The 56,596-nt window shown below is 67.6% G+C and carries 47 protein-coding genes and 2 pseudogenes (2 of these 49 cut by a window edge); 18 read left to right on the plus strand and 31 right to left on the minus strand.

What is annotated here, in order from left to right; translation table 11 throughout:
- The 10 genes from CAL26_RS12795 to CAL26_RS12840 form a co-directional block, all read right to left on the minus strand.
- On the minus strand, window positions 1-787 hold the 5' portion of the coding sequence (locus tag CAL26_RS12795) for an ABC transporter substrate-binding protein (protein WP_094847297.1). The gene continues 287 nt to the left of window position 1, outside the view; only the first 787 of its 1,074 coding nucleotides appear in the window; its start codon is at window positions 785-787; the stop codon falls past the left edge of the window.
- Window positions 788-801: 14 nt separating this feature from the next.
- Entirely contained in the window at window positions 802-2,319 is a 1,518-nt protein-coding gene (locus CAL26_RS12800) for a class I adenylate-forming enzyme family protein (RefSeq protein ID WP_094847298.1), read from the minus strand.
- A gap of 142 nt (window positions 2,320-2,461) precedes the next feature.
- Window positions 2,462-2,878 carry a PaaI family thioesterase gene (locus CAL26_RS12805; protein ID WP_094847299.1) on the minus strand — a complete coding sequence of 139 codons (417 nt, stop codon included), beginning with the start codon at window positions 2,876-2,878 and terminating at the stop codon, window positions 2,462-2,464.
- Window positions 2,879-3,001: 123 nt separating this feature from the next.
- A complete protein-coding gene (locus CAL26_RS12810) occupies window positions 3,002-4,006 on the minus strand; it encodes a zinc-binding dehydrogenase (RefSeq protein ID WP_218831587.1) in 1,005 nt (334 codons plus the stop codon).
- Between the two features lie 59 nt (window positions 4,007-4,065).
- Window positions 4,066-5,055 (minus strand): ABC transporter substrate-binding protein, encoded by a 990-nt coding sequence (locus tag CAL26_RS12815; RefSeq protein WP_086064819.1) that lies wholly within the window; start codon window positions 5,053-5,055, stop codon window positions 4,066-4,068.
- 56 nt (window positions 5,056-5,111) lie between these two features.
- On the minus strand, window positions 5,112-6,005 hold the full coding sequence (locus tag CAL26_RS12820; protein WP_094847301.1) for an ABC transporter permease: 894 nt from the start codon (window positions 6,003-6,005) through the stop codon (window positions 5,112-5,114).
- Complete coding sequence (locus tag CAL26_RS12825; RefSeq protein WP_094847302.1) at window positions 6,002-6,745, minus strand: ABC transporter ATP-binding protein; 744 nt, start codon at window positions 6,743-6,745, stop codon at window positions 6,002-6,004. Before CAL26_RS12825 ends, CAL26_RS12820 begins: the two co-directional genes overlap by 4 nt.
- Window positions 6,742-7,488 carry a GntR family transcriptional regulator gene (locus CAL26_RS12830; RefSeq protein WP_094847303.1) on the minus strand — a complete coding sequence of 249 codons (747 nt, stop codon included), beginning with the start codon at window positions 7,486-7,488 and terminating at the stop codon, window positions 6,742-6,744. The genes CAL26_RS12825 and CAL26_RS12830 overlap by 4 nt, the downstream gene beginning before the upstream one ends.
- A 195-nt stretch (window positions 7,489-7,683) precedes the next feature.
- Window positions 7,684-8,019 carry a cupin domain-containing protein gene (locus CAL26_RS12835; RefSeq protein WP_256988625.1) on the minus strand — a complete coding sequence of 112 codons (336 nt, stop codon included), beginning with the start codon at window positions 8,017-8,019 and terminating at the stop codon, window positions 7,684-7,686.
- 116 nt (window positions 8,020-8,135) lie between these two features.
- Window positions 8,136-8,894, minus strand: coding sequence for an SDR family oxidoreductase (locus CAL26_RS12840; protein ID WP_094847304.1), 759 nt, complete (start codon window positions 8,892-8,894; stop codon window positions 8,136-8,138).
- A 118-nt stretch (window positions 8,895-9,012) separates the two neighbouring features.
- On the opposite strand from CAL26_RS12840, the gene CAL26_RS12845 reads away from it, so the two are divergent.
- Window positions 9,013-10,608: a winged helix-turn-helix domain-containing tetratricopeptide repeat protein gene (locus tag CAL26_RS12845; protein ID WP_094847305.1), complete on the plus strand. Its 1,596-nt coding sequence runs from the start codon at window positions 9,013-9,015 to the stop codon at window positions 10,606-10,608.
- 97 nt (window positions 10,609-10,705) lie between these two features.
- On the opposite strand, the gene CAL26_RS12850 is transcribed toward CAL26_RS12845, so the two are convergent.
- The 4 genes and pseudogenes from CAL26_RS12850 to CAL26_RS12865 form a co-directional block, all read right to left on the minus strand.
- Entirely contained in the window at window positions 10,706-11,809 is a 1,104-nt protein-coding gene (locus CAL26_RS12850) for a DUF1615 domain-containing protein (RefSeq protein WP_094847306.1), read from the minus strand.
- Window positions 11,810-11,919: 110 nt separating this feature from the next.
- Window positions 11,920-13,431: an efflux transporter outer membrane subunit gene (locus CAL26_RS12855; RefSeq protein WP_094849846.1), complete on the minus strand. Its 1,512-nt coding sequence runs from the start codon at window positions 13,429-13,431 to the stop codon at window positions 11,920-11,922.
- A 22-nt stretch (window positions 13,432-13,453) separates the two neighbouring features.
- A complete protein-coding gene (locus CAL26_RS12860) occupies window positions 13,454-15,034 on the minus strand; it encodes an MDR family MFS transporter (protein WP_094847307.1) in 1,581 nt (526 codons plus the stop codon).
- A pseudogene (locus CAL26_RS12865) lies at window positions 15,027-16,173 on the minus strand (HlyD family secretion protein). The gene CAL26_RS12860 and the pseudogene CAL26_RS12865 overlap by 8 nt, the downstream one beginning before the upstream one ends.
- Before the next feature lie 162 nt (window positions 16,174-16,335).
- Here CAL26_RS12865 and CAL26_RS12870 point away from each other — a divergent pair.
- A complete protein-coding gene (locus tag CAL26_RS12870; RefSeq protein WP_094847308.1) occupies window positions 16,336-17,079 on the plus strand; it encodes a CerR family C-terminal domain-containing protein in 744 nt (247 codons plus the stop codon).
- 94 nt (window positions 17,080-17,173) lie between these two features.
- Here CAL26_RS12870 and hmpA read toward each other — a convergent pair whose 3' ends face one another.
- Complete coding sequence (hmpA, locus tag CAL26_RS12875; protein ID WP_094847309.1) at window positions 17,174-18,355, minus strand: NO-inducible flavohemoprotein; 1,182 nt, start codon at window positions 18,353-18,355, stop codon at window positions 17,174-17,176.
- A gap of 213 nt (window positions 18,356-18,568) precedes the next feature.
- Between hmpA and norR the strand changes: the two genes are divergently transcribed.
- The gene (norR, locus tag CAL26_RS12880) at window positions 18,569-20,242 is read left to right on the plus strand and encodes a nitric oxide reductase transcriptional regulator NorR (protein ID WP_094847310.1); all 1,674 of its coding nucleotides are present in this window, start codon (window positions 18,569-18,571) and stop codon (window positions 20,240-20,242) included.
- 81 nt (window positions 20,243-20,323) lie between these two features.
- On the opposite strand, the gene phrB is transcribed toward norR, so the two are convergent.
- Window positions 20,324-21,760 carry a deoxyribodipyrimidine photo-lyase gene (gene phrB, locus CAL26_RS12885; protein WP_094847311.1) on the minus strand — a complete coding sequence of 479 codons (1,437 nt, stop codon included), beginning with the start codon at window positions 21,758-21,760 and terminating at the stop codon, window positions 20,324-20,326.
- 129 nt (window positions 21,761-21,889) lie between these two features.
- A complete protein-coding gene (locus CAL26_RS12890; RefSeq protein ID WP_094847312.1) occupies window positions 21,890-22,840 on the minus strand; it encodes a ketopantoate reductase family protein in 951 nt (316 codons plus the stop codon).
- A gap of 169 nt (window positions 22,841-23,009) precedes the next feature.
- On the opposite strand from CAL26_RS12890, the gene CAL26_RS12895 reads away from it, so the two are divergent.
- Window positions 23,010-23,594, plus strand: coding sequence for a biliverdin-producing heme oxygenase (locus CAL26_RS12895; RefSeq protein ID WP_094847313.1), 585 nt, complete (start codon window positions 23,010-23,012; stop codon window positions 23,592-23,594).
- Here the strand turns inward: CAL26_RS12895 and CAL26_RS12900 are convergent, their stop codons facing one another.
- Genes CAL26_RS12900 through CAL26_RS12910 form a run of 3 tightly spaced genes read right to left on the minus strand, consistent with a single transcriptional unit; the run spans window position 23,595 to window position 28,820 of the window.
- Window positions 23,595-26,090 (minus strand): response regulator, encoded by a 2,496-nt coding sequence (locus CAL26_RS12900; RefSeq protein ID WP_094847314.1) that lies wholly within the window; start codon window positions 26,088-26,090, stop codon window positions 23,595-23,597. It abuts the gene before it with no gap.
- A complete protein-coding gene (locus tag CAL26_RS12905; RefSeq protein WP_094847315.1) occupies window positions 26,087-26,566 on the minus strand; it encodes a response regulator in 480 nt (159 codons plus the stop codon). Before CAL26_RS12905 ends, CAL26_RS12900 begins: the two co-directional genes overlap by 4 nt.
- 25 nt (window positions 26,567-26,591) lie before the next feature.
- Window positions 26,592-28,820 (minus strand): ATP-binding protein, encoded by a 2,229-nt coding sequence (locus CAL26_RS12910; protein ID WP_218831546.1) that lies wholly within the window; start codon window positions 28,818-28,820, stop codon window positions 26,592-26,594.
- Window positions 28,821-29,010: 190 nt separating this feature from the next.
- Here CAL26_RS12910 and CAL26_RS12915 point away from each other — a divergent pair, with 190 nt between their 5' ends.
- The 3 genes from CAL26_RS12915 (at window position 29,011) to CAL26_RS28335 (ending at window position 31,485) form a co-directional block, all read left to right on the plus strand.
- A complete protein-coding gene (locus CAL26_RS12915) occupies window positions 29,011-30,324 on the plus strand; it encodes an MFS transporter (RefSeq protein WP_094847317.1) in 1,314 nt (437 codons plus the stop codon).
- A 91-nt stretch (window positions 30,325-30,415) separates the two neighbouring features.
- Window positions 30,416-31,246, plus strand: a complete 831-nt coding sequence (locus CAL26_RS12920) for a metallophosphoesterase (protein ID WP_094847318.1) — start codon at window positions 30,416-30,418, stop codon at window positions 31,244-31,246.
- A gap of 74 nt (window positions 31,247-31,320) precedes the next feature.
- Window positions 31,321-31,485: a hypothetical protein gene (locus CAL26_RS28335; RefSeq protein WP_157792972.1), complete on the plus strand. Its 165-nt coding sequence runs from the start codon at window positions 31,321-31,323 to the stop codon at window positions 31,483-31,485.
- Here CAL26_RS28335 and CAL26_RS12925 read toward each other — a convergent pair whose 3' ends face one another.
- Entirely contained in the window at window positions 31,486-32,469 is a 984-nt protein-coding gene (locus CAL26_RS12925) for a tripartite tricarboxylate transporter substrate binding protein (protein WP_094847319.1), read from the minus strand.
- 197 nt (window positions 32,470-32,666) lie between these two features.
- Window positions 32,667-33,242 (minus strand): hypothetical protein, encoded by a 576-nt coding sequence (locus CAL26_RS12930; RefSeq protein WP_143277424.1) that lies wholly within the window; start codon window positions 33,240-33,242, stop codon window positions 32,667-32,669.
- A gap of 313 nt (window positions 33,243-33,555) precedes the next feature.
- Between CAL26_RS12930 and CAL26_RS12935 the strand changes: the two genes are divergently transcribed.
- From CAL26_RS12935 to CAL26_RS12945, 3 genes are all read left to right on the plus strand, one after another.
- Window positions 33,556-34,533 carry a Bug family tripartite tricarboxylate transporter substrate binding protein gene (locus tag CAL26_RS12935; protein ID WP_094847321.1) on the plus strand — a complete coding sequence of 326 codons (978 nt, stop codon included), beginning with the start codon at window positions 33,556-33,558 and terminating at the stop codon, window positions 34,531-34,533.
- A gap of 87 nt (window positions 34,534-34,620) precedes the next feature.
- Window positions 34,621-36,171, plus strand: a complete 1,551-nt coding sequence (locus tag CAL26_RS12940; RefSeq protein ID WP_094847322.1) for a fumarate hydratase — start codon at window positions 34,621-34,623, stop codon at window positions 36,169-36,171.
- Entirely contained in the window at window positions 36,152-36,892 is a 741-nt protein-coding gene (locus tag CAL26_RS12945) for a GntR family transcriptional regulator (RefSeq protein WP_094847323.1), read from the plus strand. The genes CAL26_RS12940 and CAL26_RS12945 overlap by 20 nt, the downstream gene beginning before the upstream one ends.
- Window positions 36,893-36,943: 51 nt before the next feature.
- On the opposite strand, the gene CAL26_RS12950 is transcribed toward CAL26_RS12945, so the two are convergent.
- Entirely contained in the window at window positions 36,944-37,744 is an 801-nt protein-coding gene (locus tag CAL26_RS12950) for a GntR family transcriptional regulator (RefSeq protein WP_094847324.1), read from the minus strand.
- 56 nt (window positions 37,745-37,800) lie between these two features.
- Here CAL26_RS12950 and CAL26_RS12955 point away from each other — a divergent pair, with 56 nt between their 5' ends.
- On the plus strand, window positions 37,801-39,255 hold the full coding sequence (locus tag CAL26_RS12955) for a sulfatase-like hydrolase/transferase (RefSeq protein WP_094847325.1): 1,455 nt from the start codon (window positions 37,801-37,803) through the stop codon (window positions 39,253-39,255).
- 92 nt (window positions 39,256-39,347) lie between these two features.
- Entirely contained in the window at window positions 39,348-40,349 is a 1,002-nt protein-coding gene (locus tag CAL26_RS12960) for a Bug family tripartite tricarboxylate transporter substrate binding protein (RefSeq protein WP_094847326.1), read from the plus strand.
- Window positions 40,350-40,418: 69 nt separating this feature from the next.
- On the opposite strand, the gene CAL26_RS12965 is transcribed toward CAL26_RS12960, so the two are convergent.
- A complete protein-coding gene (locus CAL26_RS12965; protein ID WP_256988395.1) occupies window positions 40,419-41,561 on the minus strand; it encodes an alpha/beta hydrolase family protein in 1,143 nt (380 codons plus the stop codon).
- Window positions 41,562-41,852: 291 nt separating this feature from the next.
- Between CAL26_RS12965 and CAL26_RS12970 the strand changes: the two are divergent.
- A pseudogene (locus CAL26_RS12970) lies at window positions 41,853-42,870 on the plus strand (alcohol dehydrogenase).
- Here the strand turns inward: CAL26_RS12970 and CAL26_RS12975 are convergent.
- The 6 genes from CAL26_RS12975 to CAL26_RS13000 form a co-directional block, all read right to left on the minus strand.
- The gene (locus tag CAL26_RS12975; RefSeq protein WP_094847327.1) at window positions 42,871-43,350 is read right to left on the minus strand and encodes a hypothetical protein; all 480 of its coding nucleotides are present in this window, start codon (window positions 43,348-43,350) and stop codon (window positions 42,871-42,873) included.
- Between the two features lie 86 nt (window positions 43,351-43,436).
- Window positions 43,437-43,715, minus strand: a complete 279-nt coding sequence (locus tag CAL26_RS12980) for a peptidylprolyl isomerase (protein ID WP_094847328.1) — start codon at window positions 43,713-43,715, stop codon at window positions 43,437-43,439.
- Between the two features lie 95 nt (window positions 43,716-43,810).
- Window positions 43,811-44,836, minus strand: a complete 1,026-nt coding sequence (locus CAL26_RS12985) for an amidohydrolase family protein (protein WP_094847329.1) — start codon at window positions 44,834-44,836, stop codon at window positions 43,811-43,813.
- 259 nt (window positions 44,837-45,095) lie between these two features.
- Window positions 45,096-46,073, minus strand: a complete 978-nt coding sequence (locus CAL26_RS12990) for a tripartite tricarboxylate transporter substrate binding protein (protein ID WP_094847330.1) — start codon at window positions 46,071-46,073, stop codon at window positions 45,096-45,098.
- Window positions 46,074-46,263: 190 nt separating this feature from the next.
- Window positions 46,264-47,244: a Bug family tripartite tricarboxylate transporter substrate binding protein gene (locus tag CAL26_RS12995; RefSeq protein WP_094847331.1), complete on the minus strand. Its 981-nt coding sequence runs from the start codon at window positions 47,242-47,244 to the stop codon at window positions 46,264-46,266.
- 239 nt (window positions 47,245-47,483) lie between these two features.
- On the minus strand, window positions 47,484-49,277 hold the full coding sequence (locus tag CAL26_RS13000) for a chloride channel protein (protein WP_094847332.1): 1,794 nt from the start codon (window positions 49,275-49,277) through the stop codon (window positions 47,484-47,486).
- Window positions 49,278-49,394: 117 nt separating this feature from the next.
- On the opposite strand from CAL26_RS13000, the gene CAL26_RS13005 reads away from it, so the two are divergent.
- The 5 genes from CAL26_RS13005 (at window position 49,395) to CAL26_RS13025 (ending at window position 55,399) form a co-directional block, all read left to right on the plus strand.
- Complete coding sequence (locus tag CAL26_RS13005) at window positions 49,395-50,168, plus strand: DUF3348 domain-containing protein (protein WP_094847333.1); 774 nt, start codon at window positions 49,395-49,397, stop codon at window positions 50,166-50,168.
- Window positions 50,165-52,720 carry a DUF802 domain-containing protein gene (locus CAL26_RS13010; protein WP_094847334.1) on the plus strand — a complete coding sequence of 852 codons (2,556 nt, stop codon included), beginning with the start codon at window positions 50,165-50,167 and terminating at the stop codon, window positions 52,718-52,720. The genes CAL26_RS13005 and CAL26_RS13010 overlap by 4 nt, the downstream gene beginning before the upstream one ends.
- Window positions 52,717-53,418: an OmpA family protein gene (locus CAL26_RS13015; RefSeq protein ID WP_094847335.1), complete on the plus strand. Its 702-nt coding sequence runs from the start codon at window positions 52,717-52,719 to the stop codon at window positions 53,416-53,418. Before CAL26_RS13010 ends, CAL26_RS13015 begins: the two co-directional genes overlap by 4 nt.
- A complete protein-coding gene (locus tag CAL26_RS13020; protein ID WP_094847336.1) occupies window positions 53,411-54,115 on the plus strand; it encodes a DUF2894 domain-containing protein in 705 nt (234 codons plus the stop codon). Before CAL26_RS13015 ends, CAL26_RS13020 begins: the two co-directional genes overlap by 8 nt.
- Before the next feature lie 153 nt (window positions 54,116-54,268).
- The gene (locus tag CAL26_RS13025) at window positions 54,269-55,399 is read left to right on the plus strand and encodes an SMP-30/gluconolactonase/LRE family protein (protein WP_218831547.1); all 1,131 of its coding nucleotides are present in this window, start codon (window positions 54,269-54,271) and stop codon (window positions 55,397-55,399) included.
- 214 nt (window positions 55,400-55,613) lie between these two features.
- Here the strand turns inward: CAL26_RS13025 and chrA are convergent, their stop codons facing one another.
- Window positions 55,614-56,596, minus strand: the 3' portion of a protein-coding gene (gene chrA, locus CAL26_RS13030; RefSeq protein WP_094847337.1) for a chromate efflux transporter. 202 nt of this gene lie beyond the right edge of the window; only the last 983 of its 1,185 coding nucleotides appear in the window; the start codon falls outside the window, past its right edge; the stop codon is at window positions 55,614-55,616.

A 56,596-nucleotide genomic window follows, 5' to 3' on the forward strand; every position in this document is an offset into this window, starting at 1 on the left:
TGGCGCGCCAGAAGGCCCGCACGCAGAATTCCGGGTTGGCGACGCAGGCGACCTGCGCCTTGGTGTAGGCGCGGGCGAAGCGCACCATCAGGTCGGGATGGTCGCGGAAGGTGTCCACATGGGCGATGAAGCCGTTGCCCGCGGTTTCGGCGAAGACGGACGGATAGGCGATGCGGCGGATCGGCGTGCCGGACATCTCCAGCATGTCGTTCCAGCTGCTATTGAAGTTCAGCGCCTCCACCTTCCCGGTCTTCAATGCCTGGAAGCCGGCGGCGAGCGCGCCCACGGCCACGTAGTCCACGTCCTTGCCGGGCGTCAGGCCGGCGGTGCGCAGCGCGGCGCGGCCGCCGGGTATGGTGCCCCAGGTCAGCGCGCCGACGCCGATCTGCTTGCCCTTGAAGTCGGCCAGCGTCTTGACGGGCGAATTGGCCAGCACGGCGAATTCCATGGTGTTGCCCGGTACGCCGTTATAGAAGTAGCGTAACGGCAGGATGTCCTTGCCGCTGAAATAGCTGGAGATGACCGGTTCGGATGTCGGATAGCCGAAGGTGACGCGCTTGCTCGCGACCTGCGGCAGCAGGGCGCCCGCGCCCTGGAAGACGATGGTCTTGACCGACAGGTTTTCCTGCTTGAAATAGCCGAGCTCGTCGGCGGCGGCGTAGGGCGCGCCGTCATGCACGGCGGGCGGGATGGCCAGCGCGACGGTGACTTCGTCGACGGCATGGGCAGGCGCCGCGGCCAGGGCGGCGACTAGCCCGCCCAGCGCGATTACGGAGGGGAAACGCATGGAAAGTCCTTTTTTCAGTGGTCGCCCTGGCCCAGGCGGGATGCCGCGTCGCGCAGCAGTTGATTGCGGTCGATCTTGTTGGTGGACGCCAGCGGCAGGTGGTCGACGAACCAGACCTGCCGCGGATGCTGGTAGGCCGGCGCGTGTTCCAGCGCGTAGCGCTTGATCTCTTCGGCGTCGGCGTGGTGGCCGGCGCGCAGGACGATGTAGGCCACCGGTTTCTGGCCCTTGATGTCGTCTTCCACCGGGACGACGGCGGCCTGCTGCACGGCGGGATGCTGTTCCAGCATCTTCTCCACTTCGCCCGGGTAGATGTTTTCGCCGCCGCTGACGAACATGTCGTCGCGCCGGCCGACGAAGGTGTAGAAGCCGTCCGCGTCGCGGCGGAATACGTCGCCGGTCGAATAGTAGCCGTCAGGCGTGAACGGGTTGGCCAGGTCGGGGCGCTGGTGATAGCCCAGCATCAGGCCGGGGCTTTTCATTTCCAGGATGCCCTGGTCGGGGCCGTCGCCCGGTCCGGGCGCCAGGCGCAGCGAGACTTCCGGATGCGCGTGGCCCACGGAGGTCGTCGGCGTCGGCAGGCCTTGCGGATGCGGGCCGAAGACGACCGGACCGCCTTCCGTGGTGCCGAAGGCGTTGATGACGCGCGCGTTGGGCAGCATGGCGTGGATCTGCGCCAGCAGGCTGGCGCTGACCGGCGCCGATCCCATGCGGATCACCTTGACCGACGACAGGTCGGTGCGGGACAGCAGGTCGCGCTCGCGCAGCATCATGGCGATCATCGGCGGCACGGCGGTCAGCCAGGTACAGCGGTAGCGTTCGATGCAGCGGATATAGGCCTGCGCCGTGAACTGCGGCAGCAGCACCGTGGTGGCATGGCTGCCCACCGACAGGAAGGCCAGGGCCAGCGCGTTCATGTGGTACAGCGGCGCGGCGATCAGCGCCCGCTCGTCGTTCAGCGGGGTGGCCTTGCGGCGCGTCTGCACCGTCCACAGATGGCTGGCGTGCGACAGCAGCACGCCCTTGGGCCGTCCGGTGGAGCCGGAGGTGTACAGCATCAGCGCCACGTCGTCCGGCTTGGGACGGTAGGCGGGCTGCTTGCCGGGCCGCAGGAAGTCCTGGAAGGGATCGGCGTGCGCCGAGGCTTCCATGGGTATCGCTTCGAGGCCGGCGGGAAGGCTGGGGCGGCGGGCTTCGTCGAACAGGACGAGGCGGGCGCCGCTGTCTTCCAGGACGAAGGCGATGGTGGAGGCCGGGAACTTGAAGTTCACCGGCACGGCCACTAGCCCGGCGCGCATGATGCCCATCACCGCCGCCACGTAACGCACCGAATTGGCGGACAGCAGCGCGATGCGGTCGCCCGTGGCGTAGCCGCGCGCGCGCAGCGCCTGCGCCACGCCTTCCGCCAATGCATCGAGCTCGGCGTAGGTGTACCGCGCCTCATGCAGTTCGGCGTCCACGCCTATCATGGCGATCCGCGCCGGATCGGCCGACGGATCGATCAGGTCGCCAAGGTTGTACGGTGTATGCATATCAATCGCCTAAAACTGTGCGTTTCACCCGTGCCGCGATGGTGCCGCCGATCGGGGACGCCGCGGATCCGGGTCCCCCGGTCCGCCGGCGTCGCCCCCCTTGGAGGGGGGAAGCGCGCAGCGCTTCGGGGGGTGGGCTTTACTACACAGCCGTGGAGTAGACGCCGCGGCCGCTGGCCACGAGTTTTCCGTCCTTGTCGAAGACCTGCGCTTCGGCGACCGACACCTGCGATCCGAACTTGATGACCTTGCCCTTGGCGGTCAGGTCGCCCTGGAAGGCGGCGCGGTGGTAATCCACGCGCAGGTCGATGGTCGGCACGCCCCGGCCGGTGCTGGAGACCAGCGCCCAGTCGGCCGTCAGGTCCACCAGCGCGGCCAGGATCCCGCCGTGGGTGTAGCCCTTTTCGGCATTGACCACCCACTCCTCGCGCCACTTGGCCTTGAGTTCGATCTCGCCCGTCCCGACGGACAGGACCTCGATGCCCAGCCACTGGTGGTAAGGCCCGCGCAGCAGTTTCGCCTGGATGTCTTCCTTGGTGGGGAGCGTTTTTTCGGTCATGGTTATTTCCGTATCTCTGGTATTCGGTTGTCTGTGTGATCTTCCGTATGGCTTTCCGCATGGCCTTCCGCATGGCTCTCCATGCCGCCGGGGCACCCGCCCCGGACGTGGCCACGGCGCGCGTCAGGGATTGACGATCACCTTGCCCAGCACTTCGCGGTCGCGGATCAGGGCCAGGCCTTCGGCGGCCTGTTCCAGCGGCACGGCGCGGTCGATCAGCGGATCGACGGTGCCTTCCGACACCATGTCCAGCAAGGCCTTCAGGTTCTCGTCGTAGAAGCTGTTCGAACCCTTGATGTTCAGCTCGAAGCTCCACACGTAGCGCAGGTCTTCCTTGGGATCATGGCCGGCCGTCGCGCCGCACACCAGCAGCGTGCCGCCGCGCTTCAGGCACTTCAGCGAAGGCAGCCAGGTATCGCCGCCCGTAAAGTTGATGACCACGTCCACGCCGCCCTCGTAGTTGCGGCGTTGGGGCTTGCCGTACTGGCCGATGGCCCACTTGCTGAAATCCGTTTCGCGGTAGTTGATCAGGTGGTCGGCGCCCAGCGACTTCAAGCCCTGCAGCTTGGAATCGCTGCCGGCGCAGGCGATGACTTCCGCGCCCAGCTGCTTGGCCAGGATGACGCAGGCGGTGCCCACGCCGCCGCTGGCGCCCAGCACCACCACCTTGTCGCCGGCCTTGACCGTGTTGTGCGTGATCAGCATGCGGTGCGCGGTGCCGTAGGCCACCGGCAGGGCCGCGGCATCGTCGAAGCTGACGTTGTCCGGCATGGCGATCAGCTGCCCGGCCGACACCAGGCAGTATTCGGCCATGCCGCCGTCCAGCATCTCGCCCATCAGGCCCTTGCCCTTGTTCAGCGGGTTGACCAGCACGCGGTCGCCAACCTTCCAGCCTTCCACGCCTTCGCCGACTTCGGCGATTTCACCGGCCATGTCCAGGCCGATCACCACCGGCAGCGGCACCTTGATACCGGGCATGCCCTGTACCGTGAACACGTCGTGATAGTTGAACGACGACGCGCGCACGCGGATGACGACGTGGCCCGCCGTGACGGCGGGCACCGGCTTGTCCGTCACGACGTGGAGTTGGTCGAGTCCGCCGTGCTGGTCCAGGACCAGGGCTTTCATGGTTTTGTTCATGGATGCTTTTCCTTTGGTGCCGGCGAAAATGGCCGGGATAACTTGGATTACTTGATGGATTTCGATTGCTGCCAAGGGCCCGTGACGAACAGGTCGTCCTTCAGGGCGCCCTTGATGACACCGGTCTCGGTAAAGACCTGGTGTTCGCGCTTGAGCGTGTCGATGTCGGATTGCTCGAACGAAATGCGGTACATGTCGTTCCACAGTCCGGCGTAGACCTTGGCGTCGTTTTCCGGCAGGTTGGCCGATTTCTGCAGGATGGCGATGACCTCGGGCTGGTGGGTCTGCGCCCAGGCCAGGGCGTTGCGCATGCCGGCAAGCACGCGGGCGACGACTTCCGGATGGGCCTGCACGTATTCGCTGCGCACGGTGCCGATCCCGATGTAGGGCACCGAATCGCTCTTGGTCAGCTTGCGCCATTCGTCGGCGAAGCTGCCCAGCTTGGTCACCTTCAAATCGGTGAGCTGCGCCACCGTCACGGAACGCAGCGCCGACGCATCGACCTGTTTCTGCACCAGGAATTGCGCCAGCCTGGATTCGTTGCCGCCGACCAGCGAGAAGTCATTGGGCTTGATGCCGTAGTTGCCGGCCAGGATGGCCCCCGCGATTACCGCCACCGAACTGCCGGCGGGCGACATGCCCACCTTCTTGCCGCGCAACTGGTCCAGCGATTTGATCGGCGAGCCTTCCGGCACCACGAATTGCACGTCGGCCGGCTGGGTCGCGGCGAACACCTTCAAGGGCACGCCTTCGGCCGCGCTGCTGAACACGCCGGCGGCCGGCGCACCGTAGGCCAGGTCGATGGAGTTGGACGCCAGCGCGCGCAGCGGCGCGTTGACGTCGGGAAAGCGCAGGAACTCGACGTCCAGGTTCTGCTGCTTGAGGAAAGGCGTGGCTTCCAGCACCGCGCCGAAACCCAGGCTGACGCCGCTGCTCCAATAGCCGATACGCACCTTGTCGGCAGCCTGCGCGCCGGTCGCGCCGGTGGCCGCGGCAAGCGCGAGCAGCGCGGCGAAAAGGGGTTTTCTCCATTGCATGATGTGGCTCCAGTGTGTCGGCGGGTTGGGTCGGTGAATGGGGCGTGGGCAACTCGTCAGAGCGGCTTCCAGCGGAAGAGCCGGCGTTCCAGCGGCTTGAGCAAGCCGCCTTCGAAGATCAGCATCAGCACCACCAGCAGCAATGTCCAGGCGAAGACCTGATCGGTCTGCACCAGATCGGCCGCCTGGCGCAGGCGATAACCGATGCCGTCGGAGGAGCCCAGCGTTTCGGCCACCAGCGACACCCGCCAGCCGAAACCAAAGGCCAGCCTGGCGCCCGAAAAGAAGTAGGGCAGGATGGTGGGCAGATAGATTTTCCGCAGGATCTGTGCCCGCGACATGCGGAAGCTGCGCGCCAGGTCCACGTGCAGCTTATCGACGTTCTGCGAGCCTTGCCAGACATTGGTGAGAATCAGCGGCATGGCCGTCATGAACACCACGAAAATGGTGGTGGCGTTGGAGATGCCGAACCAGATGATGGCGAAGACCGCCCAGATCGCCGACGACACGGTATTCATGACGGCCAGCAGGGGATCGAAAAAGGTCGCCAGCACGCGGCTGGAGCCCAATGCCAGCCCCAGCGGCGTGCCCACCACGGTGGCCAGCGCGAAGCCGATGACGATGCGCGTGAGCGTGGTCAGCACGTCGTGCGTGAAGGTCGCGGACTGCGCCAGGTTGACCAGCGCCTGCAAGACCTTTTCCGGACCCGGCAGCACGAAAGCGGGCACGTGCGAGGCGGCCATCGTCCACAGCAGCAGGAATACGATGGCCAGCGCGGCGCGCTGCGCGAACAGCCAGCCCAGGCGGCGCCAGGGCCTGTCCGATGCCTGGGTGCGCGACAGGCTGATCGTGGACGCGCCGATGTCCGTCGCGCTCGCACCCAGGCCTTTGCCGGCGGCGACGCCGCGCACGGCGGTGCTGTCGGTACTGCCGTTGATCCCGTCGCTCATTCCTGCACCTTCATGCGCAATTGGCGCGTCTGTTCGGCGACGTCGCGATCCGTGGGGTGACGCGGGCGCGCCAGCATGACGGGGTCGATCTCGCGGATGCGGCCCGGCCGCGGCGCCATCAGCACGATGCGGTCCGCCAGGATCACGGCCTCTTCGACGTCGTGCGTGACGAACAGCACGGTCATGTTCTTGATGCCATGGATGCGCAGCACTTCGTGGTGCATCTGGGTGCGCGTCTGCGGGTCCAGCTTGGAAAACGGTTCGTCCATCAGCAGGACGTTGGGCTCCACCACCAGGCTGCGTGCCAGCGCGACGCGGCTGCGCATGCCGCCGGACAGCTGGTGCGGCCAGGCGTCGGCGAATCCCGCCAGGCCGACCAGGTCCAGCACCGCGTCGGCCCGGCGATGCCGCTCGGCCTTGGCGACATTGGTCGCTTCCAGGCCGAAGCCGACGTTGTCGCGCACGCTGCGCCAGGGCAGCAGGCGGTCTTCCTGGAACAGGTAGGCCATGCGCCGCCATTCGCGATAGGACGCCTGCGGCTGGCCGCCCAGCAGGATGTCGCCGCCATCGTAGGGCTCCAGGCCCGCGACCATGTTCAGCAGCGTGCTCTTGCCGCAGCCGGAAGGGCCGAGCAGGGCGACGATCTCGCCCTGGCCGACGCTGAAGGAAATATCGCGCAGGACTTCCAGCGCGCCGAAGTGCTTGGACAGGTGCCGTACATCCAAGGCATTGCCACTCATCGTCCGCTCCCGTTCAGCCCCGCCGGAACGGGGATGATCGCCCCGGTCTGCGTGAGGCTGGCATAGAGTTTCTCCAGGGTCATGACCTGGAAGGTTTCGATATGGCGTCGGGCGATGGTCTCCGCTCGCTTGCCGTCGCCTTCGGCCAGCGCATCGATCATGGCATTGTGGTCGTGCTTGATTTCCGGCTTGGTGCGTTGCACGCCGAAGCCCAGCGCCACCAGCCGCGACATCTCGTCCATCAACTGGCTGAGCAGCTTGTAAAGGCGGTCGTTGCCGCAGGCGGCCGCGATGGCCAGGTGGAAAGCCTTGTTGGCATCCATGAAGGCGTCGATCTGGTCGCTCAATTGCAGGACCGGGTGCTGGACGCGGCATGCGGCTTCCAGGCGGCGCAGCTGCTCGACGTCGACGCGTCCCGCGGCCAGGCGCGCCGCCAACGGTTCGACCTGCACGCGCAGCGTGAAGACTTCTTCGACGTCGCGCAGCGTGATCGGGGAAATCTGGTATCCCTTGCGTGGCTTGGATCGGACGAAGCCTTCCTGCGCCAGGCGCACCAGCGCGATGCGGCAACTGGTCTTGCGGATGCCGTAGGCCTGCATCAGTTCAGGCTCGGTCACGAAGGCGCCGGGCGCCAGCCGGCAAGACAGCACGTCGCGCCGGATGCGCGCATAGGCATCGTCGCCGGAGCTCACATCGGAGCGGGCGGCGGCGGGGCGGGCGGCCTGCAGGGCTGAAACGGGCATGGTGGCGGGGCTTCATCCACGCTGTGAGCAGCTCACAGCGAGCGTGAAATAGGTCTACAACACCACCATTCTAGGGATGACCGGGGTAAAGGCTAACTAAGAAATTACCCTAAGCATATGCCTGCAGCTTAGTTTGTTCGCGGGGAAATACCCCTGCCGGGAATAAGGGGGAAGGGTTTTCCCGGGCGAGCGTGGCTATTGAATGGGCGTAAGAATGGGCTCGCCTTTGTTCTTCAGCAGCAGCACGATGAATCTGGCCGGCTGCGTCGCGCTGGCATTGCGCCCGATGGTATGCACGTCCGTCGGACCTTCGTAGAAGGTTTCTCCGGGGCCAAGAGTGACCGGCGTGCCGCCTTCCAGGCCCATGACGATCGAGCCCTCAAGTACATAGACGAAGGCGTGGGCGTCATGGCGGTGCACCGGGTCCACCGCGCCGGGCGGATAGTCGACCTGGATCAGCACGGCCTCCTTGCCAGGGTAGTCGGCCAGGGCCTTGCCCATCAGTTCGGTGACCTGCGCCATGGGCGCCATGGGCGCCGTATCGGTCGCGGCGTGGGCCGGGTGCCGCGCGTGGGCGGGCGCCGCAAAGGCGGCGCAGAGCAGCAGCGCGGCGGGGAGTCTGGCATATGTCATGGTGCGCTCCTTGATCATGCCCGGCCCGCGACGCCGGCCAGCCAGTCCTGGTAGCGGGTGGCGCCGATGTGGGCGTCCTTGCCGGCGGTCAGCGAGCGGTCGTCCAGCACCGAGCCGAAATAGCGGGCGCGCACGTCGGCGACGATCTGCGGCGTGGCGTCATGCCGCGCCGCGAGGTATTGGCGGGCGAGTTCGTCCAGCGGGATCAGGTCGGGGCCGGCAACTTCCAGCATGCCGTTGGCCGGCGGCAGCACGGCGACTTCGGCCAGCCGCGCCGAGGTGTCGTCGGACGCCACCGGTTGCAGCAGGGCGGGCGACAGGTGCACGGCGTCGTCGCCCCCGCTGGACTTGATGATGCCGTCGACGAATTCGAAGAACTGGGTGGAGCGCAGGATGGTGTAGGGGATGCCCGAGTCCTTGATCAAGGCTTCCTGCGCCACCTTGGCGCGCATGTAGCCGTTATCGGGCAGGCGATCCGCGCCCACCACCGACAGGGCGACGTGATGCCGGACGCCGGCGTCCGCTTCCGCGGCGAGCAGGTTGCGGCCGGCCGTCTGGAAGAAGGCCATGACGGCCTGGTCCTCGAAGGACGGCGAGTTGGAGACGTCCACCACGGTGTCCGCGCCCTGGATCGCGGCGGCGATGCCGGCGCCGGTCAACAGGTTCACCCCGGTGCTGAGCGACGCGGCCCCCACCTCGTGGCCCTGCAGCCGCAGGCGCTTGACGACATTGGACCCGATCAATCCGCTGGCCCCGATAACGACGATTTTCATGGTGTGGCGACTCCGTGGTTGTTCGGCCGTCGATATGGCGACCGTTGTATGAACTATGCGCGGGGCCGCTGTGGAATACTTTGCCGAAACCTTGGATTTCCCTTGGAAAGGAGACTGGATGCCGCTGGCGTTCGAGGATTGCATGCTGGATATCGACCGGCGGGAGCTTCACCGTGCATCCCGGGTGGTTGCCACCACGCCGCAGGTTTTCGATCTGCTGGTTTACCTGGCGCGGAACTGCCAGCGGGTGGTCACGCGCGATGACTTGCTGGACGTGGTCTGGGGCGGACGCGTCGTGTCGGAATCGACGCTGGCCAGCCACATCAACGCGGCGCGCAAGGCCGTGGGCGACAGCGGTCAGCTGCAACGGGTGATCAAGACCGTCCCGCGCAAGGGATTCCGTTTCGTCGCCGACGTGCGCGACGCGGGCATGACGCCCGCCGCGCCATTGGTGGATGCCGGCGCCGTCGGCGTGGCGCCGGTCGCGCCGCCCACCGCGCCGCAAACTCCCGCCTTGCCCGACCGGCCGTCCATCGCGGTGCTCCCGTTCGTGAACCTGAGCGGCCAGGCCGACCAGGAATACCTGGCCGACGGTGTCGTGGAAGACATCATCGCCGCCTTGTCGCGGCATCGATGGCTGTTCGTGGTCTCGCGCAATTCCAGCTTCACCTACAAGGCCCGCGCGGTGGACGTCAAGCAGGTCGGCCGCGAGCTTGGCGTGCGCTATGTGCTGGAAGGCAGCTTCCGTCGCGCCGGGGCCCGCGTACGCATCACCGGGCAACTGGTGGACGCCGCGACCGGCGCGCACCATTGGGCGGGGCGCTTCGAGGGCGTGCTGGACGATATCTTCGCCCTGTACGACGACATCAGCGCCAGCGTGGTGGGCGCGTTGGCGCCGCAACTGGAACAGGTCGAGATCGAGCGGGCCTCGCACAAGCCCACCGGCAGCCTGGATGCCTACGACTATTACCTGCGCGGCATGGCCATGCTGCATCGGGGAACGCGCGACACCATCGCCCAGGCGCTGGGCCTGTTCCAGCAGGCCCTGGATGCGGACGCCGGCTTCGCCTCGGCCCACGCCATGGCGGCCTGGTGCCATTGCTGGCGCAAGGTCAACGGCTGGATGCCGGACCCGGCGCGCGACGTGGCGGAGGGCGTGCGGCTGGCCCGCCGCGCCGTCGAACTGGGCAAGGGCGACGCGGTGGCCCTGACGCGAGCCGGCCACGCGCTGGCGCATCTGGCCGGCGACCTGGACGGCGGCATCGCCCTGATAGACCGGGCACTGGTCCTGAATCCCAACCTGGCGTCGGCCTGGTTCCTGGGCGCGTATCTGCGCCTGTGGCGCGGCCATACCGACGACGCCATCGCCGCCTTCACGCGCGCCATGCGGCTGAGTCCGCTGGACCCCGAGACGTATCGCATGCAGGCCGGCACGGCCATCGCCCACCTGTTCGCCGGCCGTCACGAAGAAGCCGTGGCGTGGGCGGAAAAAGCCCTGCGCGAGCTGTCCGGCTTCATGCTGGCGCTGGCCGTGATGGCCGCGGGCCGCGCGTGGCTGGGCCAGGATGCCGCGGCGCGTCGGGATCTGGAGCAACTGCGGCTGGCCGGTCCGGCGCTGCGTATTTCCAACCTGACCGGCTGGCTGCCGATACACCGGACCGACGATCTGCGGATGCTTGCGGACGGCCTGCGCAGGGCGGGCTTGCCGGAGTGATGCGTCGATACAGTCAATACCGGGAGCGATCCCGCGCGCGCTCGGGGCGGGGCGGCGGCCAGTGTTCCGCCACGCGATGCCGAAACTGCCGCGTGGATCAGGCGTCGCGCGCCATGCAATCCTTCCAGCGCGTATTGACGCGCTCGGCGAACCACGCGGTGGTCAGCTGGCGCGTGATCTTCGGGCTCTGCAAGGTGATGCGCGGCAGCACCGCGCGCGGCAGCGGGGCGCCCGCCGACTTATCGGCGATGTCGAACACGCGCCGGTACAGCAGGGTTTTTTCGAAGTCCTGGCGGTCGCCCGCGCGCAGGTCGCGGCGGATCGCGTCTTCGCTCATGTCCAGGCGGCCGCGCAGCGCGCGAAGGGCGCGCTCGGTTTCGCCGGGTTCGACGGAATTCTCGCGCAGCACGTCGCCGTCCAGCGCCAGCGCGATGCCCGTGGCGCGGCTGACCGCGTTCTGGAAGGCCGCGTTGCGGCTGGCGTACCAGCCGGCGTTGTAGTCGGCGAAACGATAGACCATGGCGTCGTAGTTCGCCGGATAGCCCAGCAGATGCAGCGTGCCGAAGTAGACGCCGCCACGGCGGGTGAAGACTTCCTTGCGTACGCCCTGGTCCAGCGGATAGGGATAGCCCTGCGCGTGGGCCTGGGCGAAGTCGACGCTGACCTGCATGGGGCCGGCCGTGTGCACCGGGTTCAGGCCGCCGAACAGCTGGCGGCCCATGGGCACCATGCCGATGAAGTCCTCGTACATCTCGCTCAGGTCGCGCTCGGTGCGCACGCTGTCCAGGCGCTGGCTGTAGGTCTTGCCGTTGGGCGAGGTCAGGCCCAGGGCGGCATTGAGCAGCATGTCCGGGATATGCAAGCCGGCGGCGCGCCGGTTGATTTCCCCGCGCGCGATCTTCGGCAGGCCCGGCACGGCGGGATCGGCTCGGAAGCTGGATTCCTGGCCGATGACGGCGATGATGGCGCACTGGTTGGCGGGCGTGGCGGGAATGTCCTGCACGGTCAGGGCCACCTGGATATCGCGCGCCCAGCCCGCGGCGTCGTTGACGCCCGCCGGCAGGCGATGGGTCACTTCCGCGCGGATCTGGTCGGGGTTGGTGGGAGCCGTCCCGGTCGGCCTGGTGGCGCAGCCGGCCAGCCAGAGCAGAGCGGTGGCGATGCAGATGCGGCCCAGCGCGCGGTGGAAAGAAAGCGTCATTGTCGGTCCGTGGCAACGCGGTGCTTTTCAGGCCGCGCCTATGTGGCGGAGGCCGGGCACCGAGCCTTGCGATACTACGCGAGCCGAGGACCGTGCATCAACCGCGTGCCTCAACCCGCCTGCCAACCCAGCCCGAGGCTTTTCTGCAACGATACGTAGTCCTGCAGCAGCTCCGCCTGGCCGGCCACCACATCCTGCTGCGCGGCGAACTCGGTGCGTTCGGTATCCAGCAGGTCGATCAGCGTGGCCACGCCGGCGCCGTAGCGCTGGCGCGTCAGGTCGGCCGAACGCTGCGCGTAGTCCTGCACCTGGCGCAGCCGCACCAGATGTTCGCGCTGGTGGCCATAGCGCGACAGCGCGGTGTTCGCGTCCTGCAGCGCGGCCAGCACCGTATGGGCGTAGCGCGCTTCGGCTTCGTCGCGCGACGCTTCGGCGGCATGGATGGCGCCTTGCGTGCGGCCGAAGTCCAGGATGTTCCATTGCAGGTAGGGCACGCCCACCCAGCTGAAGTTTTCCTTGCGCGCCAGGTGGCCCAGCGTCGTGGCGCTGAAGCTGATGTCCCCGAACAGGGTCACCTTGGGGAACAGGTCGGCCACGTGTTCGCCGATCTGGGCGTTCGCCGACGCCAGTCGCCGTTCGGCGCCGCGGATGTCGGGGCGCTGCCGCAGCATCGCGGCGGGATCGCTGACCGTCACGCGGTCGGGCAGGGCGGGCAGCGGGGCGCGGGCGGTCAGTTCCTGGTCGAGGGCGCCGGGCTCGCGGCCGGTCAGCACCGCGAGACGGTCGAGCGATTCATCGATCTGGGCCTCCAGCGGCACTAGCGTCGCGCGGGTCGTCGACACCTGGGTGGACAGGCGCTGGACGTCGACGTCGGCCGCCGTGCCGCGCGCGCGCCGCTGTTCCGTCAAGTCCAGCATGCGCTGCTGCAGGTCGGCGGAGTCGCGCGCCAGTGCCAGCCGTTGCTGCTGGTCGCGCAGGCTGATGTAGGCCTGCGCGACTTCGGCCGCCAGCGATACCTGGGTGTCGGCAAGATCCGCCTGGACGGCGTCGGCCTCGGCGGACGCGGCCTCGACGGCGCGCCGGGTGCCGCCGAACAGGTCCAGTTCCCATGAGGCATCGAAGCCCGCGGTATAGAACTGGACCGGGCCCCGCCCGGACGAACCGCCGGAACCGTTGTCCGAACCGCCGCCGCCCTGCGATCCCTGCGTCAATGCCGACGTATCGGGCGCGCGGGTGCGCACCGCCGCGCCCAATGCGCTGACCGTGGGCATGCCGTTGGCCGTCGCCTGCTGCAGCTGGGCGCGCGACGCCCTGAGGCGGGCTTGCGCGGCATGCACGTCGGGGTTGTGCGCCAGGGCCTGCTCGACCAGGGCATTCAATTGCGGATCGTTCAGCGCCAGCCACCATGTGCTGGGCGCCGGACCGGTCTTTACCGCGTCGCGCGGCGCGCGCACGAAAGCCGTCTGGGTAAGCGCATCCGGCGCGGCGTCGGGCGCGCCGCGGTAGTCAGGGCCGACGGTGCAGCCGGCGAGCGTCAGCCCGGCCAGGACGGCGCTGGCCAGCGCCAGCCTGGTAACGACGGCGCTGGCCAGCGCCCGATGGGTCCGCGTTTCTGATTGCATGGCGTCGTGCTTCGACATAGGTTCAATGGCCGGCGCCGGGCGTACCGGGCCCGCGCGGCGTACGCAGCAGCAAGGCCAGCGGCACGCAGGCCAACAGGGCCAGCGCCAGCAGGAAAAAGGTTTCGGAATAGGTCATGACGGCGGCCTGCTGCTGGATCTGCGCGGCAAGCTGGCCCAGGGCCCGCATATGCGAATACGCCATATCGCCGGTCTGCGTGAACCAGTTGGCCGTGTTGGCGGCGATGCGGTCCTGGCCCAGCACCGAATTGGCGGTCAGCGATTCGCGCAGGATATGGTCATGGAAGGTGTTGCGGCGATCGATGACGATGCCGATCAGGGCCAGTCCCACCGAACCGCCCAGATTGCGGGCCATGTTGTACAGCCCGGCGGCTTCGCCGGATTCCTCGCGGGAAACCGCCGCCATCGACGCCTGGTTCAGCGGGAACATCGCCAGCACCTGCGCGATGCCGCGCAGCAGTTGCGAACCGTAGAAGTCGTGGCCCACGCTCTGCGCCGTCAGGCCGATGTCCATCAGGCAACTGCCGGTGAACATGAGCAGCCCGGCGATGACCAGGATGCGAAAGTCGACCTTGGCCAGCAGCCGGGGCAGCAGGGGCAGCATCAGGAAGGAAGGCAGCCCCGCCAGCAGCATGACTCCGCCGGACTGCTCCGCGTTGTAGCCCGCGATCAGGCTCAGGAACTGCGGCACCAGATAGGCGACCCCATACAGCCCGGCGCCGATCGCCACCACGATGATGATCACGCTGGCATAGTGCGGATTGCGCAGCAGGCTCAGGCGCAGGATGGGCTTGGCGGCCGTCAGCTGCGACACGCCGATCAGCACGAAGCCGACCAGGGTCACGATGGTCAGCGTGACGATCATGTTGGAGTCGAACCAGCGCTCGCGCTGGCCTTCTTCCAGGACCACCGTCAGGCTGCTCAGGCCGATGGCCAGGCCGACGATGCCCAGCCAGTCGGCCTTGAAGAATTCCGGCCAGCGCGGGCGCTCGGCGGGCAGGCCGCCCAGCAGCAGGACCACCAGGGCGACGCAGACCGGCAGGTTCACCAGGAAGCACCAGGACCAACTGATGTTTTCGGCGAGCCAGCCGCCCACCACGGGGCCGAGCAGCGGACCCAGCAGCACGATCAGGCCGAACAGCGTCATGCCCGCCGGCATCTGCGAACGCGGCAGGCGGGTACGGATGATGGTCTGCGCGGTGGGGATCATCGCGCCGCCGGTGAAGCCCTGGCCGAGACGCCCCGCGACCATCTGCGGCAGGCTGTGCGACAGGCCGCACATGACCGAGAACAGGGCGAACAGCACGGCATTGCCCAGCAGGAAATTGCGCAGGCCGAAGACGCGCGTCAGCCAGGCCGCCAGCGGGATCATGACGATTTCCGACATCAGGTAGCCGGTGGATATCCACGTGCCTTCGGTGCCGGTCGCGCCGATGGATCCCTGTATCTGCGGCAGGGCCGAGTTGGTGATGGAGATGTCCAGCGTCGCCATCAAGGCCCCCAGCGCGCCGCCGGCCACGGCCACCCAGTCCGCCGCCGTGGCGCGCGGTTCGGCGGCGCCGGACGGTTGCGTCGCGTCAGCCATGTTGCCGCGCCTGGCCGGCGTCGTTCTGGCCCGCGCTGTCCGCGCGGGTATCGACGTCGGCCGTCACCGACAGGCCGGGCACCAGCAGCCTGCGCGTATCCGCGTCCGCATCCACGCGGATGCGTACAGGCACGCGCTGGACGATCTTGGTGAAGTTGCCCGTCGCGTTCTCCGGCGGCAGCAAGGCGAACTGCGCACCCGTCCCGGGGGGCGAAGCTCTCGACCACGCCGCGCAGTTCCTGGTCGGGCAGGGCGTCGACATGCAGCGTCACCGCCTGGCCCGCCCGCATCCGGCCGATCTGCGTTTCCTTGAAATTCGCTTGCAGGTAGACGTCCTGCACGGGCACCACGGTCATCATGCGCGTGCCGGGCTGGACATACTGGCCGACGCGCACGCTGCGGTCGCCGACATTTCCCGACAGGGTCGCGCGCACCACGGTGTCCTGCAGATCCAGACTGGCCTGGCGGGCGCTGGCCTGCGCGGCTTCCAGTTGCGCGCGGGCCTGGGATATCTGCGCGGTGCTGACGGCGATCTGCGCCTGGGCAGCCTGCACGGCGGCCTGGTTGGCCGCCAGCGTGGCGGCCGCCTGGTCGCGTTCGTTGGCCAGGTTGGACAGCCGCTCGGTGGTTTCCGCGCCGGTGGCCGCCAGGGGCCGGTAGCGGCGCACCTCGTCGTCCGCATGTCGGGCGTTCAGCCGCGCCACGCGTTCCTGCGCCTCGGCCTGCGCGACGTTGGCGTTCTGCTGGCGGATTTCCGCCTGCGCACGATCGATGTCGGCCTGGCGGGCGTCGATGGTGGCCTGGGCCTGGTCGAGCGCGGCGCGGTATTGGCGGTCGTCCAGCCGCACCAACGGGTCGCCGGCGTGAACGGCCTGGTTGTCGCCGACATAGACCTGCGTGACGTAGCCGCTGACCTTGGGCGCGATGGTGACGCTGTCGGCCTGCAGATAGGCGTCGTCGGTGCTTTCGATGAAGCGTCCCACCAGCCACCAGTGCGTGCCCCAGGCAAGGGCGGCGACGAGCGCCACGGCGCCCACGCCCAGCAGGACGCCGCGACGGCGGCGCGGCCGTGGCTTGGCGGGATCCGCGCCCGGGGCGGACTGAGCGGGTAAAGTGGGCGATCCGGCGGTAGCAGACATGAGATGCGGGGAAGGAGAAGCGAAGATGCGTTGATCGTTGAATTTGGAGCGAATGGAATATTTTTATCGTTTGGAAGAAATTTATCAAGTGCTATATTTTGTCCGTGACACACCCGTGCAGGCGGCGGCCCACGCACCGCGGATGACACTGCGGAGACCAACATGAACGACAGCAAGCGCGGCCGGCGTCCGTCCGGCAGCGGGTATGCCCGTGGCGACGAGACTCGCCTGCGCATCATCGAAGCGGCGATCGAGCGGTTCGGCGAATTGGGTTTCGACGGGGCGTCCACGCGCGATATCGCGGCGCACGCGGGCGTCAACGCGCCAGCGCTGCAGTACTACTTCGAAAGCAAGGAAGGGCTTTACCGGGCCTGTGCCGAGCACATTGCCGACAACCTGCGCGTGGGCTTCGACCCGGCGATCGATGAGGCCTGGGCGGCGCTGGATGCCGGTGCCGATGCGGAGGTCCTGATCGACGCCTTCATACATATCCAGGACCAGATGGCCGACCGCGCGCTGCGCGCCTCCTGCGGCCCGGACCAGCGGCTGTTCTTCGCCCGCGAACACGCGGGGCACGAACCGCCCATCGCGACCGACATCATGCGTGAACGGGTGCGCAAGCCCCTGGGCGACGTCTGCGTGGCCTTGATCGCGCGTATCAGCGGCACCGACGTGGACGATCCCAAGACCATGGTGCGCGTGTTCACGCTGCATGGGCAGTTGGCGATCTTCCACACGGCCAAGCGCGGGGCGCTGTCGCTATTGGGATGGGAGGAAATCACTGCGGAGCGGGCGGCGCTTGTGAAGGAGACGGTGCGCGAGCAGACGCGCACCCTGTTGCGGCTCTGGAACAAGGAAGCGCAGGGCGCGCGCGGTCGCGGCTGTCGCGTCGCGGGCCGCCCCTGAGCCGGCCGCGCCTGAGCCCGCACGCTCTGGAGCGTGCCGCGTCCCAGCCGGCTGCGCCTGCGCCAGTGGCTCCTGATCCGGCCGCCGCGGCGCCCTACAGCGCCGCCGCCGGCCCGAAGAACTCGTAACGGCTGCGCGCGTCCGGCACGCCCAGTGCGGCCAGCGTCTTCTTCATGAAAGCCATGAACGGCTTCGGACCGACGAAATAGGCTTCCAGCTCGTCCGTGGCGGGCAGCCATGCCCGCAGTTGGTCGACCTGCGCGCGCCCCACGCCATCCGGCTTGCGCGCCGCGCCCGCGGCATCTTCGTAGCACACATAGTGGCGCAGCCTGGGATGCCGCGCGGCAAGCTGGTCGATGTAGTCGCCGAACGCATGGACGTCGCCATTGCGCGCGTAGTGGATGAAATGCACGGGACGGTCGCCGCTGTTCAAGGCCGCTTCCAGCATGGCCAGCACCGGCGTCACGCCGACGCCCGCGCTGATCAGCGCCAAGGGCCGCTGGTTGTCTTCCAGCACGAAGTCGCCGGCAGGCGGGTACACATCCAGCGTGTCGCCTTCGCGTATGCGGTCGTGCAGGAAATTCGACGCCGCGCCGCCCGGTTCGCGCTTGACGCTGATGCGGTACGCATCGCCGTCCGAGGCGCGCGACAACGAGTAGTTGCGGCGGATTTCCTGGCCATCGATATTCAGGCGCAGTCCCAGGTACTGACCCGGACGATGCGCCAGCAATGCGCCGCCATCGGCCGGCCGCAAATGAAAGGACGTGATTTCCGCGCTTTCCGCGACCTTGCGCGCCACCACGAAGGGGCGCGCGCCGCGCCAGCCGCCGGCTTCCTGTTCGCGCGCATCGTAGACGGCGCTTTCCGCCTGGATCAGCATATCGGCCAACTGCTGGTAGGCGGCCGCCCAGGCGGCGATCACCTCGTCCGTCGCGACGTCGGCGCCCAGCACTTCGCGTATGGCGCGCAGCAGGCAGGTTCCGACGATGGGGTAGTGTTCGGGCAGCACCTGCAGCGACACGTGCTTGTTGACGATCTGGCTGGCCAGGGGCGCCAGCGCCTGCAAGCGGTCGATATTGCGCGCGTACATCAGCACGCCATTGGCCAGCGCGCGCGGCTGCGCGCCGCTGGCCTGATGCGCCTGGTTGAACAGGGGGCGAACCTCGGGATACTCGGCCAGCATGATCTTGTAAAAGTGGGTGGTCAGCGCCTCGCCGCCTGTTTCCAGCAAGGGCACGGTGGCGCGGATGATGGCGAGCTGGTTCGAATCGAGCATGGTATGGACTCCTGGTTGGCCGCCGGATGGTTTCCACGCGGGCGGCGGACGGCCGCCGTGCGGCCGCTCTCCACCTATGCAACACCCATGCCAATTCCTTTCCCTGGGAGAACAGCCAAGAATAGATGTAATAAATAGAGTTTTAAAGACTCCATAAAGACAATTGAGGGTCGTAATGACCCATTATTCAGGTCCATGCGATATGCTGGCGGCATGCCGGAATCCATCCGATCCACTAGCCCCTTGCTGGGCGCCGTTATTCCGCTCGTGTCCGACCTGGCGCGCGAGCTGGCGCCCGCCGAACGCTATCGCCGCCTGCTGGAAGCCTTGCGCGCCTTGCTGCCCTGCGACGCGATCGGCCTGCTGCGCCTGGATGGCGACGCGTTGATCCCGCTGGCCATGCAGGGCCTGAGCCCGGACGCCATGGGCCGGCGATTCCGCCTCGATCAACACCCGCGGCTGCGGGCCTTGCTGCACGCCGGCGGCGCCATGCGCTTCCCGCCCGACAGCGATCTGCCCGATCCCTACGACGGCCTGGTGCAGGACGGCGGCGACCTGCACGTGCACGATTGCATGGGCTGCGCCATCACCGTCGGCCAGCGCAAGTGGGGGCTGTTGACGCTGGACGCGCTGAAGGCCGGACGCTTTTCGCGGCATGACCTGGCGGTGCTGGACGTCTTCGCCGGACTGGCGGCGGCCACCGTCACCGTGGCGGCGCGCATCGAACAACTGGCCGTCACGGTCGAGGACGAGCGCCAGCGCGCGGAAAGCTATCGGCTGGCCGCGAGCCAGCCGGCGCGGCGCCTGACCGGACAGAGCGCCACGTTCCGCCGCCTGATGAAGGACGTGGAGATGGTCGCCGCCAGCGACCTGACGGTGCTCGTGACCGGCGAAACCGGCGTCGGCAAGGAGCTGGTGGCGCAGGCCCTGCACGCCGGTTCTCCGCGCGCCGCCAAGCCGATGATCAGCGTGAACTGCGCGGCCTTGCCCGACAACCTGATCGAAAGCGAACTGTTCGGCCACGTGCGCGGCGCGTTCTCGGGCGCCGTGCAGGACCGTCGCGGCAAGTTCGAACTGGCCCACGGCGGCACCCTGTTCCTGGACGAAATCGGCGAGCTGCCGCTGAGCGCGCAGGCCAAGCTGCTGCGCGTGCTGCAGAGCGGACAGCTGCAGCGCGTCGGATCGGATCGCGAACACCTGGTGGACGTGCGGCTGATCGCCGCCACCAATCGCGACCTGGCCGAAGAGGTGCGCGCCCGCCGCATGCGCGCCGACTTCTACCATCGGATCACCGTGTATCCGTTGCGCGTTCCGCCCTTGCGCGAACGCGGCCGCGACGTGCTGCTGCTGGCCGGGACTTTCCTGGAAGAGAACCGCGCGCGCCTGGGCCTGGGCGGGGTCAGGCTGCAACCGGAGGCGCATGCGGTGCTGCAAGGCTACGGCTGGCCCGGCAATGTGCGGGAGCTGGAGCACGTCGTCAGCCGCGGCGTGCTCAAGGCCTTGGGGCGCCAGCCCGAGCGCCCGCGCATCCTGACGGTGACGGCCGACGACATGGACATCGAGCAGCCGGGCGGCTTGCGCGGCGGCGCCTGGCCGGGCGCGTTGATGCCCTTGCCCGGCGTGCAGGTATCGATGGCGGCGGGCGGGCAGACGCGCGATGGCGGACCCGATGCCGCGGCGCCGTCCCTGCAACAGATCCTGCAATCGGTGGAGCAGGCCGCCATCGAATCCTGCCTGGCGCGCCATGGCCACAACTGGAGCGCGGCCGCGCGCGAGCTCGGCGTCGATCGGGCCAACCTGCGGCGCCGCGCCGCGCGCCTGGGTATCCCGGTGCAAGGCAAGCCAGGGCGTCCCCGGCGCGCCACCGGCGAATCGCAGGATCGGTGATGCCGCGGGCAAGGCGACGGCGTGGCCGCCGCGGCGCCGGCGCGCCACTCGTCGTTGCGCTCTTGGTTGCGCGCGTCGTTGCTACCGCGCGGACTTCTTCGACGCGGCGGCGTAGGTCTCGATGGCGCGCATGCGGCTTTCCCGCAGGTCCACGATGCGTGCCGGATAGCCGCAGGCGGCCCGTTGCGCGTCCGAAGGCGAATGGATGTCGCGGTCGTCCAGCCCGGCCAGCTCGGGCAGCCAATGGCGCAGGAAGCGGCCGTTCGGATCGAACTTCTTCGACTGCGTTTCGGGATTGAATACGCGGAAGTAGGGCACCGCGTCGGTACCCGTCGACGCGCTCCATTGCCAGCCGCCGTTGTTGGACGCCAGTTCGCCGTCGATCAGGTGGGCCATGAACCAGGCTTCGCCCTTGCGCCAGTCCAGCAGCAGGTTCTTGCTCAGGAACATGGCGGTCATCATGCGCAGGCGATTGTGCATCCATCCCATGGCGGCGAGCTGCCGCATCGCCGCGTCGATGATGGGAAAGCCGGTGCGGCCATCGCACCAGGCGCGCATGTCGTCATCCGAGTCGCGCCAGGCAATCGCGTCCGTCTCCGGACGCATGGGGCGATGCATGGACAGCGGAGGATGGGCGGCGAGCAGGTGCTGGTAGAACTCGCGCCAGAGCAGTTCGGTGATCCACGTGCGTATGCCGGCGCGTCCGCTGTCCATCTCGCCATGATTGGCGGCCAGCGCGGCGCGCAGGCACGCGCCCGGCGAAATGACGCCGGCCGCCAGATAGGGCGAGAGGCGGCTGGTGCCGTCCACGCCGGGCAGATCTCGGCTTTCCACGTATCGGTCGATGGACGTCTCGATGAAATCATCGAGCCGGCGCATGGCGGCGTCTTCGCCGGCCGGCCACAGGCGGCGCAAGGCGTCGTCGGGTCCGGCGGCGTCGCCCAGCCAGTCCCGCACCGGCGGGATGGCGTCGGGCTGCACAGGCATGCGCGGCTGCGCCTTGGGTGTCGGTGCCGGCCGGGGCGGGGCGGCCGTGAGCCGTTCCCGGCATACCCTGGCATAGGGCGTGAAGACCTTGTAGCACTCGCCTTTGCCGGTCGTGACGGTGCCGGGCCGCAGCAGCGTGCCGCCGTGGTGCAGGTTCCACTGCACGCCATTGCGGTCCAGGCGCTCGGCGGCGCTGGCGTCGCGCCGCCGCTCGTTCACGCCCCATTCGGCATTGGCGTGCACGGCGCGGATATCGTGCCGCTGGCAGAAGTCCGCCAGGGCGGCTGGCGCACGCGACCAGTCATCGACCGCGCGGAATTTCAGCGGAATGTTCAATGCGGCCAGGCGCCGGCCCAGGTCTTCCAGGTTGCGGTGCCAGAAGTCGATCTTGGCGGGCGCGTCGCCATGCATGCGCCACTGTCCCGGAGCCGGCATGAAGAGCGCGACCGCCGGGCCCGCTTCCATTGCCGCCGCCAAGGCGGGATTGTCCTGTGCGCGTAGATCGGTACGAAACCAGATGAGAGCAGCCATGCCGCCATTGTCGCATCGACCGCGCCGTCGTTGCGGCAGGCGTGGTCGTGCCGATCACATCGACCGGCCGCCGCCTCTGCCTGCGCATCGCTCAGTGCGTCAGGCTTGCCGCATGGTCCCGCGCACGCCTTACCGCGTCAGGCCCGCCGCCACGTCGCCCGTCTCGCGCTGTCCGGCGTAGACCTGCAGCGCGCAATACGCCGTCCGCACGAGCGGCACCGCGATGCCATGGCGTTCGGCGCGCACGATCATGTCGCCGACGATGGCGTCGGCCTCCAGCCTGGGCGCGCGCTGGGCGATGTCGCGCATCATCGACGCCGCCCAGGTGGACTTGTCGTCCAGCAAGCGCGCGCCCAGGCGCTGCATTTCGTCGTCGGACAGCGCGTGGCCTTCCGCCACGGCGACCGCGCTACATTCCCGCATGGCCTGCACCATCAACTCGCGGCCATCCCGGGTCGCGAGTATGTCGGCAATGGTCCCGCGCATCAGGCAGTTCATCAGCGCGCCCGAGGCCAGCATCACCCACTTGTTCCACAAGGCCTGTTCGATATCGCCAGCCAGCGCGCGGTTGCCGGGCGAACGGGCGAACAAGGCGTACGCCGCTTCCGCCACGCCGCGCGCGGCCGGTGCGCGGGGGCCGATCTGCACCACGTCATTGGCGCCGAAATGGCGGATCGCGCCATCCGCGTCCAGCATGGTGGCGATGTAGGCCACGCCGCCCAGCACCCGCTCGCGTCCGTAGCGTTCGTCCAGCGCGTCGTAGACCGACATGCCGTTCAGGAAAGGCAGGATGGCGGCGGACCCGCCCATGGCGGGCGCGATATCGGCGACGGCGTCGTCCAGGTCATAAGACTTGCAGCTGAGCAGGACCAGGTCGTAGGCCGCGGTCAGCGCGTCGCGGGTCACGGCGCGCACCGGGCCGGCGTAATCGCCCAGCGCGCTGTGCACGCGCAGCCCATGTTCGCCCAGCAACGCCGCGCGCCGCGGCCGCACCAGGAAGGTCACGTCCGCGCCTGCTTCGAGCAGGCGCGCGCCGTAGTAGCCGCCGATGGCGCCGGCGCCGACAACCAGTATCTTCATGCTGTTCTCCAACTCATCCGCCGGCGATCCATGCGATGCGCGGCTCGCGCACGCCAGTACGGCGATGCATGACGGCAATTTAGTTGCATATGCCAATATCAGTCAAGCGGGGACGGCGCGGCTCCGCTATCATGGCCGCTGTCGATACTGCGGTCGGGAAATCTGCTTCATGGATGTGCACGCCACCCTGAAAGACGCCACGCGCGAGCGCCACGAACGCCTGGACGGTTCGCTGCGCATCGGCGCGGCCGATGCCGGTTATGCGGACTACGTGGCCTATATCGCCGCGCTGGGCGGCTGGCTGCGGCCGGTGGAAGATGCGCTATGGGCAAGGGACTGGCCCGCATCGTTGCAGCCCCAGGCGCGCCGCGACAAGTCGGCGCGCATCGACCGGGACCTGGCGGCGGCGCGCGCCCTGGGGGAACATGTACCCGTTGCCGCCGCCTGCGACCGCTTGCCGTCGGTCGGCCGCTCACGCGCCTACGACGCGGGCGTCATGTACGTCATCGAAGGTTCGCAACTGGGCGGCCGGATGATGGCCAAGCAGCTGCGGCAGGCGTGGCCGGATCGCGAGTTCCACTACATGGAGGGCTATGGCGCGGAGCTGGGCGCCTTATGGAAGGATTTCACGGCCTTCCTGCCCGAAGCGCTGCGCAGCCAGGCGGACCTGGACGAGGCCGTCGCCGGCGCCCGGGACGCCTTCGACAGCCTGGCGGACTGGCTGCGGCGCCAGGGCCAAGCCGGCAGGGATTGATCAGGCAGGCGTGACGCCCAGGTTCTTCAGCGCCTTGTACAGCCCGTCCAGTTCGTAAGGCTTCTGCACGAAGGCCACGCGCGTCGCGGCGGGCATGGCGGCGTCCAGTTCGACCTGCCCGTAGCCGCTGGCCACGATGATGGGCAGCCCCGGATGCCGTTCGGCCAGCCGGCGTATGAGCTCCTTGCCCGGCATATCGGGCAGGCCGAGGTCCACGATGGCGGCGCCCACGTCAGCGGCGCCGCTTTCCATGGCCGACAGGGCCTGCGCGGCCGTGGCGGCCTCGGCGACCTCATAGCCGAATTCCATCAGCGCTTCCGTCGCCAGTTCGCGCACCAGCTCGTCGTCTTCCACGATCAACACCCGGGCAGTTCGTGCCCCGGTCGCCGTGCCCGGTTGCGATACGCCCCCAGGCGCGACGTCGGCGGAATCCGGGCGCGGCGGCCGCGGCGCGGGCTGGTCGAGGATTTCACGCACGCGCTGCGCCAGGGCGTTGAAAGTGAAGGGTTTGGGCAAGAGCGCGACGTCGGGCGGCAGCTTGCCGTCATGGGTCAGCGTGCCTTCCGCGTAGGCGGACGTATACAGCACACGCAGGCCCGGCCGGATGGCGCGCGCGGCCTCGGCCAGGTCGCGGCCGTTCATGCCGCGGGGCAGGCCGATGTCCGTGAACAGCAGCGCGATATCGTCGCGTGCGCCCAGCCGTTCCAGGGCGGCCATGGCATCGCCGGCCTGAAGCACCTCGTACCCGAGCTCGGTCAGGGCCGCGGCCGAATGCGCGCGCACCGCCTCGTCGTCTTCCACGACGAGGATGGCCTCGCCATGCGTCGACAGGGGCAGGGCACCGTCGTGGACCCGTTCGCCGGCGCTGACCTGCGCGCCGACCTGGCGCGGCAGATAGATATGGACGGTGGTGCCGACGCCGACGGCACTGTCGATCGTGACATAGCCGCCCGATTGCTTGACGAAGCCGTAGACCTGGCTCAGTCCCAGGCCCGTGCCGACGCCGATGTCCTTGGTGGTGAAGAAGGGTTCGAACACCTTTTCGATCAGGTCTTCGGGTATGCCCGTGCCGGTATCCGACAGGCTGATGCGGACGTAATCGCCAGGCTCGGCGTCCAGGCCGGGCGTGCTTTCGTCCAGCTTGGTGTTGCAGGTTCGAATGACGATCTGGCCGCCGTCCGGCATGGCGTCGCGCGCGTTCACCGCCAGGTTCAGCAGCGCGCTTTCCAGCATGTGCGGGTCGATATGGGCAGGCCAGATATCGTCTTGCAGGTCGTTGCGCAGGTCGATTGCTTCGCCCAGCATGCGGGTCAGCATTTCCGCCGTCGCGGAGATCAGCTCGTTGACGTTCACGCTGCTGGGCTGCAGCGGTTGGCGCCGCGCGAAGGCCAGCAGGCGCTGCGTCAGCACGGCCGCGCGCTGCGCGCCCTGCTTGGCGTGGCCGAGCGCGGTTTCGATGCGTCGCAGGTCCAGCTTGCCGGCGGTGCCCAGCAACTGCCGCTCGAGCGTTTCCAGGTTGCCGAGGATGACCGTCAGGAAGTTGTTGAAGTCGTGCGCGACGCCGCCGGTCAACTGTCCGAAGGCTTCCATCTTCTGGGCCTGGCGCAGCTGTTCCTCGGCCTGGGCCCGCGCGGCGTCCGAATCGGCCCGCTGGCGCATTTCCTGCAGCAGGCGTTCGTTGGTCCGCAGCAGTTCGGCCGTGCGGCTCTGCACGATCTGTTCCAGTTCGTCGCGCGCCAGCTTGGCGTCCGTGACGTCGATATTGGTGCCGGTCAGGCCCAGGAAGCGTCCCATGCCGTCGAAGCGCGGCACCCCGCGGCAATCGAGCCAGCGCAGGCGACGCTGTGCGTCGATCACGCGAAGTTCGATGTGCAAAGGCTTCTGTTCGCGCACGGCTTCGTCGAAAGCCTTGATCAGCGCGGACATGTCCGGTTCATACACGACGCGATACCAGCCCTGGCCCAGCAGTTCGCTGGAGGGCAGGCCGAACATGACTTCGTAGTGCCGGTTGACGAAGACCACCTTGCCGCTGGCGTCCGTTTCCCAGATCAGGGCGGGCGCGGAGTCGGACAGCGCGCGGAAGCGCACTTCGCTATCGCGCAGCGCGACTTCGACGCGGCGCCGTTCGCGCCGGTCCTCGGCTTCCGAGAGGGCGCGGCGCGCGGCGCCGCCCAGCCTGTCCAGCCGCTGCTTGAGCACGTAGTCGGTGGCGCCGGTCTTCAGCGCCTTGACCGCGAGGTCTTCGCCGATGACGCCGGACACGAAGATGAAGGGCACTTCCGGCAGCTTGCGCGACGCCATGGACAAGGCTTCCCAGCCGTCGATGTCCGGCAGCGAGAAGTCGGAGATGACCAGCGAGATTCCGCCTTCTTCCAGGGCCTGGGCGTAGGTCCGCCTGTCGTGCACCCGCCGCAGGGGCCTGTCGCGCAACGCGTCCGCCAGATGATGCATCATCAACTCGGCGTCCAGGTCGTTATCCTCGAGCAGCAGGATCAAGGCAGTTCCCGGCCGTCGGCGCGCGATTTGCCGTTGCGGCGCGGCGGAGGCGGTTGATTCAGGATGGCCCAGAACATGCCGAGATTGCGGATCGCCTCGAAGAACTCCGAGAATTCGACCGGCTTGACGACGAAGGAATTGACGCCCGACTGGTAACTGTGCACCAGGTCTTTTTCTTCCCTGGACGAGGTCAGCATCACGACGGGGATCTGCTTGTGGTCGTTGTCGGACTTGATGCGTTCCAGCACTTCCAGCCCATCCACCTTGGGCAGCTTCAGGTCGAGCAGGATGACCGAGGGATCGCCCGGGGGACGCCCGGCATGGGCGCCACGGCGATACACGTAATCGAGGGCTTCGGCGCCGTCGCGCAGCACGACCACCTCGTTGGCGATATTGCACTGCCTGAGCGCCGTCAGCGTCAGCTCGATATCGTTGGGATTGTCTTCTACCAGCAGGATAGGCCGCAGATCGTTCATTTCAATTTTCTAAAGCCCTGCACGTTCACGCATTGGGCAACGCGAAGGAAAACTTTGCGCCCTGGTCGACGACGCCTTCGCCCTTGATCCAACCGCCATGCTTTTCGATGATGCGTTTGCACAGGGCCAATCCGATGCCGGTGCCGTCGAAGTCTTCCAACCTGTGCAGACGCTGAAAAACCCCGAAGAGCTTGCCGGCGTACGCCATGTCGAAACCCACGCCGTTGTCGGCAACGGTGAATAGGGTGAATGTACCGCAATTCTGCCCGCCGACCGTGACGATGGACTCGGGCTGGTTGCTCGAATATTTGACCGCGTTTTCCAGCAGGTTGTACCAGACCTGGCGGATGTATTGCGGGTCGCCCCAGGACTTGGGCAGGTCGTCGATGCGCCACTGTACTTTCCTGTCCGGCAGCGTCAATTCAACCGCTTGGCGGACTTCCGCCACCAGCTTGTTCATGTTCAGCTCGGAGCTGTTCAACGCCGCCCGGCCCAGGTGCGAGAAGCGCAGCAGGTCGTCCACCAGTCTGCCGGCCATGACGGCGGCGCGCATGATGTTCTCGATATAGCGGCTGGACGTGGCGTCCAGGCCGGTCTCGCGCTGTTTCAGCAGTTCGGCGAAGCCGGCGATATGGCGGAAGGGCGCCCGCAGGTCATGCGATACCGAATAGGAAAAGGATTCCAGCTCGACGTTGCTGCGTTCGAGTTGTTCGCTGAGCTCGGCGCGTTCCTCCGCCCGCTTGAGGATGAGGTTGACCACCACGGTCCGGAAATCCGACAGCGCGTCGATTTCGGATTGGCGCCAGGGCGTCGCGCGTCCCCGCAGTTCTTCCTGCCACAACTCGAAGGACTTGCGTGGATGCAGCCGCCCGGAGGCCGGATCCACCGGCTTGCGGGGATCGCCGCGCCACTGCACGGTGCGTATGACTTCCGGGCGGAACCACATCAGGTAGCCGGTGCGCAGGCTGGAGATCGAGGCGGCCGCCAGGCCGCTGGCGACTTCCGCGAATGCGACGGCCTCCGGCCAGACCAGCGGCAGGCGGTCCGTGTGATAGGACTGCTCGACGTCGTTGGCGTGCAGCCAGTCGGCGATCTTCAGGATCTGCGCCTTGGACGGGGTATTGCCCATGGTGTGGACCTCGTCTTGCCACACCAGTGCCGCGCCATGGGCGCCCAGCAAGCGGGTCCAGGCCGGCGAACGTTCGAGATAGCCGTCCAGCAGCGTATCCGTGCGGGACAGCAGTTCGACCAGCTCGATCTCGATTTTCTTGAGTTCGATGCGGTGCGCGTGTTCGGCGATGCGCTCATGCGAACCGATGTGGTGCGCGACGATGCGGCCCAGGAATTCGCAGGCCGCGCGTATCTGCGGCCCCACCAGGCGGGCTTCCTTGCCGTGGCAGGAAATCAGGCCCCACAGGTCGCCGTCGATGACCACCGACACGGACATCGACGAGCCCGTGCCCATGTTGCGCATATATTCCAGGTGGACAGGCGAAACGCTGCGCCAATTGGCCGCGGTCAGGTCGACCGGCTCGCGCGTGGGCCCCAGCAGGGCCGGTTCCAGCGCGACCGGCTGGTAGTTGGCGTCGGGAATCAGGCGCACCCGGTTCTGGCAGTAAAGCGCGCGGGCCTGCGGAGGAATATCCGAGGCCGGGAAGCGATGCCCCAGATAGGAAGGCAGGGCGCCGTTGCCGTCTTCCGCCACCACGGTGCCGTGGCCGTCGCTATCGAAACGGTAGGCCAGCGCTCGGTCGAAGCCGGTCAGCCGGCGTACTTCCTCCACGGCGCGCTGCAGGATCGGTTCAGGCTGCCCGGCCGGCTGGATTTCGTCCAGCAGCGTGCGCAGGCGCGGATACAGCGCGTCCAGGGTGACGCTCTGTTCGATCCTGTCGGGCTCCAATTCCACCAGCAGTCCCTGCGGCGTGCGCGCCCCGGAAACGTGGATGCAGCGATCGCCGAGGTACATCGCGGCCGACAGGGTGGCGTCTTCATCGCCTTTCCATGTCTGCAGCGCCTGCATGAGTTCGTTCAGGGCAGTCTTGTTGATGACCTGTTGCAGGGGCCGCCCCGGCGGCACGTCCGTGCCGAGTACGTCCACGACATTGGCGCTGCGGGTGAGCACTTCCAGGGTATCGGCCGACAGGAGCAGGAGCGCGGCGTACGGCTGCACGGCGCCGGGAATACGTATGGGTTCCTGGGCGCAGCGGTCCAGATCCCACTGCGTGGAGGAGGCTTGCGATTCTTCTTGCGGCACCAGATCGCTCCGTTGCGTTGGGTGACTCGGTGCCGGTTGGCAGGGCGCTAGGATAGCACTCGCGGCGTGTCGTTTTCGCCATCGCGCCGGCCCTGTCGCGCGCGGCTTGCCGTGTCTCGGGGACAGGAAGAATGAGGGGTGTTTCGTCAGCAAGTTTCGGGCCCGGGGGCCTTGCTTTATAGTCCCGTCCATGGAGACACAAGACCAGGGGCGGCAACAGCCCCAGACCGGGCAGTCGAAGACCGCGCCGGACAAACGAACGCCCGATGGCGGCTCGCAGTCGGATGGACTGTTGGACTCGCGACGATCGTGGATCGTCGCCACCATGGCGCTGATCTGCCTGGGCATGTCCTTTGGCGGGCCCTTGATTTCCGTGGTGGGGCTGAAGGCCATCGCCGCCGATATGGGCGGCGCGCGATCGGTGCCGGCATTGGGCAGTTCGCTGGCGTGGCTGGGGTCCGCGGTGGGCGGCATCGTCATGGGGCGGGTGGCCAATCGTTTCGGCGTGCGCTGGACGGTGATAGGCGGGTCGCTATCGGTCTTCACGGGACTGGCGATCTCGAGCATCGGCGAATCCTGGGCCTTGTACCTGGGCCACGGCCTGTTCATCGGCCTGCTGGGACTGGCCGGCCTGAATGCGCCGCTCTACGTTTACGTCAGCCATTGGTTCGAGCGGCGGCGCGGCTCCGCGCTCGCGCTGCTGTCCAGCGGCAATTACGTCGCCGGCATCGTATGGCCGGTCATCTTCGAATCCGTCATCGATCGCTACGGCTGGCGTGCCGCCATGGTCGGCTATGGGCTGGTCCAGGTGGCGCTGGTGACGACGCTGGCATTGATCTTCCTGCGGCCGCCGCCGGCGCCTGGCGCCGCGGCCGGGCCGGCCGCCGCGGGCCACACCGGCCGGATCGCCGGCATGCGGCCCAACACGGTGTTCGTCCTGCTGGGCGCCGCGGGCTTCCTGTGTTGCGTGCCCATGGCCATGCCGCAGGGCCATCTGGTGGCGCTGTGCACCGATCGCGGCCTGCCGGCCACGGTGGGCGCGGCCATGCTGTCGATGTTGCTGGCGGTGGCCTTCCTGAGCCGCCAGGCCTGGGGCCTGATCTCCGACCGGATAGGCGGCGTGCGCACGGCCCTGATCAGTTCCGTGATGCAGATGGTGTCGGTGTCGGGCTATCTGTACGTGACCCAGCAATTCGGGCTGTTCACCGTTTCGCTCGTCTACGGCCTGGGATTCAGCGCCTTGATCCCGGCCTACGTCCTGTCCGTCCGCGCGATATTCCCGTCGCGGGAGGCGTATTGGCGCGTGCCCTCGATGCTGCTGATGACCGGTTCCGGCATGGCCACCGGCGGCTGGGTGGCGGGCTTCCTGTACGACCGCTACGGCAGCTACGACCCCGCCTTCACGCTGGGCCTGGCGGCGAACGTGCTGAACCTGGTGCTGCTGCTGACGTTGACGCAGCGCCTGCACGGCGGCTTCCGCCTGCCGGTCATGGGGCGCGCCTGAGCCGCGCCGGCCCTGCGCGTGCCAGGCCCCCGCGAGCCGGCCGGGCCAGGCCGGCAAATGGCGTCTACGCGCCTTGCGGTACGCTAGTCGCATGAAGATTCAACTGCTCTCCGACCTGCACCTTGAAACGAATGCGGACTTCACGCCGACGCCGGCGCCCGATGCCGATCTCCTGATCCTGGCGGGCGACATCGGCTCCTACCAGGCGGGCTCCAGGCTGACCGGCGACGATTTCGGGCTGGAACGGTTTGCGCCACGCGACCGTTGGCCGGTGCCGGTCGTCTACCTGCCCGGCAACCACGAATACGACGCGCATGATTTCGACGCCGCACACGATCGCCTGCGCGCGGTCTGCGACCGCCTGGGCATCGCCTGGCTGGAGCGCGAAACGCGGGTGATCGATGGCGTGCGCCTGGTGGGCACGACGCTATGGACCGATTTCGACGCCATGGCCAGGCCGGGCGATACGCTGACCCAGGTCCTGAGCAAGCGCGGCAAGGCTTTCCGCGCGGCGAACTTCTACCTGGAAAAAGCGCGGACGACGCGCGGCGGGCTGCCTTTCATGGCGGAAGAACTGCGCGAACATTCGCTGGTCTGCCAGGCCTGGCTCCGCGCCGCGCTGGCCGAGCCCTTCGATGGCCCGACGGTGGCGGTGACCCACTTTGCCCCGACGCTGGCGAGCGCCGATCCCCGCTATGGACTGACGCCGGGCACCGCGGGCTTCTGCAACAGCCTGGACGAGTTGATCCCGCAGGCGCGGATGTGGCTGCATGGCCATCTGCACCATGCTGTCGATTACGTGCAGGATGGCTGCCGGATCGTATCCAACCCGCTGGGATATGCATCCAAGGGCGAGCAGGAAGGCTTCCGCCCCACGCTGGTCCTGGACGTCGATGCGACCCCGGCTTCCAGGCAAATGTAAGCACGCGGCATATACCTTGCAGGTCGAGGGGGGTACGCCGCCCGCGGGCGGTTTTCTGCAAGGAGACCTCGACCATGAAAACGACAATCGCAGCCTTGATGATGGCGGTCGCGCTGACCGCCTGCAACAAATCCTCGGATACGCCGCCGCCTTCGTCCAGCAGCGGCGCCAGCTCGCAGTCCGGCGCCGCCGCCGCGCCGCCGGGACTGGGCGCCCTGGGCGGCAATACCAAGAAGTAATCAGTTCACCGTGGCGTGGGATTGCTGCACGATCACGCGCCAGCGGTCGATCTCGTCGGCCAGGAATTTCTTGAAGAATTCCGGCGACTCCGTCATGGGGGCGGTGCCCAGATCTTCCAGCTGCTTGCGGAATTCCGGCTTGGAGACGGCCTGGTTCACTGCCTTGTTCAGCTTGTCGATGATGGGGCGGGGCGTACGGGCCGGCGCCAGGATCGAATACCAGGTGGCGACTTCCATGCCCTGGACGCCCGCTTCCGCCATGGTGGGGATGTTGGGCACGGCGGGGAAGCGCTTGGCGCTGGTGATGGCCAGCGCCTTGACCTGGCCGCTTTCGATCAGCTGCTTGCTGCTCGGGATATTGACGAACGTGAAGTCGGCTTCGCCGCTGATGACCGCCGTCAACGACGGCGCGGATCCCTTGTAGGGCACGTGCGTGGCGGTGATGCCCGCCTTCGTCTTGAACAGCTCGCCGGCCAGGTGCTGGGTGCTGCCGCTGCCCGCCGACGAGAAGTTCAGCTTGCCGGGATGCTTCTTGCCATAGGCGATCAGCTCGGCCACCGAATTGACCGGCAGCTTGGGATTGACGAGCAGCAGGTTGGGGGCTTCCGCGAAGATCGCGATGGGCTCGAAGTCCTTGACCGCGTCGTAGTCGAGCTTGGGGTATAGCGTCACGTTCACCGCGAGCGCCGTCGACGACAGGGTCAGCGTATAGCCGTCCGGCGCCGAGCGCGCCACGTAGGACGCGCCGATATTGGTGCCCGCGCCGGGCCGGTTTTCCACCACGATGGGCTGGCCCAGAATGGGGCTGAGCTCCTTGGCGATCAGCCGCGCCGCGACGTCGTTGCCGCCTCCTGGCGCATAGCCCACGACCAGTTTGATCGGATGGTCCGGATAGTTGGCCGTGCCGGAACCTTGCGCCCGCGCGCAACCGGCGGCCAATGTCAGGCCCGATAAGACCACCGCGATGGAAGTAAGGAACTTCATGGTGCTGTCTCCGTGTCGTTTATGTACTGGCCGCGGAGACGCCTGATCCAAGGCAATGTCCACGGTCAGATGTTTATGCGCCTGCGCCGCCTCTGCCTGTGCGTCTGGATCGTGCGGCAGGTATGCGGGCAAGCGCGTTTCTTATAACACCGAAGAGATCGCCTATCGTCGTCATCCGGGCGCCGGACGTACTGCGGTTATCCCTGAGTCCGGGTCAAGTGGGCGCGGCGCAGCCGCTCGCCGACGCGTTGCAGCCAGGCCGTCCACGGGGCGGCCTCGCGCTGCCGGGGCTGAAACAGCATGGCCGGCGGCGCCGTGCGCGGGGACGCGCCCTGGGTGACACGCAGCGCATGGCGCAGGCGATCCGCCGGCGGAAACACGAAGGACGCGCACATCCGGTCGACCGCCGCCGCGACGTCCTGCCAGTCGTCGGTATGGCTGATCGTGTAGTCGTGGCCTTCGTGGCTGATCGATAGCCAGCGCTGCTGGCTGCCGCCGATGAAAAACCGCAGCGCCACGATATCGCGCGACCTGCCGAAGGACGGCGCGGGGCAGGGGCCGATGTAGGCCGCCCGCGCCGCTTCCAGTTGCTGCTGCATGGCCGCCAGACGCGCCGGCGCGCTGCCCTGCGAGGGCTCTATCTGGAGCATCAGGCGCGTATCGCCCAGGCGCAGGGCAAGCACGAAACCGGCGCGGGACATGTCCGCGTCGTCCAGTTCCCATTCGTCCGGCATGTCGAAGGCGAGGCCGATATGCGGATGGCGATAGTGCATCTGGAACACCTTGGAAATCGCGCGCGGCGGCGGGTGGATCCGCCATGCGCCGGAGAAACGGACTAGCCCGAAGGATTTTGTTTTTTAGCGGAAAGCGGACCGCGAGCGCCAGGGGAAAAGGGGGTTCTACGCAAAGCGGTCCTGGCGGGGCATACAGCGGATGTGGCTGCACGGATTAAGCAGCGCCGGCCGCCCGTGGGTGCCACCGGCCGGGCCGCTGTGGAGGGCGGCGCGGCGTTGACAGGCAAATCCCGGCATGGCTAGTATGTATATACATTAATATTTATACAGACATATAAAACCTGGAGGAGACATGAAATTCAAGGTTATCGCCGCGGCCTGCGCCCTGTACGCCGGCATCAGCGGCAGCGCTGCCGCCGCCGACTATCCATCGCATGCCATCACCTGGATCGTGCCTTTCGCGGCGGGCGGTCCGACCGACGCCATGGCGCGCAATATCGCCAACCGGGTCGGGCAGGAGCTCAAGCAGACCATCCTGATCGAGAACGTCGCCGGCGCGGGCGGCACCATAGGCGCGGCCAAGGCGGCCAAGTCGACGCCCGACGGCTACACCTTCCTGGTCGGGCACGTCGGCTACATGGCGGCGGCGCCTTCGCTGTACCAGCGCCTGCAGTACGACCCGGTCAAGGATTTCGAGGCGGTGTTCCGCTTCCCGGATACGCCGCTGGTGCTGCTGGTGGGCGCAGGATCCCCGCAGAAGGACGTGAAGTCGCTGGTGGACTACGCCCGCGCGAATCCCGGCAAGCTGAACTTCGGCAATGCCGGAGTCGGGTCGACCTCGCATCTGGTGGCCGCCATGTTCGCCGCGCAGGCGGGCATCCAGATCACGCCCATTGCGTACAAAGGGGCGGGACCGGCGATGAACGACCTGATGGGCGGGCAGGTGGACGCCATGTTCGACCAGACCAACACGGCCCTGCCGCAAACCCGTGGCGGCAAGATACGCGCGCTGGCCTTGACGTCGACCGCGCAGATGCCGCAGTTTCCCGGCGTGCCGACCCTGGCGTCCAGCGCGGTGCCGGGCTTCGAGGCGTCGACCTGGTATGGCCTGTACGCGCCCAAGGGTACGCCGCGCCAGGCCATCGATACGCTGTACGCCGCCTGGCAGCAGGCCTTGAAGGACAAGGACTTCACCGGCAAGATGACGGAGCAGGGGATCCAGTTGCTGGATGCGGGCCAGTACGCGCCGGCGGCATTCCAGGCCTACACCGCCGATGAGGTGAAACGCTGGACCGGTGTCATCGAACAGGCCGGGATACCGAAGCAGTAGGCCGGCTTTCGGGGCGCCGCCGCGCGTCCCGGAACGACCATCGCGGCGGCCACGTCCCGCCATTCCACGTTCCGCCCTTCAGCACACATGCGCGACATCCACGCCGAAGACATCGTCACCAGCATCGCCGATGCGCTGCAGTTCGTCAGCTATTACCATCCGGCGGATTTCGTCGTGGCCCTGCGCCGCGCCTATGAGGCCGAGACCCGGCCCGCCGCGCGCAACGCCATGCTGCAGATCCTGATCAACAGCCGCCTGAGCGCGCGCGCGCACCGGCCCATCTGCCAGGATACGGGCGTGGTGCACGTGTATGCGCGCCTGGGCATGGATGCCCGCATCCGCGGCGAGCCGGGCAAGCCGACGCCCACGCTGCAGGCGCTGGCCGATCGTGCCGTCGCGCGCGCCTATGGCTGGCCGGACAATCCCTTGCGGGCGTCGGTCATACGCGAACCCTTGGGCAAACGCATCAACACCCGCGACAACACGCCGGCCGTGCTGCACGTGGAGCTGGTCGAAGGCGATGGACTGCGGCTGACGGTCGCGGCCAAGGGCGGCGGCGGCGACGTCAAGGCGCGCTACACGATGCTGAATCCCAGCGATTCCGTGGCCGATTGGGTGGTCGGGCAACTGCCCGGCATGGGCGCGGGATGGTGCCCGCCCGGCAGCCTGGGCATAGGCGTGGGCGGCACGCCGGAGCAGGCCATGTTCATCGCCAAGCGCGCGCTGTTCGAGCCTATCGATATCGACATGCTGCGCGCGCGCGGCGCCTGTACGCCGGCCGAATCGCTGCGCCTGGCGCTGTACGAGCGCATCAATGCGCTCGGCATCGGCGCGCAGGGACTGGGCGGCGACCTGACCGTGCTGGACGTGAAGGTCGCGGAGGCACCCACGCATGCCGCGCTGCAGGCGGTGGCGATGGTCCCCAACTGCGCGGCCACGCGCTTCGTCTCGTTCGACCTGGACGGCTCGGGACCGGCGCGGCTGGAGCCGCCCGATCCTGCGCTGTGGGACGGCCTGCCCGACGCCTTGCCGCTGGACGAGGGCCGCCGCGTCGATCTCGACAGCCTGACGCGCGACGACGTGGCGCAATGGCGCGCGGGCGAAACGCTGCTGCTGTCCGGCACCTTGCTGACCGGACGCGACGCCGCCCACAAACGGCTGGCGGACATGCTGGAACGCGGCGAACCCTTGCCGGTGGATCTGCGCAACCGCGCCATCTACTACGTCGGGCCGGTGGACCCGGTGGCGGGCGAAGCCGTGGGGCCGGCCGGGCCCACCACGTCGAACCGCATGGACAAGTTCATGCCGGCACTGATGGCAAGCACCGGGCTGCTGGTGTCGATAGGCAAGGCGGAGCGGGGCGAACAGGCGGCCGCGGCCATCGCGCGGGCGGGCGGCGCCTACCTGATCGCGGTGGGCGGCGCCGCCTATCTGGTTTCGCAGGCGGTGCGCGCGGCGCGCGTGGTGGCCTTCGCCGACCTGGGCATGGAGGCCATCTACGAATTCCAGGTGCGCGACATGCCGGTGACCGTGGCGCTGGACGCGCACGGGGGCTCGGTGCACAGGTTCGCGATATACAATGCCGGGTCCGAAACGCATGAAAGGGTCGCGACGTCCGATGGAGCCGCGTTACGCTGAACTGACCAGGACGCTGATCAAGGACATCGCCGACGGTGTCTATCCCGTTGGGGGCAGCCTGCCGTCGGAAATCGACCTGGCGGGCAAGTACGGCGTCAGCCGCGGCACCGTACGGGTGGCGCTGGAACGCATCCAGACCCTGGGCCTGATTACGCGGCGCAAGCGCGCCGGTACCCGCGTGGAAGCCTCCGCGCCGCGTGCCACCGAATACGGCCCCACCATTTCCACCGTCGAAGAACTGGTGCAGTACGGCGCCGATACGGAACGCGTGGTGCACAGCGCGCGCGGCATCGTGGTCGACATGGCGCTGGCGGACCGCCTGGGCCTGCCGCCGGGCAGCCGGTGGACGCACATCCAGACCTCGCGGACCAATCCGCTGTCGCCGGATTATCCATTGGCGTGGTCGCACCTGTACGTGCCGCAGGACCTCGGGCCGCGCATACGCCGCGCCATGGAAGACAATCATCAGGCGCTGGTCTGCGACCTGATCTGCCAGGCCACCGGCCGCGTGGTCAAGGAAATCCGCCAGACGGTGCGCGCGGTGGGCGTGCCCGCCGCGATCGCGCAGTCCCTGGGCACGGCGCCCGATGCCCATGCGCTGGAATTCGTGCGCCAATACTACGACCAGTCGGACAAGCTGTTCGAAGTCGCCGTCAGCCTGCATCCGGCCGACCGATTCAGCTATACCACGGTGCTGCAAAGGCAGGCGCCGTCCCGCTGAACGTTCCCTGTGCGCGTCCGCCGGGCCAGGCGCTGGCCGCCGGCGGCCGCCTCAGCGTTCCGCCAGGCCGTGGTCGCGGCCATCGCGGGCGAGATGCAATACGCGCTCGTTGGGGGGGATGAAGAGCTCCTGGTAATAGACCGGGCTGCCTTTGCCGACATAGGCGCGGATATCCAGGCGCTGCCCCGTGACGCCGGCCCGCACGCCGATCATCTTGCAGATCGCGGGCTCGAACCGCCGGGTCGACAGGTATTGGTCCATGCGTCCTATCGCCTGGGCCGTTTCCCGCATGATCAGTTCCTTGAAGTTTTCCGTCGCCAGTTTCTTCAAGGGCAGGGCGTGGAAGGCCGACAGCCGTTGCGGATCGGCATAGAAACGAGAAAACACCGAGAACTCGTCGCCGATCGCCAGCACGCGTTCTATGCACAGCGTCCGGGGGCAGCGCAGGTGTTCGCTCCATGGGCCGGCCTGCTCGACATCGTAGCGGCCGCTGATCTTCGGGTACACAGGCAGGTATCCCGCACCGCTGTCGTCGATGAAGCGGCAGTGCAGGGGCGCGTGCATGGATTCGTCCGGCTGGCCCGAGACGAATGTGCCATTGCCTTGTTGCCGCACGATGATGCCTTCGTCCACGAGCATGCGCAGGGCGCGCTGGATCGTGCCGATGCTCAGGGGCAGCGTGGCCGCCCATTCGATCTCGGTGGGCAGGCGCAGGCCGGGCGACCACGCGCCTTCGGCGACCGCATGGGCGATCGCATCCCGCATCGCCATGTACTTGGGAATCCCAGGACGGACATAGTGGTCGAGCCGGCGTTGAAGGTCCGCGCCGATCGAGGCTTGATCTTGGTCCATTGCTTTAATACTATATAGTAATAGAGTAATTAAACATCAATTGGGTGGAGCAACACATGAGCGTGGAAAACCTGCTTGTCATTATGTCCGATGAACACAACCCGAAGGTAATGGGATGTTCGGGACATCCGGTCGTGCAGACACCGAATCTGGACGCGCTGGCGGCTTCGGGAACCCGGTTCACGGGCGCCTATACGACCAGCCCGGTCTGCATTCCCGCGCGTGCCGGCTTCGCCTGCGGCAAGTACATCCACCAGATCGGCTTCTGGGACAACGCCGACGCCTATGACGGCAGTGTGCCGAGCTGGCATCATGTCCTGCGCGAGCGCGGCCATGAGGTGGTGTCGATAGGGAAGCTGCATTTCCGGCAGCCGGGCGAGGACCATGGATTCACCCAGGAACAGATTCCCATGCACATCCTGGAAGGCAAGGGCGACCTGATGGGCCTGATCCGGGAAGACCTGCCGCGCCGCGGCGGCGCCAAGAAGATGGCCGCCATGGCGGGCCCTGGCGAAACCTCCTACACCTTCTATGACCGGGAAATTTGCGCTCGGGCCCAGGTCTGGCTGCGCGAGCAGGCGACGCGCGCGCACGACAAGCCGTGGGTGCTGTTCGTGTCGTTCGTCGCCCCGCATTTTCCTCTCACGGCGCCGCCGGAGCATTATTACCGCTATTGGGACCAGGACCTGCCGATGCCCAAGCTGTACGCGCGGGAGCAGCGGCCCGGCCATCCCTACTTGCGGGATTACGCCGCAAGTTTCTGCTACGACGATTACTTCGAATCGGAAAAGGACGTCAAGCGCGCCTTGTCCGGCTATTTCGGGCTGGTGTCCTTCCTGGACGAAAACATCGGCAAGGTCTTGCGGGCCCTTGACGAATCCGGGCTGGCGGGGAATACGCGCGTCATGTACACCAGCGACCACGGCGACAACCTGGGCGCACGGGGATTGTGGGGAAAGTCCACCATGTTCGACGAGATCGCCGGCGTGCCCCTGATCATGCGCGGCTCGGACGTGCCGGCTGGCCAGGTGATCGATACCCCGGTGAGCCATGTCGATTGCTATCCCACCATCGTCAACAGTGTCGGCGTGGATTTCGCCACGGTGCGGGACACGCATCCGGGCGTGGACATGCGCGACATCGCCGCCGGCAGCCGTCCCGACCGCACCGTCCTGTCGGAGTACCACGGGATGGGGTCCACGTCCGGTGCCTTCGCGATCAGGCACGGACGCTACAAATACATCCATTACGCGCTGTATCCCGCTCAGCTGTTCGACTTGGAAAGCGACCCGGATGAACTGACGGATCTCGCGGGGGACCCGCACCATGCCCAGGTGTTGGAGGAGTGCCGCCGTCGGCTGTACGCGGTGTGTGATCCGGAGCAGGTCGATCGCCGCGCCAAGGAGCGCCAGGCGCAGTTGTTGGCGCAGAACGGTGGGCGGGATGCCGTCATCGCGCGCGGCGACCTCGGCTTTACCCCGGCGCCAGGAACGGCGGCGGACTTCCAGTAGGCGGTTCGCGCCGAGGGATGGCGGCCGGTTTCGCCTCCGGCGAACTCGCCACGTCGACGCCGGTTTTCCACATAACGATAAGGAGACAAACCATGAAGTGGATACACCATAAGGCCGGACTGTCGCTCAGCCGCGCTCTGTTCGCCGCGGCCTTGTCATGCCTGATGGCGGCGCCGGCGCAGGCGGCCGATGCCTGGCCCAACCGCCCGGTGCGTGTAATCGTCGCCTATCCCGCCGGCGGCGGGCTGGACTTCGTGACCCGGGTGCTGGCGCAGCAGTTGACCAAGAAGACCGGCCAGACCTTCGTGGTGGAGAATCGCGCGGGCGCTTCCGGCCTGATCGGCGCGGATGCGGTGGTAAAAAGCGCGCCGGACGGATACACGATGCTGGTGGCGTCGCCCGCCGAAGTACTGGTCGGCCCGATCGCGGGGCAGAAGATGCCTTACGACCCGCAACGCGACCTGGAACCCGTCACCCTGGCGGGCGAGACGCCGCTGGTCATCGCGGTGAACCCGGCGGTCAAGGCGAAAAGCATGCAGGAGCTGCTCGAGCAAGCCAGGGGCGGCGGCACGACGCTGTCATATGGAACGCCCGGCAATGGCAGTTCGATGAACTTCGCCGGCGAGTCCATCAACCTGGTGGCGGGGACGTCGATCCAGCACGTGCCCTACAAAGGCGCCGCACCGGCCGTGTCGGACCTGCTGGGCAACCACATTCCCATCGGCATCGTCGGCATGCCGCCCACCGTGCCCTACGAAAAAAACGGGCAGTTGCGCGTGCTGGCGGTGACCAGTGACAAGCGGTCCGGTGCCATGCCGAACGTACCGGCGATGGCGGAGCTGCCTGGATTCAAAGGGTATCGCTTCACCAACTGGATGGGCGTCTACGTACCCGCCGGTACGCCCAAGGCCCTGGTCGACAGGATGGCCGCCGATATCGACGCGGTATTGAAGCAGGCCGACACGCGGGATCTATTGCTCAAGCAGGGGGTCGAACCGGTCGGCGGCACGCCGGCGCAGTTCGCCGCCTTCCTGGCGTCCGAGCGCGAGCGCTACACCAGGATCGCCCGTGAACGGCATATCAAGACGGATTGATTTCGGGGAAGCATCCGGCCCCGTCGGAGAAACGGCCATCCGGACGCGGGCCTTGTTTCGATCGACGCCTCATTCTGGCAGGCTGTCGAACCAGGTCTTCCACCGCGGGACGGCTCGCGCGAAGGTTCCGCGGTGGGTAGTGGCGCCAGTGGAAACGGCCTCGACGCGCGTATTGCCGCTGCCCATGGCGTGCTGATACGTGGCGGCGAGTTGTCCCAGGCCCGTGCTGATGGCCTCGTCCGTATCGCCGTAGTAGTTGCGCACCGGCGTCCGGATCACCCAGCGGTATGCCTGCGTAGTCGCCACCAGGCGGCCGTAGGCGGAGTCGGCGAAGAACCGGGGGTCGAAGTATTCCTTGCGTATCAGCTTGTGCAGGTCGGCCGGGATGTCGGCGGGATCGAAGGGCTCGCGCGCGTATGCCTTGCGCGATACCTCGTAATACTCGGGATTGATGACGGATCGGGCCAGGCCCGGCACGCCGTAATAATTCTCGAAGGAAAAGGACGAAAGGATGAACAGGCTGCTCACCCAGTCGGCGTCGTTCTTGCGCGGAAAATCCAGGAAGCCGTTGAGCGCGACGAATACGTCCAAGGGCGCGCTTGCCGTGGCGGCGGCGCTCACCGGAATGCCGGCGTGTTCCAGCCTTTCCAGCAAGGCCATGGTGACGAAGCCGCCCTGCGACCATCCGGCCAGATACAGTTTGCCGCTGTCCCGTTTAAGGTCGGCCAGTACCGCGCGCGAGGCCACCAGCATGTCGTAGGTGGCCTGCTGGTGGCTGGCCTTGACCATATAGCCCTCCGGCTCCGGCGAATCTCCCAGGCCAAAATAGTCGGCGCCGATTACCGCATAGCCCTGGCCGGCGAACTGGGCGATCATCAGCTGGGTTTCGGGCGATTGTTCCGGATATGACGGCACCTGCTGCTTGCCGTACACCGTGCCGTGCTGGTACGACACCATGGGCAGGCTGGCCGCCGGGATATCCGGCACGGCGATCAGGCCCGATGCCATGGTAGGCAGATTGCCTTTTTCCGGAATCACCGATGGATAGCTGACCCGGTAGAGCAGCACTGCGTTGCGGGCGGGGGTATAGGTGGCCGGGATGGCGGCGAACTCGGGCGTATCGACCTGGAGGATGCGATTCAGGCGCTCGATATCCCAGCGCTGCAGGAATTGATAGCGCACGCCGGCGGCCAGCATCGTGCTGGACGTCACAGTGGCAGCGGCTGGGGCGGCGTGGGCCTGGAAACTGGATGCCAAAGCCAAAGCCAAAGCCAAGCCCATACTTGGCAAAATGCGCAAGCGGCGGGTCATCGACCCATTGCACCTGTTGCGATGCCCGGCCCTGCGGCGTGCACCGGATCGTTCAAATCGAAGTGTTTCAATCATGGGGTATGGCGACGAAAGCAGTAGGCAGGCTGGATTCGCGGACGTTTTTAACACGGGTAGGGGGCGAATGACGCTATTGTTCGCGATGGAGCGTTCCTTCAACGTCAGGAGAAAACGATGCGCAAGATGCAGGCGGTGCAGGTAGCGAAAGCCCATGGTCCTCTGGAAATCGTCGAGCGCGACGTGCCGGAGCCGCCTGCGGGCCATGTGCTGATCAAGGTGCAGGCGTGCGGGATCTGCCATAGCGATTCCTTCACGAAAGAAGGGCTGTGGCCCGGCTTGCAGTTTCCGCGCGTGCCGGGACACGAGATCGCGGGCGTGATCGATACGCTGGGCAGCGGCGTCCAGGATTGGCGGGTCGGGCAGCGCGTGGGCGTGGGTTGGCATGGCGGGCATTGCGGCCATTGCGACAGCTGCCGGCATGGCGATTTCGTGCTCTGCCAGACCGCGCTGGTGCCGGGCATCAGCTACGACGGCGGCTATGCGGACTACATGGTGGCGCCGCAGGAGGCCCTGGCGCGCATGCCCGACGATCTGTCGGACGTCGACGCCGCGCCGCTGCTCTGCGCGGGCATCACCACCTTCAACGCCTTGCGCAACAGCGGCGCGCGCGCCGGCGACGTGGTGGCCATCCTGGGCATCGGCGGGCTGGGCCATCTGGGCGTGCAGTTCGCGCGGCAGATGGGCTTCGTGACCGTCGCGATCGCCCGCGGCCAGGACAAGGCGCCGCTGGCGCTGCAGCTCGGGGCGCATCACTACATCGACAGCGAGGCACAGGACGTCGCCGAGACGCTGCGCGGCCTGGGCGGCGCCAAGGTCGTGCTGGCGACGGTCACCAGCGGCAAGGCCATGAGCGCCGTGATGGGCGGCCTGGGGCGCAATGGCAAGCTGATCATGGTCGGCATCTCCCAGGAACCCGTGGAAGTGCCGGTGACGCAGTTCATCTCGGGCCGCAATTCGGTCCAGGGCTGGCCATCGGGCACGGCGGCGGATTCGCAGGAAACGCTGGCCTTCAGCCATGTCGGGCGTCAAGCCGATGATCGAGGAATATCCCCTGTCGCGGGCGGCGGAAGCCTACGATCGGATGATGAGCGGCAAGGCGCGCTTCAGGGTGGTGCTGACGCCGGGCAAGTGATCAGGCGGGCGTCGTCCTGGCCTTGCCGCGCATCTCGTCGGCCGGCCGCGGGAAGCCGCTGCGATCCGTGTAGTCCGGGTAATCGACGCCGCGGTGGCGGGGCGGCCGGCGATATGCATTGGCGGCGTAGACATCGACGGCGGCGACCGTGGCCAGGTTGGCCAGTGTGGCGCCGGTGCGCAACATCGTCGCGCGGCGGCTCCGGTCGCCGGTGACGGTGGCCATATCCAGCACGTCGCCGCCGACCCGTGCCCAGAGCCAGGGCGCGGCGTCCTGCGATTTCAGGATACCCAGGCCGGTGGCGATTTCGCGCACGCCGTAAAGGCGCACCAATGTGGGATGCTGCTTGACGCCGCAGAGGCGGGCGATGGTTCGGGGCATGGCCAGTTCGGCGATGCCCAATCCGATGCTGAACCATCCGAGGCCATTGGCCAATCGGCCATGCGCGGCGGCGCGTCTGGAATTCGTGGTGTCGTTCATGGATGCTCCCTGTCGATAGGTCGCATCAACCAGCAAAGACTGTTCCGCTGGCCGTTGTGTGACGGCGGCCAGCGGTTGCACGGCGCCTAGCGGCGGTCGGTGACTTCGACCAGGTGGTAGCCGAACTGGGTCTTGACCGGGCCTTGCACGGCATTGACGGGCGCGCTGAACACGACTTCGTCGAATTCACGCACCATCTGGCCGGGACCGAAAGTGCCCAGGTTGCCGCCGTCGCGGCCCGAAGGGCACTGGGAATGTTCACGCGCGACTTGCGCGAAATCGGCGCCGCCTTCGATGGCGGTCTTCAGTTCATTGCATTGCTGTTCCGTGGGAACCAGAATGTGGCGGGCGGTGGCTTGGGCCATGTGATCGATCTCCTGTGGGCGTGGTGAACTCGACAGCGTAACCCAATCGGACGCGCCTTGCCGTGACGCGTTGCAAACCACCGCCACCCGCGCGCTCAGTGTCCGCGCGCCTTCAGTTGCGCATCCAGGCGCGTATAGACGCGGCGGGCGTTGCCTTCGAAGATCTTGTAGCGCGCTTCGGGCGTGATGTCGGCCGCCGATACGTAGCGGCGCGTGTCATCGAAATAGTGCCCGGTTTCCGGATCGATACCGCGCACCGCGCCGATCATCTCGCTGGCGAAGAGGATGTTGTCGATGGGAATGACCCGCGTCAGCAGATCGATGCCGGGCTGATGGTAGACGCAGGTATCGAAAAAGATATTGTTCAGCAGGTGATCCTGCAGCAGGGGCTTCTTCAATGCCTGCGCCAGGCCGCGGAAACGGCCCCAGTGATAGGGCACCGCGCCGCCGCCGTGCGGGATGACCAGCTTGAGCGTCGGGAAGTCGCTGAACAAATCGGAGTCCAGGCATTGCATGAAGGCCGTCGTGTCGGCGTTCAGGTAATGCGCGCCCGTCGTGTGGAAGCAGGCGTTGCAGCTCTGGCTGACGTGCACCATGGCGGGCACGTCGTACTCGACCAGCTTTTCGTAAAGCGGATACCAGTAGCGGTCGCTGAGCGGCGGGCTGGTCCAATGGCCGCCCGAAGGATCCGGGTTCAGGTTGACGGCGACGTTGCCGTACTCCTCCACGCAGCGCTTCAGTTCGGGCAGGCAGGTGGCGACATCCACGCCCGGGCTCTGCGGCAGCATGGCGGCCGGCACGAAATGGTCGGGGAACAGCGAGGCGACGCGGAAGCACATCTCGTTGCAGATCGCCGTCCAGGTCGAGGACACCTGGAAGTCGCCGATGTGATGCGCCATGAAGCTGGCGCGCGGGCTGAACACAGTCAGGTCGTGGCCGCGTTCCTTCATGATGCGCAGCTGATTGGTCTCGATCGCCTCGCGCAATTCGTCATCGCTGATGTGCAGCTCCGACGCCTTGGGCGCCGGCGTGCCGTCGTTGATCGAAGCGATCTGGCGCTTGCGCCATGCTTCCAGGGCGGGCGGGGCGGTGGTGAAGTGTCCGTGGCAATCGATGATCATGGCTCATCCGGTGTAGCGCCCGCGCTGCGGCGGGCTCGTGAATCGTGCGGAGCTGTCTCACCCTGGGGCGCCGCGGGTGGCGCCGCGAACATGGGCGATCTATGGTGCGACCCGCGCAGCCTGTGCGTCAAATATATATTTCCGAGCGATTCCATATCGAAATCGAATAAATCGCGCAGCCGCGGCGCAACAAAAAACCCAGGCCGGGGCCTGGGTCGATACGCCTGGACAGGCGTGTGATCGCGGGCTTCACGCCGCGTCAGTCTTCCTGGCGCATGCCGGTGGCCTTGACCACCGCGCCCAGGCGCGCGCGCTCTTCGTCGCAGAACTTGACGAAGTCGGCGCGCGTGCCGCCGACGGGTTCGATGCCCAGTTCGGTCAGGCGCTTGACGTTGGCCGGATCCTTCATCGCGGCGTCCACCGCGCTGGCGACCTTGTCCAGGATGGCGTCAGGCGTGCCCTTGGGCGCGTGCACGCCGGCCCAGTGCGCGATCTTGATTTCGGGGAAGCCCTGTTCGGCGGCGGTGCTCAGTTCCGGATAGGCCTTGATGCGTTCGGACCACGTGCAGGCCAGCGCCTTGAGCTTGCCGGAACGGATCATGGGCAGCACGACGATGCTGGCCTCGGACGTCGCGTCGACCTGGTTGCCGATCACGGCGGTGACCGATTCGGAGCCGCTCTTGTACGGGATCAGGTCCAGCTTGGCGCCGTAGGTGGTGGCCAGGATGCCTTCCACGAAATGCGGCGTGCTGCCGGTGCCGGCGGTGGCGAAATGCAGGCCATGGCCTTGCTTGGACGCTTCGACGAATTCCTTCAGGGTCGAGTAGGGCGAGTTCGCGGGCGCCACCACGACGGACGGCGCCAGGCCCACCATGGCGACCGGCACCAGATCGCTGTCCTTGTAGTGGACCTTGCGGATCATGCTGTTGGAGATCACGCCGGCGGCGCTGATCAGGAAGGTATAGCCGTCGTTGTCGGCGCGCGCGACATAGTCGGTGCCGATGACCGCGCCGGCGCCCGGCTTGTTCTCGACGACGACCTGGGCGTTCAGGTTCTTGGCGATGCCTTCGGCCGCGGCGCGGCCCAGCAGGTCGTTGGCGCCGCCCGGCGCGAACGGCACGATGACGCGGATGGGCTTGGACGGCCACTTGTCGTCCGCGAAGGCGATTTTCGGGGTCGCGGCGACGGCGGCCATGCCAAAGGCGGCCGTACTGAAACGGCGACGAGAGATGTTCATTGCTGTGCTCCGGGGGTAATGCTTTTTAGTAGTTATGGTTTGTGGACTTGGTTCGTGGGACTTGGTGGGGACGTGTAATTTAACCGATTCAACGGCGCTTACGCGCCGCGTCGCGGCTTCGCAGCCGCGGCGCGATGCATTATCGAAGATGCTGTCGTGAACCTGTCAGCAAGGCGCCCAGGCGATAGGATCAGGAGTCCTGCCGCATGCCCGTCGCCTTGACCACGGCGCCCAATCTGGCGCGCTCTTCGTCGCAGAATTTGACGAAGTCCGCGCGCGTGCCGCCCACCGGCTCGATGCCCAGTTCCGTCAGGCGCTTGACGTTGGCCGGGTCCTTCATGGCCTGATCCACGCCGGCGGCGATCTTGTCCAGGATGGCGTCGGGCGTGCCCTTGGGCGCATGCACGCCGGCCCAGTGCGCGATCTTGATTTTCGGAAAGCCCTGTTCGGCGGCGGTGGACAGCTCCGGATAGGCCTGGATGCGTTCGGACCAGGTGCAGGCCAGGGCCTTGAGCTTGCCGGCGCGGATCATGGGCAGCACGACGATGCTGGCTTCGGACGTGGCGTCCACCTGGCCGCCTATCACCGCCGACACGGATTCCGATCCGCTCTTGTACGGCACCAGATCGAGCTTGGCGCCGTAGTCGGTGGTCAGGATGCCTTCGACGAAGTGCGGCGTGCTGCCGGTGCCCGCCGTCGAAAAATGCAGGCCGCCGTGGCTTTTCTTCGACGCCTCGACGAAGTCCTTCAGGTTGGCGTACGGCGAGCTGGCCGGCGTGATGATGACCGACGGCGCCAGGCCGATCATGGCGACGGGCACCAGGTCGCTGTCCTGGTATTGCACCTTGCGGATCATGCTGTTGGAGATCACGCCGGCGCCGCTGATCAGGAAGGTATAGCCATCGTTGTCGGCACGCGCGACGTAGTCGGTGCCGATGACGGCGCCGGCGCCGGGCTTGTTCTCGACGACGACGCTGGCCTTCAGGTATTGCGCGATGCCTTCGGCCGCGGCACGCCCGAGCAGGTCGTTGGCGCCGCCCGCGGCGAAGGGGACGATGATGCGGATGGGCTTGGACGGCCACTTGTCGTCCGCGAAAGCGATCCTGGGCGCAACGGCGATGCTGGCAAGGCCGAGCGCGGCCGCGTTCAGGCGGCGTCGCACGATATCCATGTTCTGTCTCCGGTCGGTCGTTGTTATGCGTGGCGCCGTGCGGTGCGGATGTGCCGCCTGCGTCGCCCGCGCTGTGGGTGCAGCGTGGCTATTATCCGCGCGATGCGGACGCGCGGGAATCCCCGCGCCGGCTCAGTCCGCGCCGGCTCAAAGGCGCGGCCGGGGATCGCCTCGAACGATCGCCTCGCAAACGATCGCCGTCCGGATTGCGCCCAGCCCGATGTTGCGACACAGCATGGTCAAGGCCCGGGCGGCTGCGCCGGCCGCTGGCGCAACAGCGCATGCAGGGGCGTGCGGCGGAAGGTCTCGAAGCGCTCTTCTTCTTCGGAAAACGCCAGCGACGGCTTGACCAGGTCGCTGCGGCTGATCAGGCCGACCAGGCGGCGCGATGCGGCGTCGGCGACGACCGGCACGCGTTCCAGGCCATGGACGGCCAGGCGATTGGCCACGGTGCGGCAGGTTTCGCCGGGCAGCGCCATGATGGGCACGTTGGCGCCGAACAGGTCAGCCATCCTGTGCGCCGCCGGATCGGCCAGGCCCTGCAGCAGCGCGTCGCGGTCGATCATGCCGAGCAGGGCGCCCGCGCGCACCACGGGATAGGCACGGTGGGTCTGTCCTTCGCCGAAATAGCCGTCCAGCGCGACGCGCGGCGCCACGTCGGCATCGATGGTGCGCACGGCGGCCGTCATGACCTCGTGAACAAAGTGACGTTCCAGCGGATCGATGCCGTATTCCCGGTAGATGTGGTAGCCGCGCCGGGCGATTTTTTCCGTCAGGATGGAACGGCGCATGACCAGCACCGTGAAGCCATAGGCGCAGGCGGATGCGGTCAGCAGCGGCAGCAGGGCGTTGACGTCGTGCGTCAGCTCGAAGGCGAACAGCACCGCCATGATGGGCGCGCGCATCATGCCGCCCAGCGTCGCCGCCATGGATACCATGGGCCAGAGCCCGGGCTGGCCGCCCGGCATGTACGGGCCGAGTATGGCGCCGGCCGCCGCGCCCATCATGAGCAGGGGCGCCAGGACGCCGCCCGAGGTGCCCGACGCCAGCGAGATGACCCAGATGACGGCCTTGACCAGGATCAGGCCCGCCACGGCGCCCAGCGCCAGGTGGTTGTGCAGCAGGTCGCCGATGACGTCGTAGCCCACGCCGAGCGCGCGCGGCTGGAAGTACCCCCCGATGCCGATCGCCAGGCCGCCCAGCGCCGGCCACCACATCCAGTGCAGCGGCAGCTTCATGAACAGGTCTTCCATCTTGTAGAGCGACGTCGACAGGCCCCAGGACAAGGCGCCCGCGACCACGCCCGCGACGGCGCAGGCGACCAGGCCCGTCGGCCCCAGCACGTCGGTCTGCAGGGGAAACAGCGCGCCGCCTTCCAGGACCAGGGGCCGGAAGAAGCCGGCCACCGCGCACGCGACCGCGACCGGCAGGAAGCTGCGCGGCCGCAGTTCGAACAGCAGGAGCTCCACCGCCAGCATGACCGCCGCGATCGGCGTGCCGAAGACGGCCGTCATGCCGGCCGTCGCGCCGGCCACCAGCAGGGTCTTGCGTTCGGCGCCGCTCAGGTGGAAATGCTGGGCGATGAGCGAGCCGATGGCGCCGCCGGTCATGATGATGGGGCCTTCCGCGCCGAACGGGCCGCCGCTGCCGATCGCGATCGCCGAGGACAAGGGCTTGAGCACGGCCACCTTGGGCGACATGCGGCTCTTGCCGAACAGGATGGCTTCGATCGCTTCCGGAATGCCGTGGCCGCGGATCTTTTCCGTGCCATAGCGCGCGATCAGCCCGATGATCAGGCCGCCGATGGCGGGGACGACGATGACCCACAGGCCCAGGGCGTTGTCCGCGGGAGAACGCGCGTCGAAGGACAGCCGCTGGAAGAAGAACAGGTTGGTGAAGAAGCCGATCAGCCGCAGCAGGGCATAGGCGGTGAGGGTGCTGAGTATGCCGATCACGGCGGCGATCGCCGCGATGCGCAGCAAGCGCGCGCTGGCGGCGAAATCGCCCTTGTTCTTGTCGGGGTGCAGGGTCATGCGCGCGTCATTCCGGAAAGCCACGATGGAGGATGGCGCAAGTATATCGTAGTACGATGTATTTCCGGAGCTGGCGTGTAGGCGCCGTGTAAACTGCCGGATTTTTGATTCGGCGGTATGGATTCAGCACACCGGCGCGCAGGCCTGAGCGGCCCGACCCTGGTTCGCCTGCTTGCCCGCCTGACGGACATCGATGTTTCGGAACCCAGACAGTCCCTGGCCGACCGGCTCAGCCTGTGGCTGGGCTGGACGGACGCGATTGCCCTGTCCGCGGTGCTGAACAGCAATCCGCCGACGGCGGATCGCCAGCCCGACAGCGCGGAAGAAGAGGAGTGTGCCCGGGTGCGCAACGCGTTGACCAACGCCATCACGGAAAAGAACCGCGCGCCCAGGGCGGCGGACAGCCATCCCAGGACGCGCGCCGCCGCGGCCGAGCGTGGGCGGGCGCCCGCGGCGCCGGTCGACTACGGCCTTTACCGGCAGCGCTATCTTTCCCTGCAACAAGCCATGGAAACCGGCATCGGCAACCTGCGCACGCGCCTGCGCGGCATGATGGCCGGCCGCACGCCGGCCATGACGCAGCTGGCGGCCGTCGACGCCATCATGGAAAAAGCCCTGGGCGCGCGGGAACACAATGCCCTGGCGGCGGTGCCGGGCCTGCTGGAAGGCTATTTCCACCGCCTGCGCCGCGCCGAGGCCGCCGCCCTGGCCGAGGCCGAGGACGCCGGCCATCCGCCGCCGGCCGCCGCCGGCGCGTGGCTGGATGTATTTCGCCAGGACATGCGTGCAATCCTGCTCGCCGAACTGGATATTCGTTTCAAGCCTGTCGAAGGCCTGCTGGCGGCGTTGCGCGTTCCGCGCGGCGGCCGCGCTGAACCCGGGATGTCATGACCAGAATTCTCTCTATCGCTGCTTTCGTCTTGGGCCTGGCCGTCGTGGGCTGGGTGGGCGCGGGCTATATCGGTTCGAATCCCCTGGCGCTGGCGATGACCGCCATGATCGCGGTGGTTTTCCTGGGCGGTTGCTGGGAGCTGCGCCGCTACCAGGTGGCGACGGGCACGCTATCGCGCGCGCTGGCCGGCCTGTCGACGCCGCCGGCCACCCTGGCGGGCTGGCTGGACACGCTGCACCCCGCCTTGCGCGGGCCGGTGCGCCTGCGGGTCGAAGGCGACCGCGTGGCGCTGCCCGGACCGGCGCTCACGCCTTACCTGGTGGGCCTGCTGGTGTTGCTGGGCATGCTGGGTACCTTCCTCGGCATGGTGGCCACCCTGCGCGGCACCGGCATCGCGCTGGAAAGCGCGACGGATCTGCAAGCCATCCGGGCGTCGCTGGCGGCTCCCGTGAAGGGACTGGGCTTCGCCTTCGGCACGTCCGTCGCGGGCGTGGCGGCCTCGGCCGCGCTGGGCTTGCTGTCGGCGCTGTGCCGGCGCGAGCGCATCCTGGCCGGACAGCGGCTGGACATGGGCGTCGCCACGGTGCTGCGCGAGCACACGGCCGCCCATCGGCGCGACGAGACCTTCCGTCTGCTGCAACGCCAGGCCGAGGCGATGCCCGTCCTGGTGGACCGTCTACAGACCATGATGACGGGCATGGAGCAGCGCAATCAGTCGCTGAACGAGCAACTGGCCAGCGGCATGGCGGCGATGGAGCGGCAGCATGCCGCCATGGGCGAACGCCTGGCCACCGGACAGGCGGCGCTCGACCAGCGGCTGGCTTCCGGGCAGGATGCCCTGAACACCCGATTGGGCGCTGGCCAGGAAGCCTTCCACGAGAAGACGGAGGCCGCCTACGCGCGGCTGGCCGCGTCGGTGGAGCACACGCTGAAGGAAAGCGCGGCCGAGGGCGCTCGCCTGGCGGGCGCGGCCCTGCAGCCGGTCGTCGAAGCGACCATGGCCGGCCTGGCGCGCGAAACCGCGGCCTTGCGCGAATCCGTCGCGCAGGCGGTCAGGCAGCAGCACGAAGCGATCGAACAGGCCGTGCAGCGGCAGCACGTATCCTTCACCCAGGCGGTGGATCGGCAGCATGCCTCCATCACCGAGGCGGTGGAACGGCAGCATGCGTCCATTACCGAGACGGTGGAACGGCAACATGCATCGATTACCCAGGCGGTCGAACGGCAGCACGACGCCATCACCCAGGCCGCCCGGCAACAGCACGACGCCGTGGCCCAGGCCACGCTGGCGCAGCGGGAAACCATCGCCCTGGCGCTGCAGCGGCAGCAGGATACGGTGGCCGATGCCGTGCAGAAGCAGCTGGACGGCGTGTCCACCCGTTTCGAGGCCACCGCGGCCGCGCTGGAACAGCTCTGGAACCAGGCGCTGAACCAGCACAGGCAAAGCAATGCCGCCTTGGCCGACGACCTGCGCGGGACGCTGGATCGCTATGCCGGCACGTTCGAGCAGCGCTCGGCCAGCCTGGTGGACGCGGTCGCCGGCCGTCTGGATACCGTCACCGCGGACATGTCGCGCGCCTGGACGGACGCACTGGCCTTGCAGCAGGATGTCGGCGGCGAACTGGCGACGCGCAACCAGCAGGCGCTGACCGCGGCCGCCGCGGCCTTCGAGCAGCATTCCGCCGCGCTGCTGGCCCAATTGCTGGCGAGCTTCGAACAACAATCCGTGGCCTTGCTGCAGGCGGTCGAGCAGACCCACGACAGCCAGCGGCTGGCTCTGGAAGCGCGCGACCGCGAAAGGCTGGATGCCTGGACCGGCTCGCTGTCCGCCATCGCGGGCGACATGCGCGCGCAATGGCGCGAGACCGGCGAACAGACGACGGCGCGTCAGCAGGAAATCTGCGACACGCTGTCGCGCACCGCGCGCGAGATCACCGAACATACGCAATCGCATGCCCGCGAGACCATCGCCGAGATCGAACGCCTGGTGCAAGCCGCCGCGGAAGCGCCGCGCGCGGCCGCCGACGTGGTCGCCGAGCTGCGCCAGAAGCTGTCCGACAGCATGGTCCGCGACAACGCCATGCTGGAAGAACGCAGCCGGCTGCTCGACACCCTGGGCACCTTGCTGGACGCGGTCAATCGCGCGTCCACCGAACAGCGCGAGGCCGTGGAAGCCCTGGTCGGCACATCCGCCGATCTGCTGGCGCGCGTCGGCAGCCAGTTCACCGATACGCTGGAAGCGGAAACCGCCAAACTGGCGGAAGCCGCGGGCCTGGTTTCCGGCAGCGTGGTCGAGGTGGCGAGCATGGGCGACGCCTTTGGCGCGGCCGTGCAGGCCTATGGCCAGTCCAACGAAAAGCTGATGGAGCATCTGCAGCGCATCGAAGGGGCCCTGGAAAAATCCATCGCCCGCAGCGACGAGCAGCTCGCGTATTACGTGGCGCAGGCGCGCGAGGCGATCGACCTGAGCGTGATGTCGCAGAAGCAGATCATCGAGGAGCTGCAGCAACTGGCCGAGCAGCGCACGTCGGCGGGTAGCGAAGCGGCATGAACGACGATATCGATGGCGGCATCGAGACCACGGTCCCGACCTGGGCCGTGTTTGGCGACCTGATGTCGGCCGCCCTGGGCGCCTTCGTTCTCATCCTGGTCGGTGTGGTGGGCCTGCAACTGCAGTTGTCGGCCAAGCTCGACGAGGAAGTCAAGCAGCGGCAGGCCGAGACGCAGCGGCGCCAGACGCTGGAGCAGGCGCTGGCCGTGCCGCTGGCGACGGGGCGCATCACCCTGGTCAACGGCCGCATCGGCATCAGCGGGAATGTGCTGTTCGCCTTGAATTCCGACCAGTTGCAGCCCGAGGGGCGCGAGGTGCTGAAGAGCCTGGCGCAACCGCTGACCGATTACCTGCGTACCCGCGATGAGGTGCTGATGGTGAGCGGCTTCACCGACAACCAGCAGGTGCGCGGCAACAATCGCGGATTTGCCGACAATTGGGAGCTGTCCGCGCAACGGGCGCTGACGGTGACGCGGGCGCTGATCGACGCCGGGGTGGCGCCGGAGTCGGTGTTTGCGGCGGCCTTCGGGGCGGAGCATCCGGTGGCGTCGAACGCCGACGCGGATGGCCGCGCCAAGAACCGCCGCGTGGAAATCGCGCCGGTGCCACGGCAGGCGGGGCAGGAGCGCGCGCCGCAGATGGTGCCGCAAACGGCGCCGCCGGCCGGCACGGGCGCCCAGAGGCCGGGCGGTGAGTAAGGCGCCACCAGACGGCGCCACGGCGCCCAGCGTGCTCGATACGCTGGCGGCCTGGCGCGAACAGGGCGCCGATCGGCTGGACCCGACCCGGTTCCGCATCATCGAGGCGCTGGCGCGCCGCGCCGCCGCCGCCCAAGGCGATGCCGCGCGCGGCGTGCTGGAACAAAGGCTGGCGCAACGGGTGCAGGCCTATCAGCGCGATGTCGACGCGGCCCGCGTGCAACCCGTCGAAGGCCATCCGGACGGCGGGCAGCCGGCGGCGACGCCGGGGCCGGAAAGTCCGCTTTCCGCCTTTATCCGGGAATTGCAGGCAACCGCCGCCAGGCCGGCCGCCTCGGCTGCTTCGGCTGCTTCGGCCGAAGACGCCGCGCCGAGCATGGCCGCCGCCAGCTATCCCGACCTCGCATTGCTGGACTTCTTCCGCGACACCTGGGGCCGCTACAAGACCCGCCGGCAGTTGAAGCAATCCGAAGAGCGCGTCCCGGAAAACGCCGGGCCGCTGAACTCCAGCCTGCTGGTGCACCGCACCCTGTCGCTTATGCGCGAGGTTTCTCCCGAATACCTGCATCAATTTCTTTCCTACGTCGACGCGTTGGCATGGGTGGAGCAGGCCACCAGCGTCGATCTCCTGACCGACAAGGACCGGGCCAGAGGCGGTGCCCGGAAAGCCTCCCGCGGCCCTCGATCCCCGGGCTAGTCCTTCTGGCTAGTCATAAGTAGTTACGCCATTCGGCCATCGCGGTCCGCTGTTTGCTAGAGCAGCCACCGGCAAGGCCGGCGCGCCCGTCGTGCGGCCCCGTCATCTTTCAATTCGGCGCGTCGCCAGCGCGTCGATTCAAGGAGAATCCGCATGCCATTGGCCAAATCCCTGACCGTCATGGGCCGTCTCGCCACGGCCTGCCTCGCGCTTGCCATCATCCAGGGTTGCGCGAGCCGTCCCGAAAGCAATGAACCGCTGGTCCCCACCTTCCAGAGCCAGAGGGTGCTGAACGGCGTCACCACCACGCCGGAAGGCCGGGTGTTCGTCAGCTATCCGCAGGCTGACGGCAAAGGCATGCAGGTTGCCGAACTGGACGCGCAAGGCCAGCCTTATCCGTTCCCCGACGCCAGCTGGAACAGCCCGCAGAGCTGGGCGCCCGGCACGGTGGGATCGGGCTATGTGCAAGTGAATTCGCTGCGCACCGGTCCGGACGGCAAGCTGTGGATCCTGGATGCCGGGGCGCCGGGCATGGGCCAGCAGGCGGTCAAGGGCGGCGCGCGGCTGTTCCGCTTCGATCCGCAGACCCGGCAGCTGCTGCAGACCTACGACCTGGCGGCCGCCGTCTATCCGTACAGCTTTATCGACGACGTCCGCTTCAACGGCCGCTACGCCTATCTGACCGACGCCGGCGCGCCCGGGTTGATCGTGCTCGATCTGCAGACCGGGGCAGTGCGCCGGGTGCTGGACAACAATAACGCCACCACCGCCATGCGGCAGTTGCGGGCGGATGGCCATGCGGTGCTGGATACCAAGGGCCAGCCGGTGCGCGTCCATGCCGACCAGCTGGAAGTGTCGCCGGACGGGCAATGGCTGTACTTCCAGCCGGCTTCCGGTCCCATGGCGCGGATCGCCACGCGCTGGCTGAACGATCCGGCGGTGTCCGAAAAGGAAATCGAGTCTCGGGTCGAGCTGGCCTGGGCTGACACGCCCAGCACGGGCGGCACGGCCATCGACGCCCAGGGCAATCTGTACACCACGGATACCGACAAGCATCGCATCCTGCGGATCAGCCCCGAGGGCAAGATCTCCACGGTGATCCAGGACGATCGCCTGGTCTGGGGCGATGCGCTGTGGATCGACCGCCAGGGTTTCCTGTGGATTCCGGCTTCGCAGCTCAGCCGTACGCCGGCGTTCAATAGCGGCCGTATGGAGGTGCAGTACCCGGTGTGGATCTACCGGCTGCAGATCCATGCGGCGCCGAGCCCGCTGGATCATCCTTGAGCCGCCGACTTCACGTGAGCCTGCCCCTTCGCCCGAGTTAAAGAAAATTATTTAAAGTAGTTTCTTTAAAGTGATTTCTTAACTCGGAGAAGGGTGAACAACCGAATTTAATCAGTAAGTTGAGGCGTGTACTTGATGTATTTTGGTAGGGGTTGGTGATTGGCCTGTACGCTCAGCGTGGGAGCGACGCCGGCAGCGGCGGTACGGGCCAGCATCAGCCGACCGCCGCCATCAACCAGCCGCCCGCCGCGGCGAGGGCGACGATCAGCAGCGGCGGCCAGCGCATGACCGTCAATAGCGCGAAGCACAGCAACGCCAGGCCGAAATCCGCCGGCGATCCGATGGCGCTGGTCCAGACCGGGTTGTACAGCGCGGACAGCAGTATCCCCACCACGCCGGCATTGATGCCGGCGACCGCGTTCTGTATGCCTGGCCGCGAGCGCAGCAAATGCCAGAAGGGCAAGGCCGCCACCACCAGCAGCGCGGCGGGCAGGAAGATCGCCACCAGCATGGCGAACCCGCCGGCCCACCCGGACAAGGGCCCGTTGGACACCGTGCCGAGAAAGGCCGCGAACGTGAACAGCGGTCCCGGCACCGCCTGCGCCGCGCCATACCCCGCCAGGAAGTCGGCGTTCGACACCATGCCGCCGCTGACCGCGGTGGACTGCAGCAGGGGAAGCACCACGTGGCCGCCGCCGAACACCAGCGCGCCGGAACGATAGAAGCCGGCGAACTGCGTCAGCCACGCCTGTCCCGTCAGCTCCGCCAGCACGGGCAGGCCGGCCAGCAGCACGAAGAACAACACGAGGGCGACGGCGCCGGTCCGCGTGCCGATGTTCAAGGCCATGGCCGCGGGCAAGGGCCGTGGCGGGACGCGCAACAGCGCCGCGCCCACCAGGCCGCAGGCTACGATGGCGCCCACCTGGCTCCACGCGGTAGGCAGCAACAGCGTCAGCAATGTCGCCGCGACGGCCAGCATGGCGCGGGGCCGATCCGGGCACAGCGAGCGGGCCATGCCCCATACCGCCTGCGCCACGATCGCCACGGCGACGATCTTCAGGCCATGGACGGCGCCTGAACCGGCGAGCCCGCCGTAACGGGACAGGCCCAGGCCGAACACGATCAGCAGCAGCGCCGAAGGCAGGGTGAACGCCACCCAGGCGGCCAGCATGCCGGCCCAGCCGGCCCGCATCAGGC

Origin of the sequence: Bordetella genomosp. 9 (genome assembly GCF_002261425.1) — a bacterium.
Lineage (GTDB): Bacteria > Pseudomonadota > Gammaproteobacteria > Burkholderiales > Burkholderiaceae_B > Bordetella_C.

What these genes read in the sequence shown, in the direction of transcription:
- CAL26_RS12800 (WP_094847298.1), bottom strand. Translation starts at nt 2,319, where the DNA reads ATGCATACACCGTACAACCTTGGCGACCTGATCGATCCGTCGGCCGAT.
- CAL26_RS12805 (WP_094847299.1), bottom strand. Translation starts at nt 2,878, where the DNA reads ATGACCGAAAAAACGCTCCCCACCAAGGAAGACATCCAGGCGAAACTG.
- CAL26_RS12810 (WP_218831587.1), bottom strand. Translation starts at nt 4,006, where the DNA reads ATGAAAGCCCTGGTCCTGGACCAGCACGGCGGACTCGACCAACTCCAC.
- CAL26_RS12815 (WP_086064819.1), bottom strand. Translation starts at nt 5,055, where the DNA reads ATGCAATGGAGAAAACCCCTTTTCGCCGCGCTGCTCGCGCTTGCCGCG.
- CAL26_RS12820 (WP_094847301.1), bottom strand. Translation starts at nt 6,005, where the DNA reads ATGAGCGACGGGATCAACGGCAGTACCGACAGCACCGCCGTGCGCGGC.
- CAL26_RS12825 (WP_094847302.1), bottom strand. Translation starts at nt 6,745, where the DNA reads ATGAGTGGCAATGCCTTGGATGTACGGCACCTGTCCAAGCACTTCGGC.
- CAL26_RS12830 (WP_094847303.1), bottom strand. Translation starts at nt 7,488, where the DNA reads ATGCCCGTTTCAGCCCTGCAGGCCGCCCGCCCCGCCGCCGCCCGCTCC.
- CAL26_RS12835 (WP_256988625.1), bottom strand. Translation starts at nt 8,019, where the DNA reads ATGGCGCCCATGGCGCAGGTCACCGAACTGATGGGCAAGGCCCTGGCC.
- CAL26_RS12840 (WP_094847304.1), bottom strand. Translation starts at nt 8,894, where the DNA reads ATGAAAATCGTCGTTATCGGGGCCAGCGGATTGATCGGGTCCAATGTC.
- CAL26_RS12845 (WP_094847305.1), top strand. Translation starts at nt 9,013, where the DNA reads ATGCCGCTGGCGTTCGAGGATTGCATGCTGGATATCGACCGGCGGGAG.
- CAL26_RS12850 (WP_094847306.1), bottom strand. Translation starts at nt 11,809, where the DNA reads ATGACGCTTTCTTTCCACCGCGCGCTGGGCCGCATCTGCATCGCCACC.
- CAL26_RS12855 (WP_094849846.1), bottom strand. Translation starts at nt 13,431, where the DNA reads ATGCAATCAGAAACGCGGACCCATCGGGCGCTGGCCAGCGCCGTCGTT.
- CAL26_RS12860 (WP_094847307.1), bottom strand. Translation starts at nt 15,034, where the DNA reads ATGGCTGACGCGACGCAACCGTCCGGCGCCGCCGAACCGCGCGCCACG.
- CAL26_RS12870 (WP_094847308.1), top strand. Translation starts at nt 16,336, where the DNA reads ATGAACGACAGCAAGCGCGGCCGGCGTCCGTCCGGCAGCGGGTATGCC.
- hmpA (WP_094847309.1), bottom strand. Translation starts at nt 18,355, where the DNA reads ATGCTCGATTCGAACCAGCTCGCCATCATCCGCGCCACCGTGCCCTTG.
- norR (WP_094847310.1), top strand. Translation starts at nt 18,569, where the DNA reads ATGCCGGAATCCATCCGATCCACTAGCCCCTTGCTGGGCGCCGTTATT.
- phrB (WP_094847311.1), bottom strand. Translation starts at nt 21,760, where the DNA reads ATGGCTGCTCTCATCTGGTTTCGTACCGATCTACGCGCACAGGACAAT.
- CAL26_RS12890 (WP_094847312.1), bottom strand. Translation starts at nt 22,840, where the DNA reads ATGAAGATACTGGTTGTCGGCGCCGGCGCCATCGGCGGCTACTACGGC.
- CAL26_RS12895 (WP_094847313.1), top strand. Translation starts at nt 23,010, where the DNA reads ATGGATGTGCACGCCACCCTGAAAGACGCCACGCGCGAGCGCCACGAA.
- CAL26_RS12905 (WP_094847315.1), bottom strand. Translation starts at nt 26,566, where the DNA reads ATGAACGATCTGCGGCCTATCCTGCTGGTAGAAGACAATCCCAACGAT.
- CAL26_RS12915 (WP_094847317.1), top strand. Translation starts at nt 29,011, where the DNA reads ATGGAGACACAAGACCAGGGGCGGCAACAGCCCCAGACCGGGCAGTCG.
- CAL26_RS12920 (WP_094847318.1), top strand. Translation starts at nt 30,416, where the DNA reads ATGAAGATTCAACTGCTCTCCGACCTGCACCTTGAAACGAATGCGGAC.
- CAL26_RS28335 (WP_157792972.1), top strand. Translation starts at nt 31,321, where the DNA reads ATGAAAACGACAATCGCAGCCTTGATGATGGCGGTCGCGCTGACCGCC.
- CAL26_RS12925 (WP_094847319.1), bottom strand. Translation starts at nt 32,469, where the DNA reads ATGAAGTTCCTTACTTCCATCGCGGTGGTCTTATCGGGCCTGACATTG.
- CAL26_RS12930 (WP_143277424.1), bottom strand. Translation starts at nt 33,242, where the DNA reads ATGCACTATCGCCATCCGCATATCGGCCTCGCCTTCGACATGCCGGAC.
- CAL26_RS12935 (WP_094847321.1), top strand. Translation starts at nt 33,556, where the DNA reads ATGAAATTCAAGGTTATCGCCGCGGCCTGCGCCCTGTACGCCGGCATC.
- CAL26_RS12940 (WP_094847322.1), top strand. Translation starts at nt 34,621, where the DNA reads ATGCGCGACATCCACGCCGAAGACATCGTCACCAGCATCGCCGATGCG.
- CAL26_RS12945 (WP_094847323.1), top strand. Translation starts at nt 36,152, where the DNA reads ATGGAGCCGCGTTACGCTGAACTGACCAGGACGCTGATCAAGGACATC.
- CAL26_RS12950 (WP_094847324.1), bottom strand. Translation starts at nt 37,744, where the DNA reads ATGGACCAAGATCAAGCCTCGATCGGCGCGGACCTTCAACGCCGGCTC.
- CAL26_RS12955 (WP_094847325.1), top strand. Translation starts at nt 37,801, where the DNA reads ATGAGCGTGGAAAACCTGCTTGTCATTATGTCCGATGAACACAACCCG.
- CAL26_RS12960 (WP_094847326.1), top strand. Translation starts at nt 39,348, where the DNA reads ATGAAGTGGATACACCATAAGGCCGGACTGTCGCTCAGCCGCGCTCTG.
- CAL26_RS12975 (WP_094847327.1), bottom strand. Translation starts at nt 43,350, where the DNA reads ATGAACGACACCACGAATTCCAGACGCGCCGCCGCGCATGGCCGATTG.
- CAL26_RS12980 (WP_094847328.1), bottom strand. Translation starts at nt 43,715, where the DNA reads ATGGCCCAAGCCACCGCCCGCCACATTCTGGTTCCCACGGAACAGCAA.
- CAL26_RS12985 (WP_094847329.1), bottom strand. Translation starts at nt 44,836, where the DNA reads ATGATCATCGATTGCCACGGACACTTCACCACCGCCCCGCCCGCCCTG.
- CAL26_RS12990 (WP_094847330.1), bottom strand. Translation starts at nt 46,073, where the DNA reads ATGAACATCTCTCGTCGCCGTTTCAGTACGGCCGCCTTTGGCATGGCC.
- CAL26_RS12995 (WP_094847331.1), bottom strand. Translation starts at nt 47,244, where the DNA reads ATGGATATCGTGCGACGCCGCCTGAACGCGGCCGCGCTCGGCCTTGCC.
- CAL26_RS13000 (WP_094847332.1), bottom strand. Translation starts at nt 49,277, where the DNA reads ATGACCCTGCACCCCGACAAGAACAAGGGCGATTTCGCCGCCAGCGCG.
- CAL26_RS13005 (WP_094847333.1), top strand. Translation starts at nt 49,395, where the DNA reads ATGGATTCAGCACACCGGCGCGCAGGCCTGAGCGGCCCGACCCTGGTT.
- CAL26_RS13010 (WP_094847334.1), top strand. Translation starts at nt 50,165, where the DNA reads ATGACCAGAATTCTCTCTATCGCTGCTTTCGTCTTGGGCCTGGCCGTC.
- CAL26_RS13015 (WP_094847335.1), top strand. Translation starts at nt 52,717, where the DNA reads ATGAACGACGATATCGATGGCGGCATCGAGACCACGGTCCCGACCTGG.
- CAL26_RS13025 (WP_218831547.1), top strand. Translation starts at nt 54,269, where the DNA reads ATGCCATTGGCCAAATCCCTGACCGTCATGGGCCGTCTCGCCACGGCC.